Annotated in this window: 40 protein-coding genes (1 of these 40 cut by a window edge); 18 read left to right on the forward strand and 22 right to left on the reverse strand. The window is 52.2% G+C overall.

The window, feature by feature from the left end; all coding sequences use genetic code 11:
- Nucleotides 1-19 precede the first annotated feature (19 nt).
- From BMZ67_RS13945 to BMZ67_RS13980, 8 genes are all read left to right on the forward strand, one after another.
- A complete protein-coding gene (locus BMZ67_RS13945) occupies nt 20-1,549 on the forward strand; it encodes an XrtA system polysaccharide chain length determinant (RefSeq protein WP_092023685.1) in 1,530 nt (509 codons plus the stop codon).
- Nucleotides 1,549-2,466, forward strand: a complete 918-nt coding sequence (locus tag BMZ67_RS13950; RefSeq protein ID WP_245749988.1) for a P-loop NTPase family protein — start codon at nt 1,549-1,551, stop codon at nt 2,464-2,466. Before BMZ67_RS13945 ends, BMZ67_RS13950 begins: the two co-directional genes overlap by 1 nt.
- 136 nt (nt 2,467-2,602) lie before the next feature.
- A complete protein-coding gene (locus BMZ67_RS13955) occupies nt 2,603-3,751 on the forward strand; it encodes an outer membrane beta-barrel protein (protein WP_175481925.1) in 1,149 nt (382 codons plus the stop codon).
- 59 nt (nt 3,752-3,810) lie between these two features.
- Entirely contained in the window at nt 3,811-4,677 is an 867-nt protein-coding gene (locus BMZ67_RS13960) for an XrtA system polysaccharide deacetylase (protein WP_245749989.1), read from the forward strand.
- A 17-nt stretch (nt 4,678-4,694) separates the two neighbouring features.
- Nucleotides 4,695-6,008, forward strand: a complete 1,314-nt coding sequence (locus tag BMZ67_RS13965; RefSeq protein WP_092023689.1) for a FemAB family XrtA/PEP-CTERM system-associated protein — start codon at nt 4,695-4,697, stop codon at nt 6,006-6,008.
- Complete coding sequence (locus BMZ67_RS13970) at nt 6,008-6,985, forward strand: GNAT family N-acetyltransferase (protein WP_092023691.1); 978 nt, start codon at nt 6,008-6,010, stop codon at nt 6,983-6,985. Before BMZ67_RS13965 ends, BMZ67_RS13970 begins: the two co-directional genes overlap by 1 nt.
- Before the next feature lie 7 nt (nt 6,986-6,992).
- Nucleotides 6,993-8,114, forward strand: coding sequence for a glycosyltransferase (locus BMZ67_RS13975; RefSeq protein ID WP_092023693.1), 1,122 nt, complete (start codon nt 6,993-6,995; stop codon nt 8,112-8,114).
- Between the two features lie 62 nt (nt 8,115-8,176).
- Nucleotides 8,177-9,202, forward strand: a complete 1,026-nt coding sequence (locus tag BMZ67_RS13980) for a polysaccharide deacetylase family protein (protein WP_092023720.1) — start codon at nt 8,177-8,179, stop codon at nt 9,200-9,202.
- 24 nt (nt 9,203-9,226) lie between these two features.
- Here the strand turns inward: BMZ67_RS13980 and BMZ67_RS13985 are convergent, their stop codons facing one another.
- A complete protein-coding gene (locus BMZ67_RS13985) occupies nt 9,227-10,402 on the reverse strand; it encodes a carboxylate--amine ligase (protein ID WP_092023722.1) in 1,176 nt (391 codons plus the stop codon).
- 373 nt (nt 10,403-10,775) lie between these two features.
- On the opposite strand from BMZ67_RS13985, the gene BMZ67_RS18860 reads away from it, so the two are divergent.
- The 4 genes from BMZ67_RS18860 (at nt 10,776) to BMZ67_RS14005 (ending at nt 14,594) form a co-directional block, all read left to right on the forward strand.
- Nucleotides 10,776-11,180: an arsenate reductase/protein-tyrosine-phosphatase family protein gene (locus BMZ67_RS18860; RefSeq protein ID WP_425434247.1), complete on the forward strand. Its 405-nt coding sequence runs from the start codon at nt 10,776-10,778 to the stop codon at nt 11,178-11,180.
- Entirely contained in the window at nt 11,173-12,492 is a 1,320-nt protein-coding gene (locus BMZ67_RS13995; RefSeq protein ID WP_092023726.1) for an O-antigen ligase family protein, read from the forward strand. The genes BMZ67_RS18860 and BMZ67_RS13995 overlap by 8 nt, the downstream gene beginning before the upstream one ends.
- A 272-nt stretch (nt 12,493-12,764) precedes the next feature.
- A complete protein-coding gene (locus BMZ67_RS14000) occupies nt 12,765-13,661 on the forward strand; it encodes a hypothetical protein (RefSeq protein WP_092023728.1) in 897 nt (298 codons plus the stop codon).
- Between the two features lie 9 nt (nt 13,662-13,670).
- A complete protein-coding gene (locus BMZ67_RS14005; RefSeq protein ID WP_175481927.1) occupies nt 13,671-14,594 on the forward strand; it encodes a glycosyltransferase in 924 nt (307 codons plus the stop codon).
- 64 nt (nt 14,595-14,658) lie between these two features.
- Here the strand turns inward: BMZ67_RS14005 and BMZ67_RS14010 are convergent, their stop codons facing one another.
- From BMZ67_RS14010 to BMZ67_RS14040, 7 genes are all read right to left on the reverse strand, one after another.
- Nucleotides 14,659-15,306 carry a hypothetical protein gene (locus BMZ67_RS14010; protein WP_092023732.1) on the reverse strand — a complete coding sequence of 216 codons (648 nt, stop codon included), beginning with the start codon at nt 15,304-15,306 and terminating at the stop codon, nt 14,659-14,661.
- A 251-nt stretch (nt 15,307-15,557) separates the two neighbouring features.
- Nucleotides 15,558-15,908, reverse strand: coding sequence for a hypothetical protein (locus BMZ67_RS14015; RefSeq protein WP_092023735.1), 351 nt, complete (start codon nt 15,906-15,908; stop codon nt 15,558-15,560).
- 260 nt (nt 15,909-16,168) lie between these two features.
- Nucleotides 16,169-17,617: a lipopolysaccharide biosynthesis protein gene (locus BMZ67_RS14020; protein ID WP_092023737.1), complete on the reverse strand. Its 1,449-nt coding sequence runs from the start codon at nt 17,615-17,617 to the stop codon at nt 16,169-16,171.
- A 14-nt stretch (nt 17,618-17,631) separates the two neighbouring features.
- Complete coding sequence (locus BMZ67_RS14025; protein WP_245750004.1) at nt 17,632-18,783, reverse strand: glycosyltransferase family 4 protein; 1,152 nt, start codon at nt 18,781-18,783, stop codon at nt 17,632-17,634.
- Nucleotides 18,784-18,788: 5 nt separating this feature from the next.
- A complete protein-coding gene (locus BMZ67_RS14030; RefSeq protein WP_175481928.1) occupies nt 18,789-19,991 on the reverse strand; it encodes a polysaccharide pyruvyl transferase family protein in 1,203 nt (400 codons plus the stop codon).
- A 101-nt stretch (nt 19,992-20,092) separates the two neighbouring features.
- Nucleotides 20,093-21,235, reverse strand: a complete 1,143-nt coding sequence (locus BMZ67_RS14035) for a glycosyltransferase (RefSeq protein WP_092023743.1) — start codon at nt 21,233-21,235, stop codon at nt 20,093-20,095.
- Nucleotides 21,232-22,251 (reverse strand): polysaccharide deacetylase family protein, encoded by a 1,020-nt coding sequence (locus BMZ67_RS14040; RefSeq protein ID WP_245750005.1) that lies wholly within the window; start codon nt 22,249-22,251, stop codon nt 21,232-21,234. Before BMZ67_RS14040 ends, BMZ67_RS14035 begins: the two co-directional genes overlap by 4 nt.
- A 126-nt stretch (nt 22,252-22,377) precedes the next feature.
- Between BMZ67_RS14040 and BMZ67_RS14045 the strand changes: the two genes are divergently transcribed.
- Entirely contained in the window at nt 22,378-23,517 is a 1,140-nt protein-coding gene (locus BMZ67_RS14045) for a glycosyltransferase family 2 protein (protein WP_092023745.1), read from the forward strand.
- A gap of 21 nt (nt 23,518-23,538) precedes the next feature.
- Complete coding sequence (locus BMZ67_RS14050; RefSeq protein ID WP_092023747.1) at nt 23,539-24,735, forward strand: DegT/DnrJ/EryC1/StrS family aminotransferase; 1,197 nt, start codon at nt 23,539-23,541, stop codon at nt 24,733-24,735.
- Nucleotides 24,736-24,741: 6 nt separating this feature from the next.
- Here BMZ67_RS14050 and BMZ67_RS14055 read toward each other — a convergent pair whose 3' ends face one another.
- The 8 genes from BMZ67_RS14055 to BMZ67_RS14090 all read right to left on the reverse strand — a co-directional run bounded on the left by BMZ67_RS14055 (nt 24,742) and on the right by BMZ67_RS14090 (nt 44,307).
- Nucleotides 24,742-26,283: a golvesin C-terminal-like domain-containing protein gene (locus tag BMZ67_RS14055; RefSeq protein WP_092023749.1), complete on the reverse strand. Its 1,542-nt coding sequence runs from the start codon at nt 26,281-26,283 to the stop codon at nt 24,742-24,744.
- A gap of 167 nt (nt 26,284-26,450) precedes the next feature.
- Entirely contained in the window at nt 26,451-27,323 is an 873-nt protein-coding gene (locus BMZ67_RS14060) for a cupin-like domain-containing protein (protein WP_092023751.1), read from the reverse strand.
- Between the two features lie 227 nt (nt 27,324-27,550).
- Complete coding sequence (locus tag BMZ67_RS14065) at nt 27,551-28,663, reverse strand: acyltransferase family protein (RefSeq protein ID WP_175481930.1); 1,113 nt, start codon at nt 28,661-28,663, stop codon at nt 27,551-27,553.
- Nucleotides 28,664-28,688: 25 nt separating this feature from the next.
- On the reverse strand, nt 28,689-29,633 hold the full coding sequence (locus tag BMZ67_RS14070) for a serine aminopeptidase domain-containing protein (protein WP_175481931.1): 945 nt from the start codon (nt 29,631-29,633) through the stop codon (nt 28,689-28,691).
- Nucleotides 29,551-30,336: an alpha/beta fold hydrolase gene (locus BMZ67_RS14075; protein ID WP_092023757.1), complete on the reverse strand. Its 786-nt coding sequence runs from the start codon at nt 30,334-30,336 to the stop codon at nt 29,551-29,553. The genes BMZ67_RS14070 and BMZ67_RS14075 overlap by 83 nt, the downstream gene beginning before the upstream one ends.
- 83 nt (nt 30,337-30,419) lie before the next feature.
- Nucleotides 30,420-36,866, reverse strand: coding sequence for a non-ribosomal peptide synthetase (locus BMZ67_RS14080; RefSeq protein ID WP_092023759.1), 6,447 nt, complete (start codon nt 36,864-36,866; stop codon nt 30,420-30,422).
- A gap of 6 nt (nt 36,867-36,872) precedes the next feature.
- The gene (locus BMZ67_RS14085) at nt 36,873-43,466 is read right to left on the reverse strand and encodes a polyketide synthase (RefSeq protein ID WP_175481932.1); all 6,594 of its coding nucleotides are present in this window, start codon (nt 43,464-43,466) and stop codon (nt 36,873-36,875) included.
- 187 nt (nt 43,467-43,653) lie between these two features.
- Nucleotides 43,654-44,307: a 4'-phosphopantetheinyl transferase family protein gene (locus tag BMZ67_RS14090; RefSeq protein ID WP_092023763.1), complete on the reverse strand. Its 654-nt coding sequence runs from the start codon at nt 44,305-44,307 to the stop codon at nt 43,654-43,656.
- Between the two features lie 159 nt (nt 44,308-44,466).
- On the opposite strand from BMZ67_RS14090, the gene BMZ67_RS14095 reads away from it, so the two are divergent.
- From BMZ67_RS14095 to BMZ67_RS14110, 4 genes are all read left to right on the forward strand, one after another.
- Nucleotides 44,467-45,045 carry a GNAT family N-acetyltransferase gene (locus BMZ67_RS14095; protein ID WP_139214386.1) on the forward strand — a complete coding sequence of 193 codons (579 nt, stop codon included), beginning with the start codon at nt 44,467-44,469 and terminating at the stop codon, nt 45,043-45,045.
- 153 nt (nt 45,046-45,198) lie between these two features.
- The gene (locus tag BMZ67_RS14100) at nt 45,199-46,053 is read left to right on the forward strand and encodes a cupin-like domain-containing protein (RefSeq protein ID WP_175481933.1); all 855 of its coding nucleotides are present in this window, start codon (nt 45,199-45,201) and stop codon (nt 46,051-46,053) included.
- Between the two features lie 114 nt (nt 46,054-46,167).
- The gene (locus BMZ67_RS14105) at nt 46,168-47,289 is read left to right on the forward strand and encodes a GNAT family N-acetyltransferase (RefSeq protein ID WP_092023769.1); all 1,122 of its coding nucleotides are present in this window, start codon (nt 46,168-46,170) and stop codon (nt 47,287-47,289) included.
- 25 nt (nt 47,290-47,314) lie between these two features.
- Entirely contained in the window at nt 47,315-48,187 is an 873-nt protein-coding gene (locus BMZ67_RS14110) for a formyl transferase (protein WP_092023771.1), read from the forward strand.
- A 39-nt stretch (nt 48,188-48,226) separates the two neighbouring features.
- On the opposite strand, the gene xrtA is transcribed toward BMZ67_RS14110, so the two are convergent.
- From xrtA to BMZ67_RS14140, 6 genes are all read right to left on the reverse strand, one after another.
- On the reverse strand, nt 48,227-49,735 hold the full coding sequence (xrtA, locus tag BMZ67_RS14115; RefSeq protein WP_092023773.1) for an exosortase A: 1,509 nt from the start codon (nt 49,733-49,735) through the stop codon (nt 48,227-48,229).
- A 120-nt stretch (nt 49,736-49,855) separates the two neighbouring features.
- The gene (locus tag BMZ67_RS14120; RefSeq protein ID WP_092023775.1) at nt 49,856-52,555 is read right to left on the reverse strand and encodes a tetratricopeptide repeat protein; all 2,700 of its coding nucleotides are present in this window, start codon (nt 52,553-52,555) and stop codon (nt 49,856-49,858) included.
- 42 nt (nt 52,556-52,597) lie between these two features.
- Complete coding sequence (gene prsR / locus BMZ67_RS14125) at nt 52,598-53,977, reverse strand: PEP-CTERM-box response regulator transcription factor (RefSeq protein ID WP_092023778.1); 1,380 nt, start codon at nt 53,975-53,977, stop codon at nt 52,598-52,600.
- Nucleotides 53,978-54,083: 106 nt separating this feature from the next.
- Entirely contained in the window at nt 54,084-56,201 is a 2,118-nt protein-coding gene (prsK, locus tag BMZ67_RS14130) for an XrtA/PEP-CTERM system histidine kinase PrsK (RefSeq protein ID WP_092023780.1), read from the reverse strand.
- Between the two features lie 27 nt (nt 56,202-56,228).
- Nucleotides 56,229-57,191, reverse strand: coding sequence for an SDR family oxidoreductase (locus BMZ67_RS14135; protein ID WP_092023782.1), 963 nt, complete (start codon nt 57,189-57,191; stop codon nt 56,229-56,231).
- On the reverse strand, nt 57,191-57,671 hold the 3' portion of the coding sequence (locus BMZ67_RS14140; RefSeq protein ID WP_092023784.1) for a lysophospholipid acyltransferase family protein. It continues 335 nt past the right edge of the window; the window shows 481 of its 816 coding nt (coding positions 336-816); its start codon lies off the right edge, out of view — the gene reads right to left on this strand; the stop codon is at nt 57,191-57,193. The genes BMZ67_RS14135 and BMZ67_RS14140 overlap by 1 nt, the downstream gene beginning before the upstream one ends.

Below are 57,671 nucleotides of genomic sequence, written 5' to 3' on the forward strand. Positions count from 1 at the left end.
ACGTTGTCAGGTAGTTATCATGGCTTTATCCGTTCCCCAGCTCATTGAAGAATCCATCCGCGAGATCCGGACTCGAAAATGGCTGGCCTTTCTGCTGTTCTCGGGCGTCAGTCTGGTTGTGCTTGTCGCCGCATTGATATGGCCTTACAAGTACCATTCTGAGGTCATTATCTTTGTGGACGACCAGAACATCATCAGGCCGTTGATGGAAGGCCGGGCGGTGACGACAGTGATTAATGAGCGGGCGTCCTCGGCGGAAGAGTTGCTGTGGAGCCGGAAAGTGATGGAGGCTGTTGCCACAGATGAAAATATATTCGGCAACACGGTAGACGAGTTGACGCCTCAGCAGCTTGAAGGGCGCATTGGCTGGTTAAGGGCCAGCATGTCAGTAAAAACCAGGGGTGATAGTTATTTCAGTATTGGCTTCACCTCTACCTCACCGCTTCGGACCTTCAAGGTTGCACAACGCCTGGGACAAGCCTTTATTGAGGAAAGTAACGAACGAAAGAGGGCGGAAAGCCGCAGCGCCTACGATTTTATCGATCGCCAGGTTCAAAGCTACGAACGTCAGCTGGCAGAAACAGAAGCGAAGCTAAAGGAGTTCCTCTCTGAAAATGTTGAAGGGACCGAGGGGCAGGCCAATACAAGGCTTGCGGAACTTCGTAACCAACTGGAACTGGCGCAGCTTGCGCGGGCGGACCTGCTTGCCCGGACGCAGTCGCTTGAGACTGAACTTGCCAGAGTTCAGCCAAGCATCTTTCAGGGGCGCTCGATTGATAGCTACGAGCAGCGAATTCGCTCGCTTGAGGAGCAGCTCGATAATCTTCGCCTGCAATACCACGATACTTACCCAGATATAGTTATTTTGCGCGAACAACTGGCGGAGCTCAAACGGCAGCAGAACAGAGCGCTGGCACAGAGCCAGAATAGTGCCCCCATTGTTGATGGCGAAACCATTGCCAACCCAGTTTACCAGCAGTTGAGGGCATCGCTTGCCCAAACAAGGGCTGACTCGATGACAACCGAGACTCGCATCCGTTCCATAGAGCGCTTGCTGAGGGAGCAGTCTGGCCGCATGGAGCGCATCCAGGCAAACAATGCGGAGTATCTGGAATTAACCCGCGACCTTGAAGTTAACCGGCAGATCTATGACGACCTTCTGAAAAGAAGGGAATCGGCCCGGGTCTCCATGCACCTCGATATCGAGGGCCAAGGGCTTAACTTCCGGATCAATGAAGCGGCGCAATATCCGTTGAACCCGACTGGCGTCAAGTTTCCGATGCTTGCTATTGCTGGGTTGTTACTGGGAGTTGCAGCACCCTTTGGCGCAGCTGTTGGATTTGTGCAGCTTGACCCGCGAGTCCGGGTTCGGGCGGATGTAGAGGAAGAGCTCGAATTGCCTGTCCTTGAGGTTCTGCCAGAGGCCCGGACACCCTTCGAGAAACGTAAAGACCGCAGAAGAACCATTGCAGTGCTCATATGTGGGGCTGTCGTGGCTGCTGTTTATATCACGGTGGTTATTACGTCGATTCTGGGGGATATGGTGTGATGAAAAACACAGAGGTTAACGCCGGCAACGAGCGTCCTGAAAGCGAAGATCGCCTCGACCAGGCTGGCGGTCGTCCTGAGGATGGCGAAGAGCGTTTTTCTAGCGATAGTGCTAATTCGGGCGAAGACAGCACAGAAGAAAACCGTCAGACCACCCCCTTTACCGAATGGGATGATTCCCGGCTTTTGGTCCCAAGCTCACTGGAACTTGGGCACGGCTCGGTCGACAAGTACCTTATCAGCAAACAGATTTCGCAGATGCGTGAGCCAAGGGTGCTCACCCCGGATGACCTCGACGAACGCCGTATAATCTATCCGAACTCCCCAAATCGTAAGTTGGTGAACCGATTTCGCAACCTTCGTACGCAATTGATGGAGCGGTCAAACGGGAACAACTTTACCCTGGTGGTGAGTGGTGCAACGCCGGGCTCCGGGGCTTCGTTCGTCGCCCTGAACCTGGCTGCAGCGTTTGCGTTTGATCGTTCCAAAACCGCTTTGCTGGTGGACTGCAACCTCCGGGAACCGTCACTGCACAACAGCTTGGACATCATGACCGATTCCGGGCTGACCGACTTTCTGGAAGACCCGGATTATGACATTTCTCGGATCATCTATCCGACGGGCATACCCCGGTTGCGGCTGATTCCGGCCGGCAGCCAGCGTGAAACACCGTCAGAGTTCTTCACGTCATTTCGGATGAAACAGTTCATGCAGGCGGTGCGGAAGCGCTATCCCGACCGCTTCATTGTTCTGGATACAGCCTCTATCTCGGAGTCTCCGGATGCAAGGATTCTGTCAGAAATCTGCGATTACTCTATGCTGGTAGTGCCTCATGGGCGCGCGACAGTATCGGGCATCGAGCAGGCTTCCATGGGCTTTAATCCTGAAAAACTCGTTGGGATGGTGATCAATGGCTAGCGTCGGCCAATTCTGCAGGGCTTCCATTCCGGGAGCGTTCGTATTCACGGCCGTATTATCTTCGCTAGGCGTCAGTACCGCCTCAGCAGCGCCGCTCGGGCTGGTCGGTCAGTTGACCAACCGGTACAGCGACAATATGACTCGGGTTCCGTCCGATGAAACCAGCGACGTTGAAACCAGGATTTCCCTCGGGATTAACCATCAATCGGATCCGGATGTGTGCAATGCCAGAACCGTTGGTGAAGTTGCTTACAGTCGATGGGATAAGGACAGCTATGACCCAGAGTTCACGGCTGACCTGGATTTTGCCGGGGATTGCCAGGTTACCGAGCGGTTGATCTGGCAATTGTCGGACAGCATTCGTAATGTTGAGCAAAACTCCCGTTTTGCCAATACCCCTGATAACACGACCCGCAAGAACATACTCCGAACGGGTCCGATCTATTCGTTACGGTTAAGCAGCGCAGACCGGCTGGAGCTGTCGGCTCAGTACGAGGATACCGATTATTCTGAGTCCACCGAAATTGATAGCGAACGGATCAATGGTTCGGTTTGGCTGTCTCGTGACTTCAGCCCAACCCTGAATGCCGGGGTGAGGTACTTTAAAGAAGCTGCGGACCTTGATACCCAGGAAGATATTGACCGGTCTTCGTTGAACCTGACGGTGGAAAAATCCTGGAACGTGTCAAATTTGCAAGGTTCGATCGGCTACATGGAGTACGAAAGTCGACGGTTTGGAACGGAGTTCAAAAATGACGGAATTGTTGGCGACCTCCGTTATGAACGCGAAATCTCGGCGTCCAGTTTGTTTTACCTTTCGGCCAGCCGGGAGCTGACGGATCAAACCTCTGACTACGATGTTCGCATTGGGGACCTTGTGTTCAACCTGAGAGAGACAACGGGTATTGACGTCGTGTCGTTCAGGGCAGGTTTAAGGAATGAATACAGCACTCAGTCGTCACTGGATATCCTGTTTTTTTACAACCAGACCGACTACTCCCAGACAGATAGCGAAGAAAACTCAATCGGGTTGAGGGGGACTTACCGGCGCCCGATTTCTCCACGGTTTGATGGATTCGTGGATGGAAGTATTGAAAGCCTGCAGTATGAGCCAGAATCGAGGGACGATCTGCTCTTTGATGCTGAGGTGGGCCTCTCTTACCGTATGGCAAGACGCCTGAGGGTGCTAGGCAGTTATGGTTTTTCCAAGAGAACCAGTGACTTCGACCCTGTCGAGTATGATGAGAACTGGGTTGAGGTCGGTCTTAGCTACGAGTTCAGATAACTCTGTTTCGTTGCTGACCGGATTACTCGTATACCCAACTGACATGGAATGTATGATCTGTGGTAGCTATCACGAATGCGTTGACGATTGATGTGGAAGACTACTTCCAGGTAGCCGCTTTGGCTGAAGCAGTCAGTCGTGATGATTGGGGCTCAATGGAGTATCGAGTTGAAGCGAACACCGAGCGCTTGCTGGAACTGTTCGAGCGTTCCGGTATCAAGGCGACGTTCTTCGTTCTGGGGTGGGTTGCAGAACGGTCCCCCAAACTGGTAGAGCGAATCTTCGAGGCGGGCCATGAAATCGCCAGCCACGGGTACAGTCATCAACTCGTCTATTCCCAAACCCCTGAGGTGTTTCGCGAAGAGACCCGCAGGTCCAAGCAGATCCTGGAAGACATTATCGGTAAGCCTGTGACTGGCTACCGGGCCGCGAGTTACTCGATTACCCAGAACTCCAAATGGGCGCTCGATATCCTGTGCGACGAGGGGTTTACCTGGGACTCTTCGATCTTTCCAGTTCATCACGATCGTTACGGTATGCCTGGAACACCGTTTGAGCCTTATATCCTAAAGGCTCCGAACGGCGGAGAGCTTACAGAGTTCCCACTATCAACCTGCCCAATAGGGAATTACCGCCTACCAATTGCCGGAGGCGGGTATTTCCGGCTTTTCCCATACTGGCTAACCAAGTGGGGGCTTGGTCGGATCAATCGATCCGGCAAGGCCTTTATTTTCTATCTTCACCCATGGGAAGTTGATGTTGATCAGCCGCGGCTGAAGGTTAGTGCACTGTCGACGTTCAGGCACTACAACAACTTGGACAAGTGTATGAATCGCCTGGAACGTCTACTGGGCGATTTTAATTTCACAACGGTCTCCGGCGTATTGTCTGGCAGTCCCATCCCTTCTGATCCGATTGCGGTATAGCGTAAGGGAACATCAGTATGGGAACGGAAGTCACCACCGAAAATCCGGACGTCTCTAAGGCAAAACTTGATGATCTGAAAGCGCAAAAGGGTCGACTTGGCCGTTTGATCGGCGAAGCAAAGAAACAGGGCGCCAGTGCAGAATCATTGATTGCTGAACTCGGGGGCGTATCTGATCAAATCAAATCGATTCAAAAGCAGCTTAAACAGAAACTCAACGCTGAAAAGCCGGAGAGCAAATGGGTGCCTGGGCAAGCTTCAATCCCTCCGGCGATCTTGGATCTGGAGTGCAAGGACTCGATCATTATTGAGTCGTCAGCTGACGCCAGAGACGGTGCTATAGAGCAGTATCTGGAACGTCACCCTGGGGCATCGATTTGGCATCAGCCGGTTGTAACGTCTTTTATTTCGACGACCTATAGTCACGAAACCCGGTATTTTTTTGCGTTGGGCGAAGGTGGCCGGGTCGTTGGCGTGCTGCCTGTGGTGCAATTGAATAGCCGATTGTTTGGGAATTTCTTGGTTTCGCTCCCATATTTTAACTACGGAGGGGTGTTGGCTGATAACCCGGATATTGCCGGAAAGCTGATTGAAGCCTGTAACGAGTGGCGTGACCAGCAGGGCGCAGAGCACCTCGAACTGCGGGCTTGCGAAGACTCAGGGCTAGGCTACCAGCAGCGGACTGACAAAGTGACGTTCTGGTTGCCATTGCCTGAGCACCCTGACGATCTCTGGAACAGCTTCAAACCAAAACTGAGGGCACAGGTCCGCCGTGGCGAAAAAGAGGTGAGCGGGCTTCATGTGGGCGGATGTGAACTGCTGGACGACTTCTATCATGTGTTTTCCAACAATATGCGAGACCTCGGAACACCGGTCTACGGCAAAGATTTTTTTCGCAATCTTCTGCAATCCTTGGACGGACATGCGTGGCTGGTGGTAGCAAAAATTGACGGTAAGCCGGCGGGTTGTGCGTTCATTACGGGCTTCAAGGGACGCATGGAGATCCCCTGGGCGTCGACATTGCGAAGGTACAGCCATACCGGGATTAACATGACCATGTACTGGGAGATCCTAAAGCTCGCCATAGCCCGCGGGTACGGTCTGTTTGATTTTGGCCGTTGCAGTCGAGATGCGGGTACGTATCGCTTCAAGCAGCAGTGGGGTGCACAGCCGATCGACCTGTTCTGGGACTACGTTATGCCCGAAGGGCATGAGCTTCCAGCCTTGAACCCAGACAATCCGAAGTTCAAGCTCTTGATTGCGGTATGGCAACGTTTACCGCTATTTGTTGCCAATTTTTTGGGCCCCCATATCGTCAAGGACCTACCTTAATGAGCGTTTTCCAGTCCCGTGCTTGGCAAAGTGCGTGGTGGGAAGCATGGGGCCAAACCAAGGGGTTCCGGCTTGTCAGGCCTTGGGATGGTGAGGTTTCCGGTCTGTACGAGTCACGCTACCGCTATAAAGGCGTACTCCCAATTCGATCGCTTCAGTTTGTTGGCACCAGTCACCGGGAACTTCGGACTCCCAGAACAGAATACAACAGCTTTTTCAGGGACGGCGGTGCTGGGGAGTCCCTTGCCAGCCGTATTAGCGAACTCCTTGAAACCCATAGCTGGACAGAAGCTGTATTCAGTGACTTGCTCAAGGGCTCGGAAGAACTGGAGGCCTTGGTAAGTCTCGCGGCTAGGCATAACTGGGGGGTTCGTATCAACTCCGTTGATGATGGATACTCCATCAATACATCCGATGGATTTCAATCGTACCTCGATGGCCTGGGAAGCAACACCCGGTTGCGGCTGTTTAACCGAAGGAAGTTGCTGGAATCCGAGGGTGACGTAGAGCACACCAACTTATGGCAGAGCGACCCGGAACTGTTTTTTGAACATCTCAACCAATTCCACCTGAAACGCTGGGGAAAACCCTGCTTTGGGGGCACTAGCCTTGCGTTCCACCTCAAGTTTCTAGACCGTGTTGAAGGAGAGGGCGGGATACCGTATTTGTCAGCGCTTTCTGTTGATGGAAATGTGGTCTCAGTGCTCTATAACGTGTGGTATCGCGGAACGGTTTACAACATACAGGCCGGCTTCATGCAGGATTTCCACCGAAAGCTCGCTCTGGGCTCGCTTCACTTGGGCTACGCCATTGAGGACGCTTTCAATTGCCGGGAGACAAAAGCGTTCGATTTACTGGCCGGGTGTGGAAAGAACGAAGACTATAAAAAACGTTTCTCTACCGACTGCTACCAGTTTTTATCAGTCATGCTTGTCAAAAGCGCTCCGTTCAGGGCGCTCTACTGGATGAAAGGATGAGTCTTTGATGACAGGGAATGCCCCTCCAACGATCTTACACCTGATTGACACCACGGGGCCTGGTGGCGCAGAAACCGTGTTCATTTGTTTGGTGCGGGAACTTCAGAAGACTGAGTTCCGGAACGTTGTTGTTCTCCGTGGTGAAGGATACGTAGCAGACCAGATCAGAGCCCTTGGGATTACTCCCTATATCATCGACTCTAAGGGAAGCTTCAACCTCGGTTACTTGAAGGCGCTCAGAAAACTCGTCAAATCAGAAGGTGTCAGCCTCATACATGCCCACTTGCTGGGTTCTAATGTGTATGGGGCTTTGCTTGCGATGCTTTGCAGGAAGCCGATGATATCCACGTTCCATGGCGCCGTTGATGTGGCTACTGGCGAACGCTTTCTGCGTGCGAAGTTCCTGATAGTAGGGTGGGGGTCGTCAGCGATCATTTGTGTATCGAAAGGCCTTGAGAAGCAGTTGACTGAGCGAAGTGCCTTGCCCTCGAACAAGCTTAAACTCATCTATAATGGAGTAGACCCCGACGTCTTCAAGCGTGGTTCTGAAACGGGGTTACGAGAGGAGTTAGGCATCCCGCTTGAAGCGACCATTGTCGTGTCAATTGGTAATGTCAGGCCCGCGAAGGGATATTCCTACCTGGTCGATGCAGCGATTGAGCTGGCAGAGTCCGATCCCAATACCCACTTTGTGGTGGTTGGGCACCAAAGGGAGAGCGTATTCAAGCCGCTACTGCAGAAGATTGCTGCTTCAAAAACCAAGCCTGCTATCCATTGGCTTGGTTTCAGGGAAGACGTAGCCAGCATTCTTTGTCAGGCGGACCTATTTCTACTGCCATCGATCTCTGAGGGTTTTTCGATTTCAACCGTTGAGGCCATGATGGCGGGAATACCTGTGATCGCTACGCGAAGCGGTGGCCCCGAAGAGATTGTTGATGATGGCAAAACGGGAATCCTGGTTCCTGTAAAGGACTCAGGTGCGATAAATAGCGCTATTCAATGCCTGAAAGCCCCAGCCCTCAGAGAAAACCTGGTCATTGATGCGAGGGAACACGCAATGAAAAAATTTAGCCTGAGCAGCATGTTGCAAGGGTACCTTGATCTTTACCGGCAGCTTACGCAACGATAGCCGGTTACAGGCAAGCAAGCCGACAAGAATAATAATGCGAGGAAGGGCGGTATCCGATTGATATGGCTTTTAAAACGTTAGCACTTAAGTTTGCGAATTTTCTGGGAGAAACCGGCGTTTATCACGCGCTGTTCCCCCGGTGTATACCGGTTTTCATGCTCCATCGATTCACTGAGTCGGCCAAAGACGCCCCAGGCACGCTCAGCGCCGACCTTCTCCGCCGCTATCTTCAATATCTCGCAAGTCATGGCTATCAGGTTCTTACGATGGACGACCTTGGGAATATCCTTCTAAGAGGAGACCCGGTTCCTCCAAGAGCAGTGATGTTTACGGTTGATGACGGCTTTTACGATCACCATGATGTCGTGGCAAAGGTGTTCGACGAGTTTGGTTTTCCCCTTAATTTTTTCGTGATTACCGGTTTTCTGGACGGAAAGCTCTGGCCGTGGGATGACCAGGTTGTCTATGCCTTGAACCAGATAACGAAGGCGAAGCTTGAAATAAGCCTACCGTCCGGGCGGAGTTTTCCCATTGACCTGAAAGAGTTCACATTGCGGGATGTCATCCGGGAATTCCGCAAGGAGCTAAAAAGGGATGATCAGGCATTGATCTACGAGTGGATCAAAAATGAGCTTTTTCCGGCACTGGATGTCGAATTTCCACCTGGCATTCCTGACCCCTACCGGCCGATGACCTGGAGTGATGCCCAGTCGTTGAGGCATCGAGGGCATGGGGTGTATCCCCATACCTGTACGCACCGCATTCTTTCAGTGTTACCAGAAAGCGAACGGCGTTTTGAAATTCTAGAATCCCAGAAACGAGCGAAGACAGAGCTTGATTACTTTCCGGACGTTTTTGCGTATCCAACGGGAAGGTTGAGCGACTATGACGTCTGTGATGTGATGGTGTTGAAACAGGCGGGCTTCAGGATGGCTTTTAATACCGTTGCTGGCTACGTAAAAGCCGGCGCAATGCAGGATGTATATTCGATCCCACGGTTTTCTCTGCCGGAAAAATTTGGCGATTTCCAGCAGATCGTAAACCGGTTTGAAGCGGTAAAAGAATCGTTAAAGCGGGAACAAACCTAAAGGTTTGGGCGGAGCTGGCCTGTGTCAGTTCCTGAGCGCTCGAAGGTATTGCTTCAATTCAAACCAGAACGGACGCAGATCATTGACGCGGTTTACCTCATGACGATTCCGCCGGTTTGGCCTGAGAAAGCGCATAATCTCGATGAACTTTGCGCCTAATGAATAGTCGGACACCGGTGACTTGAGAACCAGGTAAAGTCGATCAAGATCTCCCAAAAGCCAACGAACCCTGCGATGCCGCCAATGGATGCCTGGAATGTCCTGGCCAGTACTGATCAGGTAAAGCAACCAAGGGAAGTCGACACCCGAATCAATCGCCAGTTGGAGCGAGCCCCAGAAACGGGGGTTTACTTCCATCAGGTAGCCAGTGCCGTCGTTGGCTACACGAAATTCAACCATCGCTACACCATGCCATTTGGCATGTCGAAGTAATTGCTCTGCAGACTGTTTAAGCCTTTCATTAACGGCAACCGACTCCGATAACACGCTGACACCGCCTCCGGGCGGCTTTTCCCTTAGCCTGCGGTGCGCAAAAAAGCAGATAGGCTTACCGTGGTCAAACAATGCGAACACACCCTGTCCGGCACCCTCAATGTACTCCTGAACTGTGAACGGGTAATTGAAGTAGGAGTGGGATGTCAGGGCTGATTCTGCATCACTTCTAGAGTTCGCAATGATCACTTGGGTCGATTCAATCGCCCCTTCCGCCAGTATCCGGGATTTGTAAGGTTTGAGAACTACAGGAAATGATGTGGTTTTAGAAAGAGCGGCAACACCCTCTAATGCGTTCTCGCAAAATGTGGTTTTGGGCACTGGGATATCAAGCTTAGGCGCTAGCTTAAACAGCTCATTTTTGTTGGCGAGCTGCTCGACCGCGCCTGAATCGGGGAATGGCAATGTAACATGTTCCGGTAACTCGTCTCGGTATTGCAGAATGACGTAAGAGGTCGCCTCCGTAATGGGGAGCAAAAACGAAATCCCCTGTTCGGCCACGTATTCCTTTATGGTTTCGAAAAACTCCCGGGGATACTCATAGGGGTTGGGGTAGAGCATGTGTTTGCCAGCGAATTTGGATGCACCGGCAAGGGATGTTAAAGAACTTTCCCCTACAGTGACGTTTAGCCCCCTGGAGCCGAGCGATCGCACCGCCGCAAGTGAGGCTCGCTGATTGCCATCGAGTATCAGGATTCTCGGTTCCATGGTGAGCAACGTCCTTATTTTGTCGCATCTTCAAGAAAGGTTTGGCGATTATCATTTATAAACAGGGAAAATTCTATCTGAGTGATTTAAAATTCAGGCACATTGTTAACTGAAACAGCCCCGCCCGATTTGGTAAGGTGGTAGGGGTGGGTCGAGCGTTCCAATGCTGGGCTCAGAGCAGCTAATGGGCGCGAGCCCCAAGTTTTTGGACATATGCTGCGGATGATAGGGAGGTTGTTTGTTGGACCGGTTAGTGTATGAGAGATTCGGCTCAAGGGGTGGGTTCGTTCATTACGTCCGTCACTCTATCCTGTCTTGGCTTGGGGTGTATCGAAAGTTTTCCCGTATACACCCGGGAAGCTTTGAACGGTTGGTGTTCGTTTGCAGTGGCAATATCTGTCGTAGCCCCTTAGCAGAGGTCTATGCGCGGAGTCTTGGCAAGCAGGCAGCGTCATGTGGCTTGAACTGCGGTGACGGCTTTCCGGCAGATCCAAGGGCGATGGCGCATGCGAGCCAGTTTGGCCTGAGCCTGGAGGATCACCGGACAGTTAATGTAAAAGACTTCGAATTCCGAAGCTCTGACTTGATCGTTGTGATGGAGCCCGCCCACCTCACTTCATTCCAGGAAAAAGTAGGCGGAAACTACCGGCTTGTTCTTGCTGGCAGCTTCTGCAGGAGGCCTAGCCCCTACATTCACGACCCCTACAATTGCTGTATCGAATTTTTCACACATTGCGAAAACAAGGTGCTAGAGGCTGTGCGGGGCATCTGTGGTTAAAAAGAAGTGGAAAGAGATAACGGACGAAGACTTCTATTCACTTAATGTCCGTGCGGTATGGCAATACTTCAAGAAAGAAAGCTTTGCATTCTGGATGATATGCGCCTATCTATTCCTTGAGTATGTCAGGCCTCAGTCTATATATCCAGCGATAGACATCCTACCGTGGACAAAACTTGTAGTTATTGGAGCAATACTCGGTTGTTTTACCGATAAAACTGTCCGGTGGGTGTCTTCATCAGTTAACGTACTTCTCATATTTTTCCTGTTGATTATCGTTGCTTCAAGTTATCTTGCCTATTTTCCTGAAATATCATTTAAAAATCTTGATAAGTACTATCTTTGGGTTGTTATATATTTCCTTATAATAAATATTGTTAATACAAGGAAGAGGTTTTTTATATTTTTGTGCATATTTCTCGTGGCCTCTTTCAAACTTTCCCTTTCACTGGCATTGATTTGGGCTCGCCGAGGGTTTTCGTTTACAGGGTGGGGATTGATGGGGCCGCCAGGATTTTTTCAAAATTCCGGTGAACTTGCCATTCAAATGTTGGTTTTTTGGCCTATAGCATGGGCTTTTTCTCATGCCTTGAAGGGCTACATAACCAGGCGTTGGTATTTTCTGCTTATGTTAATGCCTATTACCGCCGTTATGGTGATTCTAGGAGCTAGCTCTAGAGGAGCGCAGTTAGCCTTAATTGTTCAGTTGCTGGTAATGAACTATCGTCAAGTTTTTAAACCGAAAGTCTTCGTTTCGGTATTTATAGCTTTTTTTGTTATATGGACTTTCTTGCCCGATGCCCAAAAGCAGCGGTTTGAAACAATGGGTGATGACGGGACCTCCAAGCAGAGAATTCTCTATTGGCAGAATGGCTTGACCATGATCGAAGATAACCCGGTCCTAGGGGTAGGATATTTCAACTTTGCACCCTATTTCGAAAGGTATTTCCCAAATGACATTATTTTGGGCCGGGCAGAGTTGCCCCACAACATATTTATCCAGGTAGGCACCGATACAGGAATCCTTGGTCTTTTAATTTATTCATTTATTTTGATTTCAGCCCTAAAAATTGGGCGATCATTTTCGAGATCAGAGGGCGAAGTTAAGTTTTCGATGGTTGGACGCGCTTTCAATTTGTCGTTAATTGGTTTTGTCGTTGCGGGACAGTTTGTAACGGTGACGTATTATCCATTTTTGTGGATTCACCTTGCTTTGCTAGTTGCTTTGAAAAACTCATTTGGCAATCTGCCTCCAAAAAAGATGCGAAACCGGTCTCAGAAAAACGTCAAAGCATTTCAAGGAGGAATTTGAGTGATATCGGGTCTTAGTTTTATTTTTTTGTTTAGGAATAAAAACACTATTGGTTGATAGCCTGTTTGTAAAATCTTCCTTTTTTTAAATTAAGTTTTGCTCTAACCCTTTGAAAGTGCAGGGTTAATTTTCGTGTTTCTAAGTTCCATACTGAAAATCAAACTTTATAAGAATAGTCTTAAAATTAGGAAATGGTATTAAGAATTTCATGTTGCGATCTACTAAAATACACTAAAATAACTCTGTTAGGCTAAAAAATATAGGGGGTTGTTATGAGAAAATCTTTTAAAGTCAGTTATTTAGCGGCGTTATTTTTAATTTTCTCAGCTAGCGACGCCTTGGGCTGGACAAGATCGGTGGACTTTAATAATGGGGTTGTTGGTCAGTCTACTCAAAGAGGTGGTGATTTTGATGATGCTGGCGGTGGAACACTCTACTCAGACGAAGTGACACTGGATGGTTCGCTTTCTGCAAAAATGAGTATTGCCGAGGGCGCTGAGGGGTTTGGCAGTTGGGGGGGGATTCTAAACTTCCCGGGCAACCTTACTGCTGGAGACAAGGTTTGGGTACAATTCTATATTTACATACCTTCGAATTTTTATATCTATACCCCAGGTAATGGGTCCTTAAAATTTGTGCGGATAAGAACCAATACCTCATCGGGTGAAAATGGCGGGTATAATGATTTTCAGATTATCGATGATAATTCCGGAGTAGATGCAGTTTATCGGTATATTAAAGAAGGGGTCTGGGATATCGGGTGGCTTTATATAGCAAATGCAAATCAGAGGAATACATTGCTCCCCCGAGATAAGTGGTTGAAGCTTGAATTGGAATTTTCGTTTGGCACAGTGCCAGTTACCGAGGGTGGGAACTCATTTGTACGCCTTTGGTTAGACGACAAAATGGTGTGGAACGGAGAAAATGCTCAAACGCTCTCTAACAATAGTGATGTAGCCAATGCTTTGTATTTGTTCACTTATTGGAACGGCCGAGCGCCTAAGTCACAGAGTCTCTATGTAGATAATATAGTTATGACCTCTGACACGCCGCCTAATGTTGATAGCAATGGCTATCGGTTTATTGGCGGTGGTCTCACTGGTGGGGGAACCGGTCCGGGTAACGAACTCTCTCCTCCTGATAGCATCAGGGATCTGACGATTGAATAAGGAATGTTAATGTTTAGTGTCATTATTCCGGCATTGAATGAGGAAAAGGGAATTTCCAATACAATTTCTTCCATAAGATCTTCGCTACGCGAGTTCGACCATGAAATTATCGTTGTAGATAATGGATCTTCTGATCGCACGTTTGAAATTGCTAAGGAGTTATCGGATAAAGTCCTTATTGATAGGGACGCAAATATTGGAGAGTTAAGGAATATCGGTGCGAGAAATGCCCGTGGTGATGTACTGATTTTTAACGACGCCGATGTTCTATTCACCGAGGACTGGCGTACAGAAATAGTGCGTGTTATTGACTTGTTGGATAGAGAGAAAGTTGTCGTTGGAGGGTCACTGGATATATCGGACAAGTCCTCGAAGCTGTCAAACTCTTGGTTCAGGCCCTTACTGGACAATAAGTGGAAAAATACGCCCAATTATGTAGGAACAGGCCACATGATCCTAAAGCGGGATCTTTTTTTCTCTTCGGGTGGGTTTGATCCTTTGCTGGTTTCCGGGGAAGACAGTGACTTTTGCAGGAAAGCGAAAGGTGTGGGAGCAAAAATTCTGTTTATTAAGGAGCTGAGAACAATACACCTTGGTTATCCATCAAGCTTAAAAGAATTTTTCAACCGCGAATGCTGGCATGGAAAAGGTGATTTTCAAAGTCTGAAAATATTCTTGGACTCCAAGGTTGCTGTTTTTGCGACATCCATGTTGCTTTTCCACGGCCTCGCGTTATTGCTTTTGGTTATGGGCGAATCGGGTGGGGCACTTATAAGTGCGTTGTGCGCAGCGTCATTTCCGGCTGCCTATTCTATTCTTCGTTTCAGGGCTCCTCTGGGGCTGAAGGGGAGATTGGAAAACCTTTTGGTCTCGTACGTTTATTTGGTGGCTAGATCGTTGTCCTGGTTGTTCGTAAAGCCGGCAACTCAATAAGGCGCTGTGGCCATAGATGTGCCCCCTGGCCTTTTACTGGCATGCCACAGGGGGCGACAAAAAGTTAGGCGCTCTTCGTGGTTTTTCGGAGCCCAAGTATCAGCAACCCGGTCGCCATTAATATTGGGGTGGATGGTGTTGGTACAGGAGTCGGCTCTGCGCGCCAAAGCTTCGTTATTGTACCTTCAATGCCTTGCATGATCTGTTGATCGTTCACCCAAGCCAGGTCTATCCCAGTAGAAAAGCTGCCGCCACTAAAGTTGCTGACGGGCAAGTCATTGGCGCCTTGATCAAAGGGGGTGCTATTGAAGTTGAAAATAAGGCTTACTACGTCAGGCCCATACCCCCCGTGAGGCGCTTCATCCAGGTATTCAAAAGCACTATCGTTAAACAAAAGAGTGTGGAATTCTCCGCCGCCTCCTTGGTAATCCAAGCCTTCAGTGGAAAAACCCCAAGACAGCACTTGGCCAAGTCCTGAGCCGCCAGCCCCGTCCCTCCAGGCGTCTGGATCTAAAGTAATGTAGCCGGTCATTTTTGTATGCCCGCTTGCAATCACGGTACCGTCAGAACGAACCAACGGTAAGTCGGGGGCATAATTTTCACCGCTGACTAAGATGTTTCTGGTTTCCCCTTCAAAAAAATAGTTTATTGGAGTAGCGGAACTTTCTGCTCCAGCAACTGCTAGAAGAATACAAAGTGTTACCCTGACCATTCTTGTGTCCTTTTAAGTTGGCATATTGTGATACGCACTATTTATGCCAAGTTAAATTAATCAAGGGGTTATAGGTGGATCCTGTCTTATTGTGTATCGAAGCCTGACATTCCCGACTAGTTCGTACCACTGAATAGGCATTTAGCTAACGCTAGAAGGGGTAGGGTGCCGCCCCAACCCTGCTTTTTCAGCATATTGTTTGGGCGGCATTCAGGTGTGTAGCCAAGGCAGGATCTTTTACTCTAACGGGATTAAGACGAACTACTGGACGTAAGTTTAGTAGGGGGGGTTGGTGCGTTTTTGTGTGTTGCAATAAACATAAAGTCGGTTTGAGCCGGGATTGAATTGTCGTGCCAAGACGAAACAGTAAAACTGTTGGGATCAACATGTTGTACGACTACCCGAACTTGAGGGCTCATTGAGGTGGCCACCACCTGCATCTCCAATCCGGGGTTGGAAAGGTTCAAATTGTGGGTAATAACATATATTTCGGTCTGCTGCTGCTTAAAGACTGTCCAGCCAGGCAGGCCCTCAACCGGCACGGGGCTATCAAACCCTTCGTTAGCTTGAATAGCAGCTGAGTACAATGTCATGGAACTCATCTCAAATATCCTTTTTGAAAAAAAGTAACAGGGCAGCCTGAGCTGTGTGCAGTCGTAATAGTTAGCACGTAAGAGTCAAGTCTCTACCCTTCGACGGAGGTTGGTTTCGACCCTTTTATAGAGCGATGAATAAAAAGGTCTCACTCAATATAGTAGAAAATCGCATTTTTGCTAGACCTGAAGCGCCTTTCCCTTAAGCGTTTTTAGGCAACAGTGGGGTGCGTATTCTATTCAGCGCCTACCGAATGGAACTTGTTCAATTAATTGGATCGACGTTTCTTAAGAATGCTTTGAAGGTGACCCTTTGCTTCCAGTATTTCAGCTTTATGGAATAGTAGAAATATAACAATAATCGAACTAAGCGCTGACAACACGATTTTAATTGACGCCGCTATTATAATTCCCTCTTGATACTGGATATTGTAATCGATGGCTGCAAATGTAGAAAATACTAGGCAGGAAAGTAGAAGGGGTCTCTGACCTATCCTTAGTGGGTAAAATTTATTGGCGGCGTGGAGCGCGTATATATACTGGGCAATATATCCGATAGCTAATGCTAGCGATGCCCCTATAAAACCATACTCAGGAATTAGGAAAAGGTAGAAGATAGTTATAAAGAAGGCTGTAAAAAGGTTGTTTTTGGTTAGTTCAAATGTTCGATTTGTATGCATAAAGCTAAAATTATTGAAAATAACCAAGCACTGGAAAATTCCGGCGAGAATGAGAAAAGGGACAGCGTTAATGGCAGTATGGAAGGCCGGGGCAGACATTAACTGAATGACCAAAGGGGAAAATGAACTAACAAAAATCCCCGAAATCAGAAGAAGTGCCGTAATCATTCTGAATGCCAATGAATAAGCAGGATATGGATTCTCCGATTTCGCAATAGCAAAGCGTTCGGTTTGCCAATACTGCGAAAAAGGATTCCAGATTAAAAGGCTAACAATAGCCCCAAACTTGGCTGCAAGCTCGAAAAGGCCTACGTCGTCAAGTGAGGAAAATACCCTGATGAAGTATCTATTGGATGAGCCAATGTAAAGCCCTATTAATCCCGAAACCCATAGTGGCCAACTAAATCTCAGTATCTTTACTGATATGTCGGACTTAATAGAGAACCCAGTGTGAGATAAGGTGTATATAGTTAAGGCTATGGCTACGATTAGTGAGGAAGTCAGGCTGCTTAGGGCTAAACCCATGAGCCCCCAGTCCATTATCACTATTGTGATAACGTTAAGGCTAAGCTGAAGGACCAGTTTAGCCATGCTGAAGTTAAAAAACGTCCAAGGTCTCTTTATGATTCTAAGATAAGTAAGACTGTATTGCTCTAAGGCATGAGTGAGTATGAGTCCCGAGAATATAATGATGTAGATGTCATATTGAAGGTCTCCAAATACCAGGCCTGAAATCGGTGTGGAAAACCCGGCCATGATTAGGCAAGCAACCCCTGAGAATAGGCTCGTTACCAAAAATGCCGTTGTGATTACGGAATTCTTGTCTTTCTGATTACTTTCTTCATGATAGAACTTGGGTACAGCTTGGAACATATGTCCACCCAAGATTATTTCAAAAAGACTTACAACGAATATAAGGAGACCAATTACCCCATAATCCGCTGGCGTAAGATAACGGGTATATATAGGTAGCATTAAAAAGCCAACAAGCTGCCGAGAAATGTTGCCGACGGCATAGATTGTTGAGTGTTTAACCATTTGCTTTGTTTGAGTCAAAGCGTGTTTCTCACCTGATGATCAAGGGAAGTAAAGACTTGTAGAATGCCGTTTGCTTGCGAAATTCGGGAATAGTGTTCTATCACGCGTTCCCGACCTTTTTTTCCCATCGTATTCATGAGTTCTGGGTTGTCGAGAAGCGCCTTGAGTTCCATAGCAGCGGTATTGTAATCGCTGATTGGGAATTTAATGCCAGTCTCTGGTGTCACGGCCTCATTCAGCCCGGAAAGGTTTGATACCAGAAGAGGGAGCTCCGTGGCAGCCATCTCAAGGGATGACATTGGAAACGAGTCCCACTCGACAGATGCGATCATACCAATCGCGCAGCTCTTTAAAATATCGCTTACGTCTGGGCGATATCCTCCAAAGGTAATGTGCTCATTAACCTCGGGGCATTGTAAGTATTCTGAGAACAGTTCCTTCTCTCCGGGACGGTTTCCCAGAATCAAGAAGTGAACATCTTTGTAGGCCAAGTCTTGGGTTAGGGTTTTGGCTGCTTGTAATATGACATGAACTCCCTTCCGCCTTTCCATATGCCCTGAAAAAACGACAATTTTTCGATTTTCCGGAATGTTGAAGCATTGATGGGCATAGTATTGCTTGCTTATATCCGGCGCATATCTGGAGGTGTCAATGCCAGTCTTTACAATAGATGTTTTGGTGGCTGGGATCCCTCTGCCATTAATGGCGGTATCACGCATTCCGTTTGATTGGAAAATATAGTGGTCCGGGCCATGGCGCCTCGATGAAACCTCAAGTTTTTTCAGGAATAGCTTAATTCCAGTATTGATAGAGCTCATTGGAGCTCCCCAGTACGAAACAAATGTCTTAACTCCACCTTTTCTGAATGCCTGGTACATAGGCCGGGAAACAGGCTGGTCGAATCCTAGAAGGTATTTGATGTTATGTTGCTTCACGTAGTTTTTGATTGCGCGAAGCTGGTCGGGACGAGACCACTTGGTGTCGAGGTGAATGACATTGGTTAGCTCTTCTGGGAGCGATGGGGTCATACCGCCGTCCAGATTTGAATAGGCATAATGAATGTTATTGATGTCGCCAACAAGGTTCTGTGCGACGTTTAAAAAAGTGTGTTCGTGACTCGAGGCAGCGTACCCGGGGTTGGATTCGCAATGAAAAAGAACCATCATCCCTTTCACGGTTTTCCAACCTCCGTCATCGCACCTGCTGGGCCGGGCTGCGTGTCCGGCGTGAGCCCTGCGATCAATAGGTAGGGGTGCTCACTGGCGCGCTTCGCTTCGTTTTGAATCATACGTGCAGCTGCCTCAAATGCGTCCCTTGAATCGAGTGCCTTCGAAACCAAGTCGTTCAGTTCGTCCTCAACGTTCTCAATGGACGTCACCAAAGGTTCTAACCCCAACGCTTCAAATGAGCCCCTGAGTTTTGCCTGGGTGTACTCGTCCACATAGATGCCAACTGCGGGGATGCCAATGGACAGGGCAAAAATCAGTTGGTGGTAACGCATGGATACTACGAATTGGCTATCTGCCGTTAATGCCTTAAGTTCAGATGCCAACGGGATAGGATTGACTTCGAAAAAGGCTTTTTCCTGCCAAAGGCATTTGATCTTCTGCGCTAACTCAATGTCGCCTTTCAAACCGGCGGGTGCGTGGTGAGGAATAAAGACAGTGTTTAAATCTCGTTGCCGGACCGTCTTTTCAATCGCGGAGGCTACTCTCAGGACATCATCATCATCCATGCCGCCAAACTTCCGCATGGATACGCAGGCAAATGGGGCGTTGTCCTTGGATATTTTTTGGGTATAGGGGCTATGTTTCTTTTCAAGAAAGCAGGCATCGTCGAGAGCGAAATGCACCGGAGCGCTGATTTGAGTATGCGAAAAATTTATGTCCCTCACGCCGATCCACTTTGCACTTCCAAGAAGCTGGTCAACGCTTTTACGGTGCGCATCCTGGTATGGCCCTATGGTTTGGCTGACGAGATAAACCTCCTTGCCGAAGAAGTTCGCCATCTTTATCAGTCTCAAGCGGGCTTCAAGAACCCCGGGCCATACGCTGGTCATGTTTCCACCACCGCAGATTAATACCTTGTCGCAGCGTAATACCTGATACAGGTTGGTTGCGATGGATTTGAAGTACGATAGGGGCTTGGTCCATAAAAGTTTTCGGAAGGCTTCATCCGGGACATGGTAGAACGAAAAGGCGCGAATGCCGTAAGTTTCGGGAACTTGTGAAGGATTTGCGCAGCCGAGGATGAGGTTTTCTTTTCCGACTAACTTTCCGAGCCGTTCGATGGCAACTTCCGCCATGGCCTCGTCGCCCACGTGATAGTCCGGCCCAAGCCCTGTTATGTCAGAAAGCATCAGAATCTTTGGCATTTTATTACGTACCCTGTAATGCATAAGCTATTTATCAATCCATGTTGCTTATTGAGCCTGAAGCCAACCGAGAAACCGTCGGCATCAGGCTGCGCTAATCGCTATTGGTGTGCAGTCACGCTTCTGTGTCTATTGTATAACTCCACATACTTCTTTGTATTTGCACCTACACCAAAAAAATTGTTCACGTGCGTCAATCCTGCCGCTACTTTTGAACGCAGCAGGCTGTCGTCTTCCAGAAGAGGTGCAAGTTTGGAGGCATAGGTTTGCGGTGACTGGGCGTCGACTAGCCAGCCATTAGCTCCATTTCCAAGGACTTCAGGAATGCCGCCGACACAATGCGCAACGACGGGTGTTTCCAGTGCTAACGCCTCCAGAAGTGTCATCGGCAGCCCTTCATGATCCGACGTCATAAGCAAGACGTCGAGCTCACGGATTTCCTGAAAAGCGGGATTGACGAAGCCTTTGAACGATATTAGATCCCCAATGTCCAGGTCTTGAACGAGTTGCTTTAGCTCAGCTTCCAACGGTCCGGACCCAATGATAACGCCGAGACAACAAATACCCTGACGGTTTAATTCAGCGATCGTCTTGATGAAGATGTCTATGCGTTTCACCGGCATTAGTCTCCCAACGATCCCAAGGACTTTGGTGGCTGAAGGCACTGGTTCGATTTCCATCGCTGCGTGTGATCTTCGAAGCGCATCAATGTCGATGAAATTAAAGATTTTATGGACCTTGCCGGGGAATAGAGGAGTCAGGCTTTCATAGAGCTGGGTAGATACGGCAATAATAGCTTGTTGCCGATACCGGCTGAGGACAATGTCAAGCTTGTGGGTTAGGCGCTTGGTGAGCGACTTGGCCTGTGTTTCGGGATTACCGTGTATCGTCCGAACAGAGGAAGGCACTCGCGCGAGCTCTTTGCCTGCGATCCCTAGGACGTTCTCTTTGAATCCATGGGTGTGAACTACCTGGGTTTTATAGTCGAGGCAATGGCGCCTGATTCGGCCGATAATCTGGAAACCGTTTAGGCGAGTTTCGTCGGCTATTTCGACGTGAATGCCAAGGGCCTGAAGTTTTTGGCTAAGTATGCCTTCGTTGAAAACGACAGCCGTCGTTACAATGCCGTTGGTCTCAGCTAATGCTTTACACAGGGTGTACACTTGAGCTTCCGCCCCTGCCCAGATGTCCCCGGAGACGATGTGTGTAACGACCAGAGGGCTTGCCTGGTTGGTCATAGTCATAGGATCGAACGCCCTATGGTTGAAAGGAGTCGCAGACGAGATGCGCTATTGCCATCGTGCAGGTTAAAACGATGTAAGTCGTAGGAGTCCTGTTTTGACGTATTCCAGCCCAGTTTGGTTGTGCATGCAGCCTGAAAATGTGCCTTTACCAAGCTCTGGCCTCGATCAGTAATATCACCGTTCGGGTAACAGAAGACAGGAATCTGCCCGTAATTCAGCACCTGAAGGTCTTCCATGCAGCCTGCTATTTCCTGTTGAAGCGCGAGGTCGTCATCAAGACGGTTTAACCGGAAATGATGACGGGTATGCCCTCCGTATTTTACCAATCCGTCAGACGCCATTTCGTTAACTTCATCAGTGTTTAGTATGGCGCGGCCGCTTTTTTTGCCGCCGTGGTCTGTGTAAATAGGGGGAAGGTCATTGAGGTGAGAAAGGATGGTCTGGTCATCCAGTGACTTTAACTTGCCAATGACTTCGTCGGCTTCTTCGAGGCTCAGGGGCACACTGGGTTGATTGTGAGGCAGGAATGGCTTTAGCCATTCAAACTCCTTTGCAGCGTGGGGGATGGCCTGGGTTGTAACCAGTTTCAGGACCTGTTCAGGCCAGAAAGTTTTTTCTGTGTCGACCAACTTTGTGACGAGGAAAATAGTTGCTGGAACGTTCTTTTCGAGAAGGATAGGGTAGGCATATTGGTAATTGTCTCTCCAGCCGTCGTCAAATGTGACGGCATAGGACAATCTTGGCAGAGGCAGGCCTTCCTTTCGTTTGTTTAGCCATTCATTGAGGTGAATTGGCTCCGCCCCTATGGCGCTCATGGCGTCCACATGTTTTGCCAGAACCTCTGGTGCAGTGACCATCCCAGGCTGCTCATACTCGCGGTCAGGGTGATGCTTGGGTAATGTCCTGTGGTAGGTCAAGATAATAAGGGTGGGCTGGCGTTGGAGCTTTAGCTTCATCCAGCCGATGGCGGCTAACACCGCTATAGCAAAAGATTTCAAACCAGATCTCAATATCACCAAGACTACGCCTCCTTGATTGCCGCCAGTGGTTTTGGCCCTATCGTCCCTGTATAGTCTGGGGTTAAGATTCTGCCAGCAGGTGGCGGTTTTGTCATTATTTCTGGTCCGCAGGGAAGGGGCGCAATGGTTGTAATTACATTCTGGCTGGCACTATTGGGCGCGGTGTTCAGTTACTTTATCTATCCGATTGTATTGATGTTGATACCTAAACGGCAGGTAAAGGATTTTGGTCAAGAAACGCCTGATAGCCCACCCCCCAAAATTTCCCTTATTGTCACTGCATATAATGAAGAAAGCCGCATTCGGGAGAAGATAAAAAACTGTCTGGAGATTGACTACCCTGACTTAGAGATCCTGATTGCGTCAGACTGCTCTAGTGACCAGACGGATGAGATTGTAGGGGAGTTTCGCGGGAAAAATGTCGTGTTGGCGCGTGCCACCGAGCGAAAGGGCAAGGAGAATGCTCAGCTTCAGGCGATTGGTAAGTCCACTGGCGACATAGTGGTGTTTTCAGATGTCGCGACGACAATACCTGCCGACGCTCTTCGCAAGCTTGTGCGTTATTTTGATGACCCGGATGTCGGTGCTGTTTCAAGCGAGGACCGTTTCGTCAGCAGGGATGGTGGCATAGTTGGCGAAGGCGCTTATGTACGTTACGAAATGTGGTTGAGAAGGCTTGAGTCTTCGAGGGCCGGTATTGTTGGTTTAAGCGGTTCTTTTTTTGCCGCTCGACGCGATGTCTGCGAAGTAGACTGGGACATTTATTCCCCAAGTGACTTCAATACGGCCCTGAACTGCGCCCGTAAAGGCGTCGTAGCAGTTACAGCCCCGGATGTTGTTGGCATCTATACAGACGTCAGTGACCCACAAAAAGAGTATCAGCGTAAAATTCGAACGGTCATTCGGGGGTGGACTGCGCTCAGCCGGCACCTTGAGGTGTTGAATCCATCTAAGTTTGGTTTGTTTGCTTTTCAGGTATTCGGCCACAAGCTCATGAGATGGGCGGTTCCGTGGTTCCTCGTTTTATTGTTCATTACATCAATTGCCCTGGCAGGCAAGGGCGCTTTCTATACCTTGGCCCTGCTTGGACAAGCAGCATTTTATGGGTTGGTACTTGCGGGGCATTTCTCTCCAGACCTGAGAGCGCAGGCACTTATAAAAATCCCTTATTTCTTCGTTCAGGTGAATATTGCGATAGCGCATGCAACGGTTTTCTTTCTTACCGGAAGACGTATGACTGTCTGGACGCCGTCAAAGCGTTAACGGGCGTTCGGGGGTAGTACGATGTGGGGAAAGGTAAGGCCGGTTGGAAGTCGAGTGCCCAAGCCGGGGCATAAGCCGCAGGTTGAGCCACCGTATATATGGGGCTCATTCTACCAGGCTGAATTTACGTCCTCGGGTACCGATGCGCTAGCAATCGCTGTGGCAGTCGCACTGAACCGAAAGAAAGTCCAGTCACGCCCAGAAGTTATTCTCCCTGCCTACGGTTGTCCTGACATAGTATCGGCGGTGGTTTCTCAGGGCGTAAAACCGGTATTGGTTGATTTGATGCCAGATACTCCTTTCATGGATCTGGAGAAGGTCCGTGAAGCAATTGGCCCATCAACGATCGCAATTATAGCCGTTGGTTTTCTGGGTATTCCAGAGCGCCTGGAGCTACTGGCTTCGGTTTGCAGGGAGCACGACCTTTTCCTCATTGAGGATTCGGCGCAGTGCTTTCCACCTGCGAGCGTCAATAGTGGCGTTGCCGACGCTGTTATATTGAGTTTTGGCCGCGGAAAGCCCATTAACCTTATGGGAGGGGGCGCGCTACTGATCAGGAGTGAGGCTATTGCGACATGCAGTGCAGTATTGGATCACTTCCCTTTGCTGCGAACTGAGATTGGATTGAAATGGCGCCTGAAAAGGCTGATATTTAATGCCTTGATGCGCCGAATACCCTATCTATTGTTGGAACGGTTGCCCTTTCTGCGATTAGGTGAAACCAGGTACCGGCCGCTCGACGGGGCCTCTCGCAATGACATTCCCGCGAGACTGGTATTGTCGGGCATTCGTAGTTTTGAAAATCGTCCGGTGCAACACCCGATCTATGATTCCTGCCTGGATACCTTGGATACTAAAGGGTGGATACGACTGGGGCTAACCAACAAAAAACTTGGTGGTCTCGATGAGCGTTTACCACGCCTTCGATACGCGATTCTTGCTCCCAGTACTGAGTTACGAGACAGGGCAGAATTAGAACTTAATGCTCACGGGATATCTGCGAATAGTTTTTATCGAAACAGCCTTCCTGACGTCCCAGGGGTAGAGGCGCTGCTTATACAGAAAAAGGAATATCCCGTCGCAGATAGCTTTGCCTCCAGGTTATTGACTCTGCCTTGTCATGAAGATGTGCGCGAGGCTGATATCAAGCTTATTGCCGCTGTACTGGATGGGCTGAGTACACGGGAGCCCCCACAAGCCTGCGCACATCATCGATAGGGTGGCTTACTCAACGGTTCGGGTCACAGGAGCCGAGTATTCCCCTGTCAAACCGTTTGAGTCAGTGGCTCTGATCTGGAATTGCCATTCACCCTGTTGCAAGTCTCTGACAATATAGCGGCTAGTATCACCTGATTCGATGACTTCGGTTGTTGCGGAGGACGATGCAGCGCTAACTTTTATTGCATCCGCAATAACATATCCATCGGCATTATTGTCAATTTTTACAGTTAGTTGGCCACCGGATGATTCGAATGAGCCAAGCAGCTGCCATGTACTTCCGTTGTCTCTTTGATCAACCACTGAGGATGTTGTCACCTGCTTGCCATTTGCATCAGTGTACGTGAATTGATAAGTGGCGTTGGACGCCCTTCTGGCAGAGGCTACCCAGTACCCGTAGAGCTCATACTGTACGCCTGGGGACAGGTTGTACACTTGCCATTCAGCGGTTGTCTCGCCTGAGCCCGGATCCATAATAAAGTAGCTGCTGCCGTAATAGCCTTTGTAACTTGAAGACGTTCTACCGCCCCCATAGCTAATAAAGTCGGTGCTATCGTTATCAACAATTTGCTCCTCTCCAGCCATGGCCATCTGGTAAGAAAGCTCATAGTAAGCAATATCACTCGTTGATAGAGAGGTACCATCGGCCCTTTGGTTCGGAGGCGTCCACGTCAACAAGACGTAATTCCCGGCGGGAATGCTATTGCTGTCATTGGGGTCTGAGCCAGCCTTGTACTCATCGAAATTGGATATGCCATCACCATCCGAGTCGGCCGCGGCATCGTTGACCGAAGGGTCTAGGCCGTAGTTCACTTCAAACCCATCGGGAATTCCGTCGCCATCGCTATCCGCCACGGATGGATCTGTCAGGACGAGTAAGATTTCATCTTTATTGGAGAGCCCGTCACCGTCCATGTCCATTGAGGCATCTGAGGGGTCGTTGGGATCAAGGCCATACTGGAGTTCCAGGGCGTCGGAAATACCGTCTCCATCGCTGTCCTGGTCGCCAGGTTGAATTGTTTCAGCACCGGCCTCCCTGAATAACACTGCGTCTGCAACAACCCAGCCATCGGCATCGTTGCTGACCGTTACTCGCCCTGTCAGAGTAGACATGCGGTAAGTTCCCAGTTTGACCCAGGTGCCGCCATTCTCACGCTGGCTTACAGTTACAGTGTCTGTCGTCAGGTTGTTATTTGCATCCAGGTGGTAGATCACAAACTTTACGTTCGACCCTCTTTGCGACGTTGAGGTCCATTTCGCGAACACGTCAAAGGTACGAATAATGTTGAGGTTCCAGGTAGCCACGTTGCTGCCTGTTCCGGGATCAGATATCAGGTAATCGCTCCCCTGATAACCAGGAATGGAGGTTGAAATTGACCAGTTTCCATCACTGTAGAAACCAACGTTGTCCCGGTCAATGACGTGCTCTGAAGCACTGCCGGCGGAGCTTGGTGGCAGGTCTTCCACATCTATGGGGGTTCTGGTTGCGCAGCCAGCCACGAGTGTACCGGCGACGGAGAGCAGTAGCACCGTGTTGGGCTTGACCATAACAGCGTCCTCTGCATAAACAGTTTCGGAGAGAGCGGTATGCTCTATTGACCTTGTTTAATCATGGCATACAGTCGCTAGATTCAAAGGTTGAAAATAGTTTTTGTAATTATATAAAAGCCTTTTTTATTCAATGTTTGGCGGCGGCTAAACTGCGTTAGTAGCGACTACTTTGATTGGAATACATCAGGTTTAAAACTCTTATGTTGGGGCTGCCTACCCCCAAAACCTTGCCGTAGGGGTTCATAGCAGGCCAGAAGCCCCTGCTTGACCCAGCCCGGGACGAACGCCAGGTGAGGGAACTTCGAATCAAACAAGTTCGTACGCCGTAGATGTTCGGCCACTGGCGCAATGAATGAGAGACTCAAAGTAACCGACACCTGAGAGCCCTGAGTGTCGGTACAATGCGGGCTTGTTGACGGCATATAGATACCGTCGCCAGGCTTGAGGTCCAGCATCAGCGCTTTTTTCTCGAAGGCGGGGGAATATATTAAGGAAGGAGGGGTTGCGTCACCTTTGAAGAACTCCTTAAGAGCCTGTTTTGGGACCAGTTCAGGGTCATTAGGGCTAAAGGCGAGAAAGTGCTTGTTACCGCATAGTTGCAATAAGATGTTGCTGCCATAGTCGAGGTGATATGGGGTTGATGCTGTGCCTCTGCTAATAAAGATTGAGCCAGTGCAAAGCCTTATATTTCCGAAATACGGTGGAAGGTTTTCTTTGAGGAACGATGCCATTTCCCGGAACAGGGGTATAAGAATAGGGTTATGCTCAATTTCGTGGAGCACGATCCACATATCCTCTTCGGTTTTTTCAAATAGTTCCAATACCTTGTGCCTGGATATGTTCTGTGTGCTAAACCGTTCCTGCCTTTGCTGGCTGGCCGTTTTGGCTTTTAGGCATTCGCGGGGGGTTGTGGTTAGTAATTCATGCAGGCCCGACTCAGAACATAAACCCAAGCCATGGAAATCATGAACCAATGGGGCGGGCTCTTTCCCCAATAGTTCTCCCAAGGGAGAGGTGTTCTTATTGAAACGGATCATAACTACGACCTGTTTAATGAGACTCTCGTAACCCGAATGGGTGCAATCCGGTGAGGTCCTCTCTTTGAACGCTTCCCTCTTATTGAATACTAGTCGTTCCTGCTATGGGCGAATGCACGGTATTGGAAGGGTTGGGCATGAGTAAGGTTGGCTCATAACGGCGGGTAATATGGCCCCGATTACCCTAAATATCAGGCAATAGGCCAGTCGAAGAAATTTGCTCAGTCTCAGATAGACTTTGGTCTGAAGCGGCGGCGAACTGGTTCTTCGATATAACGGTAGGTCAGGGCGGATATTCCGATCGTCAGGATGGTCATTGCAACGATGGAATACATCTGAGCGCTCAAAGGCATTGTTTCATGGAAGGGTGTACCAATAAGAACGGGGCCAGCATCCCTGACCATGTCGACGAACAGCCAGTGAACGAGATAGATGGAGTACGAGATCTTGCCCAGGTAGACGAGTAGCGGGTGATTCAGGATATGACCTTGGCTCGACGGTAGGCGGGAGGCGCAGAGTACAAGCCAAACGAACCCGGCGACAGAAGGGACGCCTGGCCCAGGGAATGCCAGAATGAGCAGGTTGAGGAACAAGACCGGTGTCAGTAATTCGGCATTGGCGAGGCTTTTCAGACGGCCTTCCTTGTAGCAGCGAAAAGCGAGTATCCCCAGGGTGGCTTCGCAGAAACACCTGATCAGCATGGGCCAGCCCGCATAGTAGAGCCCCAGGTCCCCAAAATACCACTCAATCGCAATCAGAGGCAGCAATGCTGATATGGCGAGCAGGGCTAACTTCGACTCTCCAAGGCGGAGCACCTTACCAATTGTGAAAGGGATGACAAAATAGGTGATCCATTCTGCGCTAATGGACCACGCTGGCTCGTTCCAGTAGGACTGCCAGTGGAATGTCTGTAGGAGAAATACGTTGGTGATTAGGGTTTCAATGCTCTGTTTGTTGGTGAAGGGCGCATCAAGCGCATGAATGCCGGGAGCTCCTGAAACGGAGAGCACCCACTGCATGGTTTCATAGCCGACGAAGATCAGGACCATGAATATGTGCAGTGGGTAGACACGAACAAATCGTGCTTGCATGAAGTGCCAGTAGTGCTTTCGGGAGACGGAGCTTTGGAACGTGGTGTGGTAGACGTATGCCAGAACAAACCCGCTAAGTACAAAGAACAAGTCGACCCACAGGTAAGACTTCTGAATCAGTCGGGAGGGGACAAACTGGGCGACTTCAAGCATAGCAACGAACATAAAGTGATGGAACATCACGAAAAGGGCGGCGATGCCACGTAGCGATGTGAGTGCCTTTAACTCGGTTTGAGCGGATTGTCCCATTGAACTTTTTACCTGTGCCCAGTGTTCAGGCGGTTTGTTGCAGTTTATGAACCCAGGCCGCAATGGCATCGACAACCACAGCCTGGTCTTCGGGCTCTGAAAGGATATGAGTCGCCAATGGGCGGTGGATGACGGTCAGGTTTTCGCCAAAGGGAACCGAGCGAAAGCAGTCGCGAAACTGGTTCAAGTAGCTGTAATGCTCGTTACCGAGGAAGACGTAAAGCATGTGAAGGCCACGCTCGTTGAGCTTTTTAAGCCCTTGTTCAACGTCAGCCTTAGGCGGGTAGCTTGAAAAGTCGGGGACCTCAAAAAAGCGTTCTTCAATACCGGATACTTCAACGCCTTTCTTTACTTTTTTCAACCCTAGCTTGCGCAAGATTAAACTGTACCAGCGGGCAGGCGAAAGCAGCCTGGGGGCGTAATAATGAAAGTAACTCTTCCACGTCAGGTAGCAGTAGCCATCCAGTTGGACGGTACCAAGCACACGTTGATCACTTAGCGCCGTTCTATAGGCGGCAAACGCGCCGGAACATAGACCGTACAGGATAAAACGGTCATATTTCTTCCATTTGCCCAGGTAATCCATGACTTCCTGAACCTCATCAACAGCAGCCTGGTTTGCGGTTAGCGTTCCTCGGCGGGCCTCGCTATCGCCAATCCCGGAAAAGTCAAAACGAAACGTTGGTATCCCGGCTTTTTCCGTCAATGCCCGCGCGAGCGTGACCGACAAACGACAGGACCCCACACGGTGAATTACCCCGGAGTTCAATAGGATAACGGCCGTTCTCGGCTCAGTAATCTGGTCTGTGCTGGGCTCACTCAAAATGCCCACAAGTGGTTGATCTTCACCAACCGTAACGACCCTTTCACGCATGAGCTTCCTTCTCCTAATGCGCTGGCTGACTAAAGTAGTGTTCGATGGCATCAATGACGGGTTTTGGCCAAAGGATACCCCCAACGTGATCGACATAGTTCCAGTCGTGGGGGGCGGGAGCCAATGTCGCATGAAAGCCGGGCTGGCCTGCGAGTTGTTGCTGGAGCTGGCTGAACCCATCGGTTTCGTGGGATGTGATTTGCGCGATGGGCACCCTGATCTCCGTCACGATGTCCTGAAGAGTGGCGCCGTTCAGCGAGTCTTGAAATTTGGGTGGCATACAGAACCCGTTGAAGTGGAGGGTCCCATCCGGGCTGGTCAGGCGGGACCGGCTGCCTCGGGCCTGGGCTTCGACGATGGACGATCGGATGCCATCCACGTAGACAGCACCGTCAAGAACAGGATCCCACATCACCAGACGGGATACCTTAGGGTTACCCGTGGCGGCCCTGGCGGCTAACAGTGCACCCAAACGCAGGCCTACCAAGGCTGCCTTGGGGGCCGCTGTCATATCCAGGGCCTCCTGAATGGCGTGCCGTATGTCATCGACCCATTGGTCGGCGGATATGTTGGTGAGGTCACCGGCGGAATCACCGCTTCCCCGGTAATCAAACCGGATCACTGAATAGCCAAGATCCGCCAGGCTAATGGCTAGCCGGCGAATTGACTTGTGTGCCCGCAGGTATTCCTGGCCAAACGGGTTGCAGAGGACGACCGCTTCATTACGGTTGGTTCCTCGCCGTGGGTGGAACACTCCGAAAAGATAACTTTCCGACGGTCCGAAATAAAACGCTTCCAAGAGTTTCTCCCAATAACACTAAAGCCTGATATTCGGGCATATCAGGCACCGCTTTCTACCAGTAATCGTGCGCTGCAAGCCAATCAGGACGAGCCGAAAATCCGTTTGATCATTCCAATGCCACCTTTTCTGGCTTTGTTCTTTGACTCTAGATCAGAAACGTCGACTTGCGAGGTTTGTTTCTGCTCAATGAGTTTGGCCAGTTGCTCCAGGGTATTCACCCATAGGTCCTGTGGCATCAGTTTGGCGCCAAATGCCTTTTCGATATCGACAAGCAGTTTCAAGGCGAGTAACGAGTGGCCGCCTACGTCTAGGAACTGATCTTCCAACTGAATCTGCTGGCGTTTCAGCAGTGCCTGCCAGATTGAGATTAAGTGCGCTTCAGTCTCGTTGGGCTCACGATGGGAGGCTCGCACAGGGCTAGGCGCGTTGTCGGTTGCAGCCAGCAGCTTCCTGTTGACCTTGCCTGAGGGTAAGAGTGGCAACTGGTCGTGCACCGTGAAATGCTGGGGCATCATGTAATCGGGTAGGTATTTGCGTAAATGCCGGCGAAGTTCGCTGCTGGTTGGGTGCTCGTCTCCCGCGTAGGTAATGTGGGCGGACAGGCGGTGGTCATCCGCACCGTATTCCTGAACAACAACCGCCGCATCGGCTATACCGGTGTGCTTGCGAAGGTTGATTTCGATTTCTTCCAACTCAATTCGGTAGCCCCGGACTTTGACCTGATTATCAATGCGATCACCAAACTCAATCTGTCCGTCCAGTGTCCAGCGTGCCACATCACCCGTACGATACAGGCGCTTGCCGTCAGGAAATGTGACGAACCGGTCAGCTGTTTGAGCCGGGTTTGCCCGGTACCCCTCAGCCAGACCTGCACCACCAATCCAAAGCTCTCCGTAGACGCCCAAAGGCAAAGGGTTTCGGTTATCGTCAAGGATATGAAGCTGGGTGTTTGCCAAGGGGCGCCCGATAAGGATTCTGGGCGGCTGACCTTGCGCGGCGGCGGTGACCCGGAAACAGCTGGTCCAGACCGTTGCCTCCGTCGGGCCGTACATGTTCCAGAGTTCAACACCGTTGGCGATCAGGCTTTCTGCCAGGTCTGTCGGGAGTTTTTCTCCGCCAATCAATCCTTTCAATGGCGCTGGGGCGGTAAAGCCCGCGTTCAGAAGCAGCCGCCAGGTCGCCGGCGTTGCCTGTAGGGTTGAAACCTGGTGCTGTTCAATAAGCTTGATCAACTGTTGTGGATCACTGCTTTGCTCATTGGACGCAATAATGATCGAGGCACCGGTGCTCAAAGGCAGGAACAGTTCCAACAGGGAAATATCGAACGCCAGTGTGGTCACGGCCAGCAGGCGATCATTCGCAGTGAATCCCGGTTCGAGCGAAACAGCCTTGAGGAAGTTATGCAGTGCTCCATGGCTGATTTCGACCCCTTTGGGGGTGCCAGTCGAGCCAGAGGTAAAGATAACGTAGGCCAATTGATCAGCGGTCAGGTTGGTGTCCACTGCCGCCTGGCTTTCGCCGGCGATGGACGGGGCATCCGTATCCAGGAGCACAATCGGGCCGTCGTGGGCGTCCTGAGCCGCTGAAAAGTGGGCTTGGGTGACCAGCAAACTCACTTGAGCAACGCTGAGAATGGCCTTGATCCGGTCTTCTGGATAGGCGGGGTCGAGGGGGACGTAAGCTGCGCCCAGCTTCCACAGCGCGATCACTGTTGCTGGCAGGTCCACCGTACGTTCCAACAGCAGTGCAACGATGTCCCCGCCTTTAACGCCTTTCGCAGCGAACGCTCGCGCCAATTGATTGGAACGAGCATCCAACTGCTGGTAGGTGCAGGCTTGGGCCTGGTCGTGGCAGGCGGTTTTGTCTGGCAACGACTGGACCTGCTGCTCAAACTCAGACAAGAAGCCCTGCCGGAAAGGCCATTCACGGGTGGTATCATTCCAGCGGGAGATTTTCTCGAACTCTTCCGGGCTGGCGGATACAAGGTGATCCAACGCCACTTCATCCTTTTGCTCAGTCAGCGTTTGCACGCTGTTCTTGAAGCTATTCACAAAGCCTTCTACCGTCGAACGTTCAAACAGCTCAATCGGGTATTCAAAACCGACCTCCATGCCGTTAAGTTGACGTTTGAACCAAACATCCAGGTCTGTTTCGACGCCAACCCGGTCCAGATTTATCTGCGATCGCTGAATGCCATTCATCTGATCCATACGGTTACGGACGTCCTGGTAATTGAACAGGGTCTGTGCAATCGGATTGCGGGAGGCATCCCGTGGCGGGTTCACGGTTCGTACCAGCAGGTCGAACGGCACATCCTGATGGTCAATGGCCGCAAGAATGGTTGTCTTGACGTGTTGAACGAGGTCGTCAAATGACTGCCCCTGGTTCACGTGGAACCGGCACACCAGCACGTTGATCAAAGGCCCCATCAAGCCCTGCAGTTCCTCTTGGTGTCGGGCGTAGACCGGTACGTTGACGATCAGGTCGGATTGTCGGCTAAAGCGGTGGAGCATGAGTACGTACAGTGCCATCAATACCATGAACAGTGTGGTCTGGTGACGTACGGCCAACGCCTCCAGGGCGTCTACCTCAGCTTGATCGATGCGGAATTTGACACCCTCTGCACGGTGGGGCTGGGTGTGTGGCCGCTCAAAATCGGTTGGCAGGTTTAGGACCGGGAGTTCGCCTGACAACTGGGCTTTCCAGTAGGCCAGGTGCTCTTCGACAACCTCACTCTGGAGCCAACCGTGTTGCCACAGGGCAAAGTCGTGGAATTGAACAGGTAAGGGGGGGAGGGGATTGCCAAGTCCAAGGCTGTATGCATTGTAAAGAGCACACAGTTCTTTCAGGAGAAGGTCAAAGGACCAGCCGTCGAAGATCAAGTGGTGGATCATCAGGAACAGGGCATGGTCCTGTTCATTTACCCTGATCAGGTTTGCCTTGAATAGAGGCTCGGAGGCGATGTCAAAAGTTTTGGCTACCTCATCCTGAAGCGCCTGCTCCAATGTCTCAATGTCGCTGGCACCGTAGTCTGAAAGAGCTTGCAGGGGAAGCGATATTGAGCGCGTTTTATCGGTGTGGATCTCCACTTCACCTTCAGGGTTGGTAAAGTTAGACCGTAAAATCTCATGGCGCTGGAGGATGGTATTGAGAGCCTGTTCCAGAGCTTGGGTATCCAGCTCACCATGCAAACGAAAGATAGCGGGTAGATTGAACGCATTGGCGTCCGGGTCGATTTGCTCCTGTAGATACCAAACCTGTTGTTGGTGCGTGGCATAAACTGTGGCGTCTTGTGGCCTTTTCTCTATCTGCTGCTGTTCCTGACCGGCTTTGAGCGCCTGGTCCAGTAACTGCGCCATAGCGCGTACCGTCGGCACCTCAAACAGCCTCCCGAGCCCAAGCGCAACCCCGTATTTACTCTTGATCTGGGCCAGCATCTGGGTGCCCAGAAGGGAGTGCCCACCGAGGTCAAAAAAGTTGGCGTCGACACTCAACTTATGCACGCCAAGGACATCACTCCACAGAGCGCACAGCTCAGACTCCAAGGTAGTTTCAGGTGGGCTGTAGTCGGACTCAGCAATACTTTCGATATCCGGCTGAGGCAACGCCTTGCGGTCGGTCTTTCCGCTGGACGTCAGAGGCAGTGTGGCCAGCTGGAGGAAGTGCTGGGGCACCATGTATTCGGGGAGGTTCCTGGCGATGTGGTCTTTTAACGCAGGGAGCCAATCGGTCATTTCTGACTGAGCAACGAGATAGGCAACCAGCCGCTGATCGTTTTTGCGGTCTTCACGAGCGAGCACCGAACATTGGGTAATCCCCGGGTAGCGGAGGATCACCGACTCAATTTCTCCCAGTTCGATACGAAGTCCCCTGAGCTTCACCTGGAAATCGTTCCGGCCGATGTACTCAAGAACGCCATCTGGCCGCATCTTGACCAGGTCACCAGTGTGGTAGACCTTGAAGGAGGTACTGGAAAAGGGGTCTTCAACAAAACGCTCCCGGTTTAGCTCAGCCCGGTTGACGTAGCCTCTAGCCACCTGAACGCCGGCGATGAGGAGTTCACCCACCAGCCCGGGGCCGAGGAGCTGCATTTGACCGTTAACGACGTAAAGCCGGGTGTTGGGCAGTGCTGTACCAATGGGCACGGTGTACTCGGACGTTTCCTGGCCGCATAACCAGAGGCAGGCATGGACGGCAGCTTCCGTAGGGCCATAGAGATTCCAGCAGTCTGCTTGAGGGAAGGTTTGCTGGAACCGTGCTTCCAATTCAGTGCTGACCGCCTCGCCGGTAAGGACAAAACGACGAAGGCTGGGGCAGTTGGACTGATTGCAATCATCCAGGAACAGGAAGGCAAGCGACGGCACAAAGTGGATATGGGTGATGTGGTGCTCGTTAATAAGGCTGAGCAGGTAGCCGGGATCCTTGTGGCCACCCGGGCGGGCGATCACCAGGGGGCATCCACACATCAGCGGTAGGAACAGTTCACAGAGCGACACGTCGAACGTATAGGGTGTCTTCAACATGACTGAGTCATGTTCGTCGAGCGGCAACGCCTCCCGCATCCACAGCATGTGATTGCAGATTGATTGGTGTTCAATCATCACCCCTTTGGGGTTCCCGGTAGACCCAGAGGTGTAGATGACATATGCCAACTGGGTCGGAGAGCAAGGGACATTCGGCCGGAGTTCACTTACTTTGCCGAGGTCGAGAGCCGGGGCGTCCAGGGCGATGGCTTCGATATCCGATGGTACCCGGTCCCGCAACGTCGTTTGGGTCAGGACAAAGTTCGCATCGACTTCATCGATAATAAAGGCGAGCCGATCATGGGGGTGATCCGGGTCCAGGGGCAGATAGGCACCACCGGCTTTGAGGATGCCGTTGATCGCGACGAGCATTTCCAGCGAGCGATCCATCAGGATCGGAACAATGCTATTGGCTTCTACGCCTCGGTCAATCAACCAGTGCGCCAGCCGGTTCGCCTGACGATCCAGTTCCCGATAGCTTAGGCTGCTGCCCTCGAAGACCAATGCCGTACGATCGGGGAATTGATCCACCGTGGCTTCTACCAGGCCGTGGAGGCTGGCATTGCCGAGATCATAGGGGCGTTCGACCTTAGCCCACTGGGCCTGGTAAAGCGCAAGGTCGGCCTCACGGATAAGGTCGTGTTCGGTTAGCCTGGCGGAAGGATTGGCGAGGACCTTCTGAAGAAGGCAGACCCATTCGTCGATCCTGCGATCAATGGTTTCTGTATTCCACAGCTCAAGATTATGGGTGCACTCTATAACCGCAGCCTGCCCGGATAACGTAATGTTGAGGTTGAGGTCGAAATTTTCATAGGCTCTGGGATTGGACTCAAAGACGGCTTGCAGTCCTTCGAACTGAAAGTCCGACTCATTGGCCTGGTCAACGTTGAATAACACCGACACCAGGGGTGGCTTTGACGGATCGCGGGTTACGCCCAGTGTCTGAAGCAGGGTGCCGTAAGTCAGGTATTGGTGCTCGAAGGCTTCCAGCATGCTTTGCTGGGTTTTCTCAAGCAGTACGGCGAAAGAGTCGTCCTGGGATACCGAAATATAGAGCGGGAGGATGTTGACGCAATGGCCGACCAGGCTGTGTTCCTCTTTGGCCATCTGCCCGGCAAAGGGAATGCCTAACACGATATCCTCACACCCCGAAATGCGATGGAGGTAGGCTGCAAAGGCAGCCATCAAGGTGGTTGTAATGGTGCTGTTGTTTTTGGCCGCCAGTGATTTGAGGTCGTTCACCAGTGCCATCGGCAGAGGCTTATCCAGTCGGTAGGCACCAAAGCTTCGGACCAGGGGCCTCGGGCGATCGTAGGGCAGGTCCAGGCTTGGAATGCCACCGGCAAAGCGTTGGGTCCAGTAACTAATGCTCTGGTCACGGAGATCTTGGATTTCTTCGCTACGTTCCCAATCCGCGTAGTCACTGAATTTTGGCGCAGTTTCAAGGGTGCGGGGATCCGCTGTATTTCCGGCTGTCGAATAGAGCGTGCCCAGTTCGCTGGCAAGGATGTAGAGCGACCAGCCGTCACAGATGGAGTGGTGCAGGGTGAGCAGGACCCGGGTATCCGCGTCGTTACATCGGATGACATCAAAACGGGCTAGCGGGCCGTCGAACAGGTCAAAAGGTTCGGTGACCGCCTCACGTGCCAGGTCTGCGATCTGGTTATCGCGGGTCGTCTGTGGCAGTGCCGACAGGTCGTGGGAGTAGATGGGGGCGGGGCGGTTCTTGTAGATAACCATCTCCTCACCATCATTGCTGAAACAGCCTCGCACCGAGTCGTGACGGGCCCACAGGGCCTTCAGGGAACCTACCAGGGATTTCTCGTCAACCGGACCAGAAAGGCGGACAAAAACCGACTCGTTAAACGAGGCACTGGCGCCGTCTCCAAATTGGGCAGCAAGCCAGACTTCGCGTTGGGATTCGGTGGTAACGATCGTGCCTTCCAGTTCACCAAACTTGAAAGGGTCGTGACCGTCAACGAACTTCAAGACAGCCGTATTCATAATTGGTCAACCTACCCATTTTTCAAATTGGTCTTTATCGGTTTTCGACGGTACATACCATGCGGCTTTGCCCGCCTCGTCACGGCCCAGGCGTGCGCCTTCGACCGGAGGCTTCTGGGTTGGTGTATGAGAGCTGTCACTGGTAGCCGGGAAAAAATCCATTGAGATCATGTCATCCATCGCGTCTTTAAACGCCTGAACGATGGCCTGAATGTCGTCCTCACTGTGGGCGAGGGTAATGAACATGGGCCTGGCGTCCCAGATATGGATGCCTTTCTCCCTCAAAATCACGTAGATGAGCTCTTCAAAGGCGATGTCCTGAGGAATTTTGACTTTGCACATCGAGCCACAGTGCTCGATTTTTAGCGGGGCTCCAACCAGTTGAGCATGTTGGTTGATCTCTGACACCATGGCGTCAGCTCGCTGGTTGAGTTCATCTTGCAGATTGGGGTTATCGGCAAGCCGCGCCAGTACGGCCACCGCCGCCGCCATGGCCAGGGGGTGGCGCACGAACGTGCCTGCAAAATAGGTGACGCCAACTTCTGGAGCGGACTCATCACCGAATTGCCATTGCCCGCCGTCAAGTGCGTCAAGGTACTGTGCCTTTCCGGAAATCGCGCCAATCGGGAGCCCGCCCCCAACGATTTTTCCGTACGTGCATATATCGGCATCGACGCCATAGAAGCCCTGAGCGCCGCGTGGGTGGATACGGAAGCCGGTGATGACTTCATCGAAGATCAAGGCAATCTGGTGATCGCTGCACAGCGCCCTGGCTTTTTGGAGGAAGTCTCTTGGCTGAAGGTCAGGGTTCCGGCTCTGCACCGGTTCTACCAACACAGCAGCGATGTCTTCGGCGTGCTCGCGGATGTATTCCAGCGATTCGTCGGATCCGTAGTCCAGAACAATCATGTTGTCTGCAGCGGAATCTGGAATCCCGGCGGCAGCTGGTACCGCATAGCCATTGCTGCCACGGGTAATGATGACGTCGTCGTGGATGCCGTGGTAGTCGTTCTCAAATATGACGACCTTTTCACGGGCGGTCACGGTTCGGGCCAGCCGCATGGCGCCCAGAACTGCCTCGGAACCAGTGTTGCAGAAGGCAACCCGCTCATTGCCGGTGACCTGGCAAAACAGGCGTGCGGCTTTTGCTGCCAAGGGGTGCTGAGGTCCGATTTCGTATCCGGTGTTTAACTGTTGGGCTATGGCCTCTTTGATAAAGGGTGCGGAGTTCCCAAAGAAATTGCTTCCGAACCCACAAGTGACATCAATCAGCTTTCCTCCATCGATATCCCAGAGGTAAGGCCCCTCGGACCGTTCAACAACGATGGGGTAGATCACTTCCTTGATGACCGGTCGGAAACCGGAAACGACCCTGGGGTCGGCCAAGTGCTTGCGATTTTCCTGCGCAAACGACTTAGACGCAGAAAAACGGGCGTTGTAACGGGTCGCCAATTTTTTGAAGTTATCCTTCTGTCGCGCGCTCATGTCATTGCTGCGCTTTACATTGATCCTGGCCCCTGCGCCAAACGGCTTAAGCTGCGTTCCGGATTGCTCAGTGGTATTGCCATGCCCGGTTTTTGAGCCTTCAGGGGCACTGACCGGTGTAGCGCCCGCCAACGCCTGAGCTGAGGACATGCCTGAAAGAAGTGCGAGTTGGCCCTGTAACACCTGCATCTGCTGCTGGAGCAACAGCTGGATGTCGCCCATAGGCGGTAAACCTGCCCCCGTATTGGGAGCGGCTGGCGGACTCTGCGGAACAGAGGGGGCTCTCGTGGCAGCGGCCTGAGGAGCTGTGGTTACGTCACTGTGCAAGGGCTGAGTGGGGGAGGGTAAAGTGTCGGCCCCACCTTCCTTGACCAGGTAATCTGCGAGCTTGGCGAGATTCCCGCAATCGTTAAGGAGTTGGCGGAAGGTTATGTTTACCTTGAATTTTTTCTTAAGCTTAACGGTTGACTGAGTCAGTAAGAGAGAATCCAGCCCCAACTCGAAGAAGGTTGCGTTGGCATCGGCCTTACTGAGATCAATTCCAGAGATGTCGGAAAACAGTGAACGCAACTTCTCAAGAATAACGTCTTTCATAGGGGCTCCGGATGGGGCGTCTGCTACGGGAACGGCAGCGGCCATGAAATGAGTAGCGGGGGTCGAACCAGATACAGCGACTGCCGCGAAATTGTCGGCTTCGATGGCGTAGTGCCGGTGTTGGAACGGGTAGCCAGGCAAAGTCACTCTCAGTGATGAATTGGGCGTGCCGCAGGGCCAGTCCAGATTCACGCCGCAGCTCCAGGCCTTGCCAAGCCCCTGGCTGGTGGAACGCAAGTCCTGCTCAGGATTGCCCGCCTCAGCGAGGAGTGGAATCGCGGCAATATCGGTTTTTTCGTCGAGATTTTGCATGGCCATACCGCATACGGTGCCTTGCGGGCCGCACTCGAGCAAAATTAGATTCTTGAGAGAACCTAGTGTTTCGCACCCTTTTCGGAACTGTACTGGCTGGCGGATCTGACTGGCCCAATAGCGAATGTCGGTTGCTTGCTGTTCGCTAATCCAGTCTCCGGTCACACAGGATATGAACTTGAACTTAGGTGGGTTCAGGTCTGCGTCAGCCAGGCGTTCGGCAAAGGCTTCACAGGCCGCATCCATTGCCGGTGAGTGAAATGCATGAGAGGTATTCAGGGAGCGGAATTTGACGTCGTGGTCATCCAGCGTCTTCTGAAATGCCTGGATGACGTCGTGAGGGCCGGACAGCGTCAACGAATCCGCTGTGTTCTCTGCGGCAATGACGACCCCTTCCGGTAGCAGGGGATTGATGCGTTCGAGGTTTGCACGTACCGCCAGCATCGAACCGGATGGCTGGGCCTGCATAACAGCACCACGGGTCATAACCACACGAATCGCGGTGGCCAGATCGAACACGCCCGCGACCGTGGCCGCCACGAGTTCACCAATGCTATGGCCTATGGCAGCCTGAGGTTTAAGGCCAAGCTGCTTGAGTACTGCGCTCATTGCATACCCAACACAGAACAGGCTGATCTGGGTTTTCTGGGTATCTTTGAGAGGGTCGCCGGATTCAAAGACCAAGAAACGGATGTCGCAGTCGTGCTCGCTTTGGAGGATCTCGGCACAGGCGTCAAATGCGGTTTTAAACGCGGGCATAGCGTCATATTGCGCTCGCCCCATACCACTGACTTGGCTTCCCTGGCCTGGAAAGGCCAAGGCAACGGATGGCGAAACAAAGCAGGGCTCGGTGTCTTCAGCTTCGTCCGCCAAATCGGCCAAATCAGCAGAGACAGCGTTTTGAGGTAGGGTCTGCCGGTAGCGAAAGTTGCGGCGGTTGCGGACCAGCTCTGAGGCAAGTTCACCCGGGGCCAGCCCGGCCCGAGGTCTTTCGAGCAGGTCTTTATAGTCGTTAAGCAACTCGGCCAATGCCTCGGGGGTGTTAGCGCTAAAGCACAATGGCACCCAACCCGGGCTGGTTGTTTTTGCGTTGAGGGCCGGTAGCTCTATGCCCTTGAGGAGGATATGGGCGTTGGTTCCCCCAATGCCAAATGAACTGACCCCGGCGATCCGCTCTGGTTTGGGGTGTTGCCAGGGTGTGGCTTGTTGGGCAATCGAGAAGGGGGATTGATCAAGGTTGAGTTCCGGGTTTGGCTCATCGAAATTAATGGATGGCGGGATAACGCCATGGTCGATGGCCAAGGCTGATTTGATCAGGCCAACAACTCCAGCGGCGGCCGTTAGGTGACCAAAGTTGCCTTTGACCGAGCCAAGCTTACAGAACTGATGCGCATCAGAGTATTCAGCAAATGCTTCGGTCAGCGCTGAGACTTCGATCGGGTCGCCAATCGGGGTGGCCGTGCCGTGGGCTTCAACATAGCCAACCCGGTCAGCGTTAATTCCGGCGTCCCTGATGGCTGCAAGGATGACGGACTTCTGTCCCTGGACGCTGGGGCCGGAAAAGCTGCCTTTCTCTGCACCGTCGTTATTGATGGCCGCGCCGCAGATGGTTGCATAGACGTAGTCTTGATCCGTCAGCGCATTATCGAGCCGTTTCAGCACAACCACACCTCCGCCATCACTGAACACGGTGCCTGAACTGTTTTTATCAAATGGGCGGGTGTGACCATCCCGGGTATATATACTGCCTTCCTGGTGCGTGTGAGGCTGCTGTTGAGGAAATGTCAGTGATGCCCCGCCGGCAATGGCAATGTCACATTTTCCCTGACGAATGGCTTCAACCGCTTCGGCAACGGCGACGAGTGAGGTCGAACAAGCGGTGTGAATGCTGAGGGCTGGACCAACGAGGTTGAGCTTATGGGCCAGACGAGTGGCAGCGTAATCCTTCTCGTTCGCTACCATGGCTTGCAACGGGCCATAGTCCTCAAGTTTTTCGGCGTTTTTCAGCACATTATTCAAATAGTAGGTGTTGTTTCCGACACCACAATAGACCCCGATTTTTCCGGCGAACTGTTCAGGGTCGTACCCAGCGTTCTCCAGCGCATGCCAGGCAAGCTCCAGCAGTAATCGCTGCTGGGGGTCGATAAACTCAGCTTCTATCGGGCTGATGCCAAAGAAACCTGCATCAAACCCGAAGGGGTCGCCATCTAAAACGCCGCGGGCATTGACGGTTCCTGCCTGGGTGTCGGTCGGCTCGAAGAAGGTGACGCTTTCTTTGCCATCCAGCAGGTTTTGCCAGAACGCTTCCAGCGAGTCGGCGCCGGGCACACGAAGCGACATGCCAATGATGGCAACGTCCTTGGTGCGTGATGTCAGATTTCCTTCGGTACCTCCTTGAGAAGGCTTGGCCGAGGGGAGCGCTTGCCGTGATGTGGCATAGTCAAGGAACTGTGCCAGCGTCCGATACTGGAACAGGGAATAGACCGGGATGGAAACTCTGGCCTGAGAGTAGAATGCGGCGGCGATCCGGTTGGCCGCAAGGGAGTCCATGCCCTGATCCTGGAGGCTGTCTTCGGTACTCAGGCCCGGATGATCAAGTTCTTTTTGGATAATACCAAAGAGCGTGAGTGACAGGTCTTCGCTGGCGACTTCCTGATGACCTGGCTCTTTAGAAAGCGCTTCAAGCATCGATTTTCTGTCGATCTTCCCGGACGGGGTTTTACTCAGGTGCGCTACCCTGAAGAACCTGGTGGGAATCATATAGCCCGGAACGGCAGCTTTTAGCGCATCTTTTAGTGCGACGTCGAGATCGGAGGATGACGCTTTGGTGGTGACAAACGCGACCAGGCGTTTTACGCCGCCCTGTTCCTGAACCGCGGCGGCGGCCTCACCAACAAGACCGGTGTCCAGAAGCTGGGCCTCAACCTCGCTGAGTTCCACTCGGTAGCCGTTGATCTTGACCTGATTATCGATCCGCCCGTGATACAGCAATTGCCCATGGTCATCGAAGCTGGCCAGGTCTCCAGTACGGTAGGCCCGTTTTTCACTACCACCAGACAGTGTGATGAATCGTTGTTCGGTTTGTTCCGGGCTATTGATGTAGCCGTGGGCAAGCACCGGGCCGGCGATGTAAAGCTCACCAACATCGTTCCCTTTGACCGCATGCATCTGTTCGTCCAGCACCAGAAGTTGGGCCTGATCAATGGCCGCGCCGATCGGCGGAAGTGTGGGCCATCTATCCGCTGGCCAATCCAGTTGGAACTCACTGACGACATGGGTTTCGCAGGGACCGTACTGATTGAACAGAGTGACGCCTTTCATGGCGTTAAAAGCGACTCGAAGCTCATTGCTGACAACCAGTTGCTCGCCAGCGGTAATGACCTCTTTAAGCGTGGTGGGGTAGCGCTCGAGACGGTTGGCCCACATGACCAACTGCAGCAATGCGATATAGGGGAGGAAAATGCGCTCTATGGCATGCGCTTCTATAAACTCCAGCAGCTGGCGGAAATCCTGTTTGAGCTCGTTATCGATGAGGTAGAGGGTTCCGCCCTGAGTTAGGGTAGAAAAAATCTCCTGAAACGAGACATCGAAGCTTAAGGCCGAGAACTGCAGGGTTCGAAGCCGCACGCCTTCCTGGTAGCGTTTGTTCTGCCAGTGAATGAGGTTGTCCAGTGTGCCGTGGTTCATCAACACGCCCTTGGGCGTGCCTGTTGAGCCCGAGGTGTAAATTACATAAGCATCGGTGTCGGCCGTAATCGGTCGGGTGCGCTGTTGATTCGTACCAGTATGGTTGGGCGGTGTGTTTCCGGGGACGAGGGTACGAAGATCCAGGTGCGCGCCGATTGGTGACAGGAACGCATCATTGTCGGATACAGTCAGCTCGGCCTTTGCATGGCTGACCATATAGCTAAGGCGTTCTGAAGGGTAGATCGGGTCCAGCGGCAGGTAAGGGCTACCATGGCGGAGAATGGCGATCATCGCTGCAATCGCCAGCGCACGATCGTGTGCATGGATCGCTATCGGCACACCGGGATCGGTGCCAAGCTCGGCAATCTGCGCCTGAATCAGCCGGGCGTTATTGTCCAGCGTGGCGTAGGTTATCAGCTCGCCTTGGGTCCATAGGGCAGGGCTATCAGAAAAGGTTAGCGCCGCACGATCAAACAGAGAGAGAAAGCCGGTAAATTCCGGGCATGACTTACTCGCACTCATATCTCTGCCTTCCTTAGAGAGAGACCTACATCTACGATCCGGCCGCTGTCCTGGCCGAAAAGCACTCATTCAGGACACCAGGCAAGCCAACTAATGTTACATTATGTAAACTAGCATAGCGGTGAATATTGCGCTAACCGGTTTGGGGGCAAATTGAACTGGATCAAGGTTTGCACGGTTACAGTAGTTATAGTGGCGGGATGTAGCAGCAGGTGACGAGCCCAAGATTGGTAGTTAAGGCTAAGCAGGGAAGTTGAACCGGGAAATCATTAACCCGCGCAATGATGCCGTGGTTGCTGTGGCGGAGCTGGATGTCGAGTAAGTCCATATAGTGCCCGATATGGGGCGAAGTGGCTTTGACCACGGACTCTTTGATGCTGAAGGCGAGTGCTTGAGCGGACACGTCTAAGGCGGTGGAGTGCGGCAAGGAATGCTCGTGGGGGTGCATGATCAGGTTGGCTAGGTCCACCTCGACCAGGCCTGGATTTTCGATCAGGTCCAGACCAATACCTCGGGCATGCCGTCCCTCGGTAACGACCGCCATGCCAAGGAGATGGTCGTGCGTGATGGAGCCAACCACAGACGAAGGCCAAAGAGGGTTGCCCAGAGATCCTCGTAACAGGCTGGTCACAGGAAGCTCCGCCCTTTCCAGGGCTTGTCGCGCGAGATGGCGGCCGGAAAAAAACTCTTTTTTGCGCTTTAGGACCGCCTTGCTGACAAGTTGCTGCTCGGCTTCATAGCGGGAATGCGTTTGGTTGAGCGGTCCGGCAGCCAGGTAAAGCGGGGCGTGAATAAAGTCACGTAGCTGTACTTCGATGCAGGTTGCGTTTGCGTCAATCATCAAGTCATCACTGGCTTTGTGTGGAAACCGCCGCCGGGTTGCTTGGTCGGCCGTTGGTGTTCACATGTCAGTCACCTACACTCATAGCAACGGAAGCTCAAGGAAGTGGAGACAGTGAAAACATTACGGCGTTGGCTCGGGCCGATCAAGCGAAGACTAATGCGCGTGGTTGAAGCGAAGAGCGGTATTATGTTGCACCAGCCAGTCAAACCCGGAGCCACTGGGGTGCGCGCTTCTGCAATGCTCGCTCTGACAACCAAATACCGGCAGGGGTTGGCGTTATCTGAGGGAGAGTTCCTTCGCCGAACGGGCCAAGGTAATGTGCTCTATGAGTTGTTTGTTGATGGCGATCCGGTTTGTTATGGCTGGGTTGGTCAAGGTGGGTCCAGAGTAGGTATCTTGCATAATTTGAAATTAACAGTACCTGATCGAGCGTTTTATATCTGGGATTGTGCAACGCTTCCAGATCATCGGGGCCGCGGGCATTTCCAGACGTTACTCAAAGGGCTGCTGGAGTGCCAAGGTGCCTCTTCAGCAGCGGCGCTTGCGGCGGTGGATACAGGAAATACGGCTTCGAGGAAGGCTTTGGAGAAAGCTGGTTTCAAGCCAATGTTCAGTTATTTCAGCCTTAGGGTCGGAGGCCGGGTGCTGGTTAGTCTGGCCATCAGGGACGGGAAGCTCATGCGGGCTCAACCGGAATTTGACCGGGTTGCCGGAAATGCTCTTGGGGCTGCTTAGGTGTGGCGCTTGCCATAGAACCGCCGTGCTTGCGGCGGCTCAGGCCTTGGCATATCGTTGAGAGGGTGGTCGCATGCTGATGTGTAAGGCGGGGTTGCCTGAAGTCAAACACAGTCAGAGTAGTGGCAGTTCGTTTAAAAAAAGGACGTTATGATGAACTTATTTGATCTATCCGGCCCGGAATCTATTGAAAGGGTTCCATTTCCATCGGATAAGGAAGGTTTGGCGCCGTATATCCTGAATCGTCAGCCGGTTTTGCTGAGCGGGGTTCGGGAGGCGTTACCTTTCCTTAAGGATTGGAATTACCGTTATTTTCTGGAATCGCTGAAGACGATCCGAATACAGCGCAAGTCTGAAGACGGGGTGTTTCATTACCTGGGGTTTGAACGGATGCCGATGGAGGCGTTTAACCAGGTTATGGAAACAACCCACGACGGATATGCTCTGGAAGCACTGAGGGGGCGGGGTGTTTCTGAGGATTTGCCAGCCCAGTTATCCGTCGATCTGCCTGCTTTTGTGCCCGAGTCCCGTTTCAGGGTTTCGAATCTTTACATCGGACCCGGCAAAAACAAATCCCTTCTCCACTACGATGAAACCCATAGCCTCCTGATGATGCTGGAAGGGCGTAAGCGGTTCATTCTTTTCTCCCCGGATCAAAGCGACTGTATGTACCCCTACAGTCCTTTCAGTCTAAAAGCGCTGCTAGAAAACCGTGTTGTTGATAGTCGCATCAACAGTGAAGATCCTGACCTGGAACGCTTCCCAAAACTTCGCGAAAGCAAGGGGGTGTCTGGCTGGCTCGAAGAAGGCGATGCGCTGTTTATTCCAGCTGGAACCTGGCATTACATCGAGGCTGAGGGAAGGAATGTCTCGGTCAATTATTTCTGGCTGGAGAACAGGCTCAGAGATTGGTTGCAGGAACCTTTGTTCAGCTTCTGGATCAAGCGGCGTGCGATTGATGTGTTAGACCGCCTGCGTAAAGTGAAACACAAACTGTCGGCTGCGTAATGCCATCTGAGGGCAGTGAAAGGGTCAGAGGGCGCCGGCTCCGATTTTAGAGCGACCGCCGTTTTTTGACGTCATTTTCATGTTATTTGAATTCAAGCCAGGAACTTACGTACTGTGAAATTGAAAGTCATCAGGACGGAGGAAGCGTTTGATCGCATACAGCCACAGTGGGATGAACTGCTTGCGAAGCTCGACCCGGTTCCGTTAACCCTGACGCATGCATGGCTCCGGTCCTGGTTGGGTGCTTTTTCGGCAGGTATGCAGGTGGAATTCCGGTGTGTTTATCAGGGAGACGCCCTGGTTGGGGTCGCACCATTTGTTAAAGTCCGGGAACGTTATCGTGGTGTTCCGGTTACCCTATTAAAGTTGGCGGCCAATGGTCACACACCGTACTCATCCATTGTCGTTGACTCATCGCTCAGCGCAGGGGATCAGGATCAGGCTCTAGGCATACTTACGAAAATTGCGCCCGATGAAATTGGCCTCTTTTTCAAGATAAATCAGAAAAGTGGGTTGCGAGATTACCTCCTTGATCGCTCAAAAATCGGGCATGGACGAGTGGGGCAGAAGCCGGGTTTAAGGACGCCGGTTGTCGATATTGACCGAAGCTGGGATGAGTTTTATCGCTCCCGCCGACGGAGTCTGAAAAAGAGCCTGAACCATAAGTTGAACCGCTTCAACAAAAGTGGTGAATTCACGATTACTGAAGAACCGGTTACCCGGGCTGACCAACCGATTATCGACGAATTGGTGACCATATCTGCCAAGAGCTGGAAGTCCACCATTGGTAACGATCTAAAGTCCAACCAAAGGAGTCGGCAGTTCTTGCTTAACCTTGCCGAAACCTTCGGTCATTCGGGGAACCTTACCGCGTGGATCGTGAGGCATAGGGACACTACGCCCGTTGCCTTTGAGCTCCATTTGGCCTATGACCACATTGCCTACCCGATAAGGGCGGATTATGACGAGGCGTTCAACGCTTATTCGCCAGGGTCGGTTCTCGAGTTCTCAGCACTAAGAAGCCTGTTCGAAAGCGGAGCGTGCAAACAGTACTACACCTGTGCTGACGACTATTGGTACCTGAGTAAATGGACCGAAGATTACGAAGATATCTGTTCGGTAGAGTTGTTTGGCAGCAGTCTGAAGCTGCGGTTGCTTTACCTGGCGGAGTATCGAGTGATTCCTGTCATTAAACGGTTTATTAAGAAAGACGCCAAACAGGCAAAGCCTGCTTGATATACGAAAGGGAGGTTGTGCATCAATGCGGACGGTTGTCGTCGTCAGTCAGGACAAGTCGGATATCTATTTCGCCAATCAATTAATGAAGGCGCTCAATGTAGTAGGCGTTGTGGTTGAAAATCAAACGCCTGTCCGGGATTCATCGCCATTGTTCAAAAAGGCGATGAAGTATATCTCCAGCCCAGGGGTATTTATTCATAAGGTTTTCGAGGTGATCGACCGAAAGTTCGTCGAGCCACACCAGGATTACAACAAGCCTGAAAATTCTCTCGACTTTGGTGATGAAGGCCAGGTTCTTACGCCGGTTGAGGGGGTTCAGGTGCTTCACACGCAAGGCGTCAATGCCATCAATGACCCGGAGTACCGTGATTGGATACAGCGTTTACGCCCTGATGTTATTGCGGTTTGCGGAGCGTCAATTATGCGCTCCGAGCTGATCGCCGTGCCGCGTCATGGCGTTTTGAATTTGCACGGTGGGCTTTCCCAGTTTTACCGTGGGCTGTTCACGACGGACTGGGCTGTTCACAACCGGGAGTTGGAGTGTGTGGGAGCGACCGTACACTTCGTATCAGAAGGCGTGGATGATGGCGACATCGTTTATCAGGGCCGCCCGTCGATACAAGCCGGCGATAACCCCAATACGCTTTATGAAAAGGTTGTAAAGCTGGGTGTGCGGATGATGGTTCAGGCGGTTTCCGACATTGAGCAATCAAATTGTCGCCCTGCAAAGCTTGAGAAGAAGGGGAGGTTGTACCTCAACAGTATGTTCGATACTCAGGCAAAGCGCACGACCTGGAATCAGCTAAAGGCCGGCGTGGTGGACGAGTACCTGTCTGATAAACCCCGCAAAGACGAGCGGGTGATTGGTGAGCTGATCAACGAATTTGCAGAGTGATGTGCTGACGCATCACGACGCTGGCGAAGCTCGCCAGCGTCATTGCAGTGCCTGCTCTATAAATTGTTCAAAGGCGCTTCGTTGCTGGTCACAATCCGTTGGCTCGGCCGCTGAGCATCGTCCAGCGAGTGCCCATAACGCCCCTCGATTATCCCCCGTCAGTTTCTTGAAGGCGCCAATCAACTTGGCTTCAAATTTGGAGGCGGTTAGATAGCCTCCCACGTCATACCAAGACCAGATAATGACAACGGAACCGTCTTGTGTTGCCTTCAGGACGGTTTCGTTGACCTGTGTCGGCATCGCCATCCCGCTGGCGTCGTTACCCGTGAGCAGCCTTTCAGCAGTGGACACCAGTCCCCAGCTTTTCGCGTCAAAGAGCGTGTTGCCATAAAAAATGAGCTCTTTGTCCTGAGTCTGGTTGCGGTACCCAATGATCTGCAGTTGAACCTGTTCAAGGTTCTCTGAGACATAGACGCCACTCAGGTCGATATCCGGGTTTGCATATTCCGGGTGCCATACGTTGGCGTGCCGAAGCGGCCCGCTCCATCCCGGAATTCGTTCCATGAGGCTGGGGGTCCAGGTTTCGGCGATACGATCTGTCCTTGCTTTGAGGGCGTGGGGGACAACGGCGGGCCATACCAGCAATAGGGAAGCGGCCACGGCCCAAAAAGCAGAGGTGTGCGCTGCGGTAGCGGGCACCTGATTCGTTGGTGTGCTGTTTTTTGCTGGAGCGATGCCTTCAAAGCGGGGGGCGATAAAATACAGCGGAATCAGGGAGAATATGACGAAGATCACCCAGCCAAACAGCTCATGGTCCTCAACGAGGGAGGTTTCCATGTTGGTGTAATGGCCTGCAACGATAATTCCAAATACACGAACCCAGTTGGCCAGCATGGAAAGCAGGCCAGACAAGATGACTAGCAAAAGCGTCGCTCGATGTGACTGGTAGTACATCTGGCCATAGAAGGTCGCCAGGAAGACAGCGACCATGAGGTAGCGTACGCCACTGCACCCACCTTCCACCATAAATGCCCCCACCTCCAGGGTGATCAGGAATTCATTGATGGTTGCTTCAATCCCCGCAAGCTGGAGGAAAATGTCGTTAAAGAAAACCGTGATATGTTGCAGGACTGGCGAGAAATCATCCCAAATGGGGACGGCGAACAGCAGAAGCAGGGTCGGGCCTGCGGCCGCCTTGAGAAAGGCCGCTCCCCAGATGGACCAACCCCAGAAAACGATCATAAAGGGCACGAGGGCCAGCCTGAGGGATCTTACGTCAGCTGCTTGAAGCAGCAGAAATGCGAGGCTGGAGCCTGCCAACAGCAGAAGGGCAACAGGGGAGCCTGAAATGACCAGTTGTTTGAGCTGTTCACGCCTTCGGTAAAGCAAAAACAGGGTGCCAGCAAGTACCAGGAATCCATGGTTGTAAATAATAGATTCGTGCCACAGCTGGAAAAAGTCCTGCCATTGCCCCCATAGTCCCAATATCAGGAATGGGGCTGGGAGAAGCCAGAGATGGCGGTTGGAGGCGTTGGTGTTGGTGCTCATAAGTCCCTTTTATATAACCGCCCAAACTTGCCTGATCAGTGTAAAGCTTCGTGGAAGTGGGCACCAGGGGAGCCCCTGAAACCGGGCTGCTGGTGCCTACCTGTTATAGGTAATTGACGGTCAGCCCTGACCGTCAAGCTTCTCCAGAATCTGCTGGGCTTCTGACTCCATCCCCACAGAACGATAGGCTTCTGCCAGATGGCGCGCAATTTCCTCAGAGTCGGGCTGCAGCTGGTGAGCCTTCTCAAGGACCGGGACGCTCGCTTCATGCCTACCGGCTTTGAGCATGATCCATCCATAGGTGTCGGCGATCGCGGCATTATCAGGGTTAAGCTCATAAGCCCTTTGAGCCAGCTCCATAGCTCGACTGTCGCCGTTTTCGTGGTACATCCAGGCGAGGTTGTTCAGGGCCAGTACGCTGTCAGGCGCAATTTGGAGGACCTTCTCATAGGCCTGCTCGGCTTGGGTTCCGCGATCTGATTCCTGATAGAGCATAGCCAGGGAAAGCATAATGGCAGCGTTGTTTTGGTGACGATTCGTCGCCTCCTCAAGCGTTGAGATGGCCTTCTCGGTCATTCCGGCCCTTTTCAGGGAGCGGGAATATGCGATTGCAGTGCTCGGCTCATCTACCTTCTGGAGTGCCAGCTGGTAGAGCTCTGCCGCCGCCTTGTGGTCACCCTGGCTGGACTGGTAATTGGCTTCCGTTATGAAAGGCCTTGGAGAGTCGGGGTGTAGGCGCTTGGTTTCCTGGAGAATGTCCTGCGCCTGGCTAATGCTGCCCTGACTGAACGCTAACACGGCAGCCTGAAGGGCAATATCCTGATTCTCGGGGAACAGTATCCGGCCACGATTAAGAACCTGTTGGGCTTGATCGGATTTGTTTTCCTGTGCCAGCCGACTGGCAACGCCGTTGTAGATAGCGGCAACCATCGGAGCCTGGGGGGAGGGTAGATTTTCATCCTCCCGTTCAAGGAGGTTTGCTGTGTATTCATCAGCCTCGGAGTCTTCGCCTTCCATCAGCGCGGCTTCCAGCAGAACCAGGCGTGGGCCGACGGCGTCAGGCTTGGTTTCAAGGATCTTATGCATCAACTCAAGCATTTCATCCCGAGCCAGAACGCTGGTTACCCCTTGCAAGGCCTGCCGATCATTCGGGGCCAGGATGGCAGCCTCACTGAAATAACGTTTTGCGGCTTCGGTATCGTTCTGGCTCCTGGCCAGGTTGCCCAGCGCGATAAGCGGTGAAGGCGCCTGGGTATCAGTCTGTTGGGCCTGATTGAAATATCTGCGAGCCTCGTCTTCATCTCCGGTGGCTGCGGCAATCTGACCACGAGTCAGCAGCGCAGTAATGTTCTCAGGTTGCTCTTTAACCCACGCATTGGCGGATTCCTTTGCAGAGGTCTGATCACCACTTTCCATATAGATGCGAATCATGAGCAGGCGGGCCTGATCAAGGTCCGGACTCCGCTCCATAGTTTGCCTGGCCAACTGCAAGGCCTGACTGCTTTGACCCTTCTGGGCGAGGTACGTGGCATATCGGAGTCTCAGAGAGTCGTTGTCTGGATTGAGTTCCAGTGACTTCTCAATCAGCCCTTCGCCAGTGACAACGTCACCACTGGCCAGCGACGCAATGCCGACGAGTGCCAGCACATCGGGGTCGGACTGTGCGCCTTCCAGGTTCTCCAGAATCTCCCGTGCGCCTTCCGGGTCTCTCATCTCCAGTTTGGTGGCAGCCAGCAGTTTGTTGACCTCGGTGGATTCGCCTTCGCCTGCGAATGGCGCCAGCAGAGACTCAGCCTCTTCAACGCGGCCCTGGCGGAAGCGCACCATACCGAGTAACAAGGCGCTTTGCTCATGGGATGGGGACTGGGCAAGGATCTCTTCAAGGTAACGGGCAGCACCGTCAAGGTCTCCGTTACCAAAGGCTTCGCGAGCCGCGGCCATGTTGCTTTTGATGGTGCCAGGGGCAGATTTGGCAAGAATCTCTTCGTACACGAAGGCTTCGGCGATCTTTCCCTGCTCCCGAAGTACGCGGATCAAGGCGGAGATAGTTTCGTATTTTCTGAAGGTCATGACATCGTACTGGCCGATGTCCTCAAGCGCTTTAATATAAGCTTCTTCGGACGCTGGCCAGTCGCCCTTGGTTTGGGCGTATTGTGCCTTCCAAAGCCAAAGTTCCGGCTCCTGGGGGTCGATGGACTCAGCCTGGGAGATAAGGTCTTCAACAGCCGCAGGGTTGTTGCGGGCAAAGGCCACACGTGAGAGGCCTACAAGGGGAAGCGCTGAGCTGCCGTCGAGTTCTTTGGCTTGATTGTAAGCTGTCTCTGAATCACCAAGGCGGGCGTTAGCCAGGTAGATCTTGCCGCGAAGGAGGGCTGCTTTCAGCTCCTGGGCACGATCTGGGCTTTCGAGAGAATCCAGTGACTCAAGGGCTTGGTCGAATTGCCCTTGCATAAGATGTGTTTCAGCAAAAATAAGGGCCGCCCGGTTACGGATTTCCGGAGTCAGGTCCGTATCAGGAAGCTGGGACATTAAATGGTTAAGCTGACGTTCTGCATTGACTGCATCGCCGGCAGTGACCAGGTTAGTGATAATAACAAAATAAGGGTCTACTTTTCCGGGTTGCAGTTCGATGGCGCTTCGCGCTTCCAGCGTACTGGCTTTCAACTCACCCTGTCGCTGAAAAAAGCGGGATTGGTCAAGGTGACTGATGTACTGAATATCTTCCTGACTCATTCCTCGTTCGTCTTCACCGCAGCCAACCAGGGCGGTGGTGATGGCAGCTGAGAGCAGTGTTGCACGGAAAAGCGGGGACAGCTTCATGGATCCAATCCTTATTTTCATTACTTTATATCCTTGAATTTCTTATTGTCTGGTCCCAGCCGCCTCTGCTGAAGACTCTATCTTGTACTTGTCTGTCAGGTTGTAGAGGGTAGGGCGGGTAATGCCCAGCAATCGTGCCGCCTGAGCCATGTTAAAGTTGCTGGTTTGGAGGGCTTGCATGATTGCCTGGCGCTCAGCACTTTCACGGACCTGACGGAGGTTGAGTTGGGTGTCCAGTGTGCTGACATCGGATTGAAGCTCCAGATCCTCAGCAGTTACACGTTTACCATCCGCCATAATGGTGGCGCGCTTCACTTTGTTAATCATCTCACGAACATTGCCGGGCCATGGGTACCCTCCGATGGCACGCACAGCATCTTCGGAGAAGGCAAGGTTCGGACGGTCCATCTGTTTGCCGAGGGACTTCAGGAGGGACTTGGCAATGACGAGGGCATCCCCATCCCGCTCCCTCACCGCCGGAACATCCAGGGTGATTTCGCTGATTCGATAGTAAAGGTCTTCCCGGAAGTCCCCGCTGTCGATGAGTTGGCGGACCTCCCGGTGGGTGGCGCATACCACGCGCACATCGACGGGAATGGGTGTGACACTCCCGACTCGGTCGATCACTCGTTCCTGCAGGAAGCGCAGAAGCTTGGCTTGGAGTGCCATGGGCATGTCGCCAATTTCGTCGAGGAACAGAGTGCCCCCATTGGCGTTCTCAATCTTTCCTTTCTTGCTTTGTGTAGCACCGGTAAAGGCTCCTTTTTCGTAGCCGAAAAGCTCACTTTCAAGGAGGTTTTCAGGGATGGCGGCGCAGTTGATCGCAGCGAAAGGTTTGCCTGACCGGTGGCTCAGGTCGTGAAGGGCGCGTGCGAGCAATTCTTTCCCGGTTCCGGTTTCGCCGGTGATCAGCGTGGTCACGTCGGTAGGCGCGACCTTTTCGAGCGTCCGGCAGATGGACAGCATCTGAGGGCTTGCGGCCACGATGCCTTTAATTGACGTGCCATTCTGGGTCGTCTGGAGTTCCTGATTCTCCCGCTCCAGTTCCGCGAGTCTCAAGGCTCTGTTGACAACAAACGTCAAAATGTCCGCATCGAGGGGCTTCTGGTAAAAATCGCAAGCCCCCATGCCGATGGCCTTGACGGCATTCTCCTTGTCTTCTCGCCCGGTAACGACGATGACTTTGGTTTGAGGTGACAGGCGAAGAATATCTTCAAGCAGGGCGAAACCTTCCGTGGCGCCGCCTGGGTCAGGGGGGAGCCCCAGATCCAGTGTAACCACATCCGGCTCTAGGCGGCGAAGCGCCGCCAGTGCGGATTCCCGGGTATCGGCTACGGAGACTTCCAAGTCTTCACTGAAGCACCACCGCATTTGGCTTTGTAATCCCGGGTCATCCTCAACGATCAAAAGTCGCTTACTCACAACTGCCACAAGTCCTTTTTGTAGGGTGATGTCATATCACTACAGATTCTTAACTGAACCCCTGTCCATTGCAATCATCATCAGGGGGTTTTTTAAATTGCGCCAATCATTTGGCGTGCCTGGCAGGGGGTTCTGCGTCATATTTCCCGCGCGGAGTCGCGGTGTCCGCCATGGCAATGGGGAGGCGGACCGAAAAGCAGGAGCCAACGCCTGGTTCGCTGGTGACGTCGATATTTCCTCCAATTTTGCGAACGTATTCGCGGGCCTGATAGGCGCCGATTCCCATGCCTGTTAGGCCTTTGGTGCTTTCGAACGGTTTAAAAAGCTGAAACTTGATGAATTCTTCGGTCATTCCGGACCCTGTGTCCTGCACAAACAGGGCGGCCTGGCCCTCCGACGTTTTTAACGTCAGCGAGACCTCGCCCTCGGGCCGGGTTGCATCCTGGGCATTCTGGATCAGGTGGCCCAATACACTTCTGAGCTGCTCCTGGTCTGCGTCGACAAAGACCGGGGCTGGCGCTGGTTTGAACTGTGGGCTCGGCTGACCTTTTTGGTGCTGCTCGCAAAGCTGGGTCACGAGACAGTTGAGATCCACGCAGCCAGTTTCGTCGGAGTCATCAATGGGTTTTCGGATGTGGTCGACCAGTCGTGACATTTTGCCGACGGCATGCTCGGTCGTCAGGATCATGTCGTCGATAAAGGCTGGGTTCGATTTGTGGCGAGACGCATTGTTTACCAGTAGCGTAAGTTGGGCAATCAGCGTTTTCAGGTCGTGGACCATAAAGGCGGAAGCTTTGCTAACGGCTTCGAACTGCATGGCTCGAGACAGGCGGCTCTGGGCATCATCCTGGGCCAAAAGGTTGCAGGTCTGCCGCGCAACGACCTTGATCAGGTCGAAGTTTTCCCAGTTAAGTTCCACTTTTGCATAGGGCGTACCGATCAGGGTAAGGCCGTACAGGTCGTTGCCCAGGTACATGGGAATAACAAGCCAACCATCCCGGAATTTGGTGATTGCATCCGGGATTTCCAGAAGGTTGTAGCGAACAGGGTCCTGGCGATACTCCTCAAGATTGATGATCCACTCCCGCTCCTGAAGAAAACGAATGAGTTCGGATTGGCTGTCAATGGTGGTGTACTTGGGGGTGGCCATGTTGACGGCTGTCTGAAGCGCAAAGTTGCCGTCTTCATCTCGCAGCCAGAGGACGCCAGAGTTGCTTTCCACTAGCCCCCCCAGGATGCGGATAACTCGCTCAGGCAGCGGAGGGCTATCGCTCAGGTCAGCGAGCTGACGGGTCATCTTCAGCCATTCTTCGCGGTAATCGTATTTGTAGTCGAAAAAGTTCTGACTGATGAAAATCATCAGGCGTGCGCGGATTCGTTGGGATGTGGCCAGAAGAACAAAAAAGGCAATTGAGCCGGTAACGAACAGAACTTGCAGGGCGTTGCCCCAGTTGCCGCCCATAACTTTGACATAGTATCCGCCGATGGCCAGCAAGATGAGGTATAGGCCTGCAAAGGTGAGGGCGCCGACGTGGTAGACCGCCGTGCGGGACAGTTGAAACTCGATGGGCTGCTTTCGGGTATTGACGACATTAACGGCGAGCAGGGGGACAACCAGAGCGGAAACAAAGCCGCGGGCATCCCAGAACGAATCGGCGATCTGACCGAACAGCAGCGCGTCGGAGTACATGAAGAAATCAAAGGCCATCAGCGTGCTGATACTGATGCAAATGTACTTCAGGCTCGATCGTCCCATCGAGCCAAAGTTTCGCCAGATTTGTTCGACCAGGGATAGCCCCAGCAGTGTCAATGCGATCTGCCCGACCACTTTGGTTTTTCCGTCGACTATGGCTATGCCGAAGGCATACTCAAGAACGCCAAAGGTGATCAGCAAGATGACGAGAGTAATGGTTGCTGCGCTGAGGGCGTGGCGGACCTTGCCCATAAATTGGCCAGTACGGGAGGCGTCTCGTAACAGTGCCAATAGAACGGCAATCCAGCTGGCATCGCGAACCAGCTCCAGTAGATAGCGCAGGAAAAAGCCCGGTTCTGACCAGAGGGCCTGGGACACGAGTGAAAAGGACCAGACTGATGTCACCAAGGCGGCGAGAAGCATGGACCGATCCACGTCCCGTCGAAGGTATTTGCCCGCAATCAGAATTGCGAGCAAGAGATACGCCAGTGCCGCCAGTGAATGGCTGATCACCGTAAGGTTTGTCACCATACCGTACTACATCCTGTGACTTTCGCTCTACACGGGTCGTTTGTTTTCCCGGTAGTAGTGAAAAATTTCCTTTAGAGGCCGCTTTGGCTTGAAATTGAACTCGCGAGCAAAGGCTCGTCCGTCGATAACGACAGGGTACTTGAAGAAGTTCATCAAGTACGAGGGAAAGCTCTTTAATTTCAGGGTGCGCAATATACTCAACGTTAGAGCCGGTGGAATGGACGGAAGCGGAAAACGCTGGCAGCCACACAGCGTGAGCGCCCGCTGGAAGGCTACCCAGTCATCCGGTGCGACATTAAAGATGCCCCGGGTCTTTTTCTGGTAGGCCAGTACGATCGCGTCGGCCATGTCGTCAATGTGAATGAACTGCATCATTGGCGAGAACCCCATCAAAACCGGAGCCCGATCGCTGGAGAGCAGGTGGCTGATGGTATTCCGTACTCCTGGGCCCACAATATTGCAGGGCCGGAGAATGCTGATGTTCAACTCCGGGTAGCGCCAGAGATAGATGTTGGCCAGGTTCTCGAGCTCGACTGAGTCAACAAGATCCATGGTAAGGCCTGCGCTTTTGAGTGGGGCCGATTCATCGATCAGCGCAGGGTTGTAGGCCATGGCGCCGTATACGTGGTACGTAGAGAGCACAACCACGCGGGAGATGCCGTACTTGTGGCTCAGGTCGAGAAGCTTCTGGGTGCCAAGGACGTTAGCGTTGTACCGCCGCATGCGGGTCATCTGGCTGGATTGAATACGGCCAAGGTGGATGACACCGTCGAAATCGTATCGGCGGAACAGGTCTTCAAAGACGCGTTTATTGAAGTCAATACAGTAGCTGGGGATGTCGTCGCCCAGATAGACTTGTTCACGGAAGTCGACGGCAACCAGGTCGCAAGTATCCTGGAGTCGGTGAATCACCTGTTGTGCCAGGGCGCCTGCCGCGCCGGTGACCAGAATGTGGGGGCGTTTTTTGGGCGCTTGTTTCTTAGCCGTCATCAGAATAGCCTTTTCCGTTCACTCAACCCTTTGTCGATCAGTTCGCTGATCGCTGCTTTTACCTGCTCAACCCGAGACGTCACCTCTTCCTCCGGAATTTCGCCATCTTCGAACACCATGGGGTCGCCAAAATTCAGGATCACTTTCGCTGGGAGCACGGCGGGAAGGGCGATAGGGACGTAGGGTACGCCAAGCATTTTTGCCAGGGGTTTTACGTTGGCGATGGCTGGAATGGTTTCCTCGCAGCCGACCACGCCAACGGGGATGACGGTGGCGTTGTACTTCATGGCAAGGTGCATGAAGCCGTTGCCAAAGCGCTTGAGCTGATACCGGTCGCGGTAGAGCTTGCCTGACCCCCGCACACCTTCCGGGAAAACGATGACCGCCTCGTCATTGGCCAGCATTTTTGCACAGTTGATGGGGTCGCCAAGAACCGCGCCAAACTCGTTCAGCAGGTTGCCAAGGTACGGAACCGTTGGG

Origin of the sequence: Marinobacter zhejiangensis (assembly GCF_900114775.1) — a bacterium.
In the GTDB taxonomy this organism is placed as follows: Bacteria; Pseudomonadota; Gammaproteobacteria; order Pseudomonadales; family Oleiphilaceae; genus Marinobacter; species Marinobacter zhejiangensis.

What these genes read in the sequence shown, in the direction of transcription:
- BMZ67_RS13945 (WP_092023685.1), top strand. Translation starts at nt 20, where the DNA reads ATGGCTTTATCCGTTCCCCAGCTCATTGAAGAATCCATCCGCGAGATC.
- BMZ67_RS13950 (WP_245749988.1), top strand. Translation starts at nt 1,549, where the DNA reads ATGAAAAACACAGAGGTTAACGCCGGCAACGAGCGTCCTGAAAGCGAA.
- BMZ67_RS13955 (WP_175481925.1), top strand. Translation starts at nt 2,603, where the DNA reads ATGACTCGGGTTCCGTCCGATGAAACCAGCGACGTTGAAACCAGGATT.
- BMZ67_RS13965 (WP_092023689.1), top strand. Translation starts at nt 4,695, where the DNA reads ATGGGAACGGAAGTCACCACCGAAAATCCGGACGTCTCTAAGGCAAAA.
- BMZ67_RS13970 (WP_092023691.1), top strand. Translation starts at nt 6,008, where the DNA reads ATGAGCGTTTTCCAGTCCCGTGCTTGGCAAAGTGCGTGGTGGGAAGCA.
- BMZ67_RS13975 (WP_092023693.1), top strand. Translation starts at nt 6,993, where the DNA reads ATGACAGGGAATGCCCCTCCAACGATCTTACACCTGATTGACACCACG.
- BMZ67_RS13980 (WP_092023720.1), top strand. Translation starts at nt 8,177, where the DNA reads ATGGCTTTTAAAACGTTAGCACTTAAGTTTGCGAATTTTCTGGGAGAA.
- BMZ67_RS13985 (WP_092023722.1), bottom strand. Translation starts at nt 10,402, where the DNA reads ATGGAACCGAGAATCCTGATACTCGATGGCAATCAGCGAGCCTCACTT.
- BMZ67_RS14000 (WP_092023728.1), top strand. Translation starts at nt 12,765, where the DNA reads ATGAGAAAATCTTTTAAAGTCAGTTATTTAGCGGCGTTATTTTTAATT.
- BMZ67_RS14005 (WP_175481927.1), top strand. Translation starts at nt 13,671, where the DNA reads ATGTTTAGTGTCATTATTCCGGCATTGAATGAGGAAAAGGGAATTTCC.
- BMZ67_RS14010 (WP_092023732.1), bottom strand. Translation starts at nt 15,306, where the DNA reads ATGGTCAGGGTAACACTTTGTATTCTTCTAGCAGTTGCTGGAGCAGAA.
- BMZ67_RS14015 (WP_092023735.1), bottom strand. Translation starts at nt 15,908, where the DNA reads ATGAGTTCCATGACATTGTACTCAGCTGCTATTCAAGCTAACGAAGGG.
- BMZ67_RS14020 (WP_092023737.1), bottom strand. Translation starts at nt 17,617, where the DNA reads ATGGTTAAACACTCAACAATCTATGCCGTCGGCAACATTTCTCGGCAG.
- BMZ67_RS14025 (WP_245750004.1), bottom strand. Translation starts at nt 18,783, where the DNA reads ATGATGGTTCTTTTTCATTGCGAATCCAACCCCGGGTACGCTGCCTCG.
- BMZ67_RS14030 (WP_175481928.1), bottom strand. Translation starts at nt 19,991, where the DNA reads ATGCCAAAGATTCTGATGCTTTCTGACATAACAGGGCTTGGGCCGGAC.
- BMZ67_RS14035 (WP_092023743.1), bottom strand. Translation starts at nt 21,235, where the DNA reads ATGACTATGACCAACCAGGCAAGCCCTCTGGTCGTTACACACATCGTC.
- BMZ67_RS14045 (WP_092023745.1), top strand. Translation starts at nt 22,378, where the DNA reads ATGGTTGTAATTACATTCTGGCTGGCACTATTGGGCGCGGTGTTCAGT.
- BMZ67_RS14050 (WP_092023747.1), top strand. Translation starts at nt 23,539, where the DNA reads ATGTGGGGAAAGGTAAGGCCGGTTGGAAGTCGAGTGCCCAAGCCGGGG.
- BMZ67_RS14055 (WP_092023749.1), bottom strand. Translation starts at nt 26,283, where the DNA reads ATGGTCAAGCCCAACACGGTGCTACTGCTCTCCGTCGCCGGTACACTC.
- BMZ67_RS14060 (WP_092023751.1), bottom strand. Translation starts at nt 27,323, where the DNA reads ATGATCCGTTTCAATAAGAACACCTCTCCCTTGGGAGAACTATTGGGG.
- BMZ67_RS14065 (WP_175481930.1), bottom strand. Translation starts at nt 28,663, where the DNA reads ATGGGACAATCCGCTCAAACCGAGTTAAAGGCACTCACATCGCTACGT.
- BMZ67_RS14070 (WP_175481931.1), bottom strand. Translation starts at nt 29,633, where the DNA reads ATGTCGATCACGTTGGGGGTATCCTTTGGCCAAAACCCGTCATTGATG.
- BMZ67_RS14080 (WP_092023759.1), bottom strand. Translation starts at nt 36,866, where the DNA reads ATGAATACGGCTGTCTTGAAGTTCGTTGACGGTCACGACCCTTTCAAG.
- BMZ67_RS14085 (WP_175481932.1), bottom strand. Translation starts at nt 43,466, where the DNA reads ATGAGTGCGAGTAAGTCATGCCCGGAATTTACCGGCTTTCTCTCTCTG.
- BMZ67_RS14090 (WP_092023763.1), bottom strand. Translation starts at nt 44,307, where the DNA reads ATGATTGACGCAAACGCAACCTGCATCGAAGTACAGCTACGTGACTTT.
- BMZ67_RS14095 (WP_139214386.1), top strand. Translation starts at nt 44,467, where the DNA reads ATGCGCGTGGTTGAAGCGAAGAGCGGTATTATGTTGCACCAGCCAGTC.
- BMZ67_RS14100 (WP_175481933.1), top strand. Translation starts at nt 45,199, where the DNA reads ATGAACTTATTTGATCTATCCGGCCCGGAATCTATTGAAAGGGTTCCA.
- BMZ67_RS14110 (WP_092023771.1), top strand. Translation starts at nt 47,315, where the DNA reads ATGCGGACGGTTGTCGTCGTCAGTCAGGACAAGTCGGATATCTATTTC.
- xrtA (WP_092023773.1), bottom strand. Translation starts at nt 49,735, where the DNA reads ATGAGCACCAACACCAACGCCTCCAACCGCCATCTCTGGCTTCTCCCA.
- BMZ67_RS14120 (WP_092023775.1), bottom strand. Translation starts at nt 52,555, where the DNA reads ATGAAGCTGTCCCCGCTTTTCCGTGCAACACTGCTCTCAGCTGCCATC.
- prsK (WP_092023780.1), bottom strand. Translation starts at nt 56,201, where the DNA reads ATGGTGACAAACCTTACGGTGATCAGCCATTCACTGGCGGCACTGGCG.
- BMZ67_RS14135 (WP_092023782.1), bottom strand. Translation starts at nt 57,191, where the DNA reads ATGACGGCTAAGAAACAAGCGCCCAAAAAACGCCCCCACATTCTGGTC.